Below are 55,695 nucleotides of genomic sequence, written 5' to 3'. Positions count from 1 at the left end.
GACCTCGGCATGGGCAACCCCGATCTGCCGCCGCCGCCGCACGTCATCGACAAGCTCGTCGAGGTCGCGCAGAAACCCGACGCGCACGGTTACTCGCAGTCGAAGGGCATCCCCGGGCTCAGGCGTGCGCAGGCCAATTATTACGGCCGGCGCTTCGGAGTCGAGATCGATCCCGAGCGCGAAGTCGTCGTCACGATGGGATCGAAGGAGGGGCTCGCCAGCCTCGCCACCGCGATCACCGCGCCGGGCGACGTCGTACTCGCGCCCAACCCGAGCTACCCGATCCACACGTTCGGCTTCATCATCGCAGGCGCGACGATCCGCGCGGTGCCGACGACGCCCGACGAAGCCTATTTCGAAGCGCTCGAGCGCGCGATCGCGTTCACCGTCCCGCGCCCGTCGATCCTGGTGGTCAATTACCCGTCGAACCCAACGGCGGAGACGGTCGACCTCGCTTTCTACGAGCGGCTGGTCGCCTGGGCGAAGGAGAACCAGGTCTGGATCGTCTCCGACCTCGCTTATTCGGAGCTCTATTACGACGGCAATCCGACCGTCTCCATCCTTCAGGTCAGGGGTGCCAAGGACGTCGCGATCGAGTTCACGTCGCTGTCGAAGACCTATTCGATGGCGGGCTGGCGGATGGGGTTCGCGGTCGGCAACGCCACGCTGATCGCGGCGATGACTCGGGTGAAGTCGTACCTCGATTACGGCGCGTTCACGCCCATCCAGGCCGCGGCTTGCGCGGCGCTCAACGGTCCGCAGGACATCGTCGAGAAGAACCGCCAGCTCTATCATAAGCGCCGCGACGTGCTGGTCGAAAGCTTCGGCCGCGCCGGGTGGGACATCCCCTCGCCGCCCGCGTCGATGTTCGCCTGGGCGCCGCTGCCGCCCGCGCTCGCGCACCTAGGCAGCCTTGAGTTCTCCAAACAATTGCTGACATGCGCTCAGGTCGCGGTTGCCCCAGGGGTGGGCTATGGCGAGAATGGAGAAGGGTTCGTGCGGATCGCGATGGTCGAAAACGAGCAACGGCTGCGCCAGGCCGCGCGCAACGTGAAGCGCTATCTGCAATCGATGGGGGTCAACACTCGCGGCGCGTCGGCGGGTTGAGCGGCACCGCATGATCGATCCGCGCTATTCGATCGCCGGCGTGCTGGTCGGGCTCGTCGTGGGACTGACCGGGGTCGGCGGCGGGTCGCTGATGACGCCGTTGCTCGTCCTGGTGTTCGGCTTCGCCCCGGCGACCGCCGTCGGCACCGATCTGCTCTACGCATCGGCGACCAAGACGGTCGGGACAACGGTGCACGGCTGGCGGGGGACGGTCGACTGGAAGGTGGTGCTGCGGCTGGCGGCCGGCAGCCTGCCGGCGACCGCGTTGACGCTGGCAGCGCTCAACCACGCAGGCGAGCATTCGGCAAGCACGGGCAAGACGATATCGCTGATCCTCGGCGTCGTGCTGATCCTGTCGGCGGTGGCGACGATCTTTCGCGCGCGAATCGTCGCCTATCTGACGCCGCGGGTCGGCGCAGCGACGGGCAGCCGGCTGACCCTGTTCACGATCCTGCTCGGCGTGGTGCTGGGGACTTTGGTCTCGCTGACCTCGGTTGGGGCGGGCGCGCTCGGCATGACCGCCTTGCTGATCCTCTATCCGACCGCGCCGATGAACCGCTTGGTCGGGTCCGACATCGCGCACGCCGTGCCGCTGACCTTGCTCGCCGGGCTCGGACATTGGTGGCTGGGGGCGGTCGACGGCGCGTTGCTCGTGTCGCTGCTGGTCGGATCGATTCCGGGGATCATTGCCGGCAGCCTGATCGCGACGCGCGTCTCGGACCGCGTGCTGACACCGATCCTGGCGACGGTGCTTGCGATCGTTGGCGTCAAATTGCTGTTCTGATGCCGGCCGCTTTCTCGACTCGCTTCAAGGTCCGCTATGCCGAGATCGACGGGCAGAAGGTCGTGTTCAACTCGCGCTACCTCGAATATGCCGACGTTGCGGTCACCGAGTTCTGGGAGTGGACCGGGATCGATGCGGCGCTCGGCGCGGCCTGGACCGAGACCGAGTTCCACGTTCGCCACGCTGCGATCGACTACCGCAAGCCGTTCGTGCTCGGCGACACGATCAAGGCGTCGGTAAGGATCGAACGGATCGGCGGGTCGAGCCTCACTCAAGTGTTCGAGCTTCGCCACGCAGACACCGGCGAGCTGCACACGGTCATCACGATGGTGGTGGTCAACGTCCACTTGCCGACGGGAAAGCCGATCGCGATCGCGAGCGACGTCCGCGCGTTCCTGGAGAAACTGGCGGGCTAGTTACTCCGCCGCTTGCTGCAACGGTTCGTCCTCGCCGACGACATCCTCGGGCAATGCCCAGAGAAGGTCGCCCTTCCCCAGCGGCCGGCCGTCGTGCGACAGCACCTGGATCGGCTGAATGCGCCGCATGTCGCGCGCGTCGACCAGCACCGGAGTCGCGGCCACGCCGGTCTCCCAGCGCTCGCCCCATTGACGAAGCGAAATCATCGTCGGCAACAGCGCATAGCCCTTGTCGGTCAGCGCGTAGGCGATCTTGCGGCGATCCTCGGGCAGCGCCTCGCGAGTGAGGATGCCATGCTCGACCAGCCGCGCGAGGCGGTTGGCGAGGATGTTGCGCGCGATGCCGAGCTCCGACTGGAACTCCTCGAAATGATGCAGGCCGTTGAACGCCGCGCGCAGGATCATGAAGCTCCAGCGCTCGCCCATCGCCTCAAGCGCGGCGGGCAGGCTGCATTCGACCAGGTCGCGTAACGGCTCCCTCAGGTGTCCGCCCATCGTGATCCTCTCTCTTTTGCGGCAACGTATCGTATTTTCGTGGTCGTGAAAATAGATATACGTTTTTAGTTGCAACTGGAAACCTAACACGCTAGGTAGTGATTCGCAACCTATTGTGCGTTGCAACCTACGAAGGAGGAAAACATGTCCCGCATTCTCGCTTTCATCGGCGCGCTCGCTGTCACCACCGTGCTCGGCAGCACCGTTGCGCTCGCGCAGCCCCAGGGACCCGGCTATTACGCCGCGACCCCTGTCGAGGCGCCCGTCAAGACCAGCATGATCACCCGCGACACCGTCTGGAAGTTCCGCGACGGCGCGTTCACTGCCGCCAAGGCGCCCGAGCGCGAGATGGTGCTGTGCCAGCTCGTCGCGCAGCGCGTCGGCAAGCTGCAGTCGTTCACCGTCGCCGGCCAGGCGTTCGACGCGGCGACGCTCGACACCTGCAACGCCAAGGCCAAGTAATCCGCTCCCCTCTTGGCCGCGGCGGGCGGTTAAACTCCGTCGCGGCCAGCTTTTTGTTGCAAAGCAGCGCGCTCCGGCCCCATCTGGGCACTGAGGGTCTACACCCCCTCAGCACAAGGATCGTGATCGCCCGTGGAAGTCCGCCGACTAGAAGCGCAGCGCAGACGCGTAGCTGAAGCTACGCGCAAGCAAGCGACGACGCTCGGCGGATTTCCACGGGCGACCGCTCCGCGGTGGGCCGATTTTGCTCCCAGCCCGTCGTCACGCGTCGGTCACGATGCCTTCAACATCGCTCCCTCCTTGTTCCTAGCCTGGAACCAAAATCGGCTCCGTGACGACCTTGGGCTAAGGGGGCGTAGACCCTAAATGCTGCGTCAGTACGAACTGGTTGACCGGGTCCTCTCCTACGACCCAGAGGCCGACGAGGCGCTGCTCAACCGCGCCTACGTGTTTTCGCTCCAAGCGCACGGGTCGCAGAAGCGCGCGTCGGGCGACCCCTATTTCTCGCACCCGATCGAGGTCGCGGGCATCTTGACCGATCTCCACCTCGACGACGAGACGATCGCGACCGCGATCCTCCACGACACGATCGAGGACACCGTCGCCACCCCCGCCCAGATTCGAAAGGTGTTCGGCGAAAGCGTCGCGCGGATGGTCGACGGCGTCACCAAGCTGTCGAAGATCGAGGCGCAGACCGAAAGCGAGCGCGCCGCCGAGAATCTGCGCAAGTTCCTGCTCGCCATGTCGGACGACATCCGCGTGCTGCTGGTCAAGCTCGCCGACCGGCTGCACAACATGCGCACGCTCCACCACATCGCCAATCCGGAGAAGCGCCAGCGCATCGCGCGCGAGACGATGGACATCTACGCGCCGCTCGCCGAGCGGATCGGCATGTACGAGTTCATGAAGGAGATGCAGACGCTCGCCTTCGCACAATTGGAGCGCGAGGCGTACGAATCGATCAGCAAGCGGCTCGTGCAGCTGAAAGAGGGCGGCGGCGACCGAATCGCCAAGATCGGCTCGGGGCTCAAGCTGCTGCTGTCGCGCCAGGGAGTCGATGCCGACATTTCGGGCCGCGAGAAGCATCCCTATTCGATCTGGAAGAAGATGGGCGAGCGCCACATCAGCTTCGAGCAATTGAGCGACATCATGGCGTTCCGCGCGATCGTCCCGACCGAGGAGGATTGTTACCGCGCGCTCGGCATCATCCACCGCCGCTGGCCGGCGGTGCCCGGGCGGTTCAAGGATTACATCTCGACACCCAAGCGCAACGGCTATCGCTCGCTCCATACCTCGATCATGCACGCCGGCGACACGCGCGTCGAAATCCAGATCCGCACCGAGGAGATGCACGCCGAGGCCGAATACGGCCTCGCCGCGCACTGGGCGTACAAATCGGGCAAGGTCCGCGCCGACACCCAGCACAGCTGGATCAGCGACCTGGTCGAGATCCTCGAGACCGCCGACAGCCCCGAGGAGCTGCTCGAACATACCAAGATGGCGATGTACCAGGATCGCATCTTCGCGTTCACGCCCAAGGGCGAGCTGCACCAATTGCCCAAGGGCGCGACCCCGATCGACTTCGCCTACGCCGTGCATACCGATCTCGGCGACCAGGCGGTCGGCGCGAAGATCAACGGGCGGCACGTGCCGCTGCGCACCGTGATCGAGAATGGCGACCAGGTGCAGATTCTGAAATCCAAGGCGCAGTCGCCGCAGCCCAATTGGCTCAACTTCGCGATCACCGGCAAGGCGCGCGCCGCGATCCGCCGCACGCTGCGGCTGACCGAGCGCAAGGAAACGCTCGCGCTCGGGCGCAAGCTCTACGACGAGATCGTCCAGCGCTTGCCCGCGCCGCTGTCGGTCGATGCGGTCAAGACCGCGCTCAAGAAACTCAAGCTCCCCGACGAGGACGCCTTGCTCGAAGCGGTGGCGCGGCACCGCGTCTCCGATGCGCAGTTGATGGAGGCGCTGATGCCCGGATCGGGGGGTAGCGACGCCGGGCGCCCCTTGCCGCAGCAATCGGCGGTGTCGATCACCGGGCTGACCCCGGGCGTCGCCTATAGCCTCGACACGTGCTGCCATCCGGTACCGGGCGACCGCATCGTCGGGTTGCGCCGCCCCGACCAGGAAATCGCGGTCCACCGCATCGATTGCCCGGTGCTCGCCAAGTCCGACGACGCCGACTGGGTCGACCTCGCCTGGGGCGACAAGGCCGAAGGCGGGCTGGCGCGGATCGAGATCACCCTCAAGAACGAACCCGGCGCGCTCGGCACCGTGTCGACGCTGATCGGCCAGCACCGCGCCAACATCCACAACATCCGCTTCGATTCGAGCGACACGGGTTTCCACACCAACGAGGTCGACCTCGAAGTGCGCGATGCGGCGCATCTCGAGAAGCTGATGGCGGCGTTGCGCGCGACCGACGCGGTGAGCGGCGTGACGCGGATTTGATCAAGCCGTCGCCCCGGCGCAGGCCGGGGCCGCTGGCGGTGTTTTCGGCAACATCGCTGCCCCGGCCTGCGCCGGGGCGACGGACTCAACCCCCGATCGTCGCGCATTTGCCCAGCAGCCAGGCCCGCTCCTCGGCGTTCAGCTCCGGCCCCAGCACGTCGAGCACGCGCCCGTGATACGCGTCGATCCACGCGCGTTCGGCGACGGTCAGCAGCGCCGGCTCGATCAGCCGCCGCTCGATCGGCGCGAAGGTCAGCGTCTCGAACCCCATCATCTTCTGCTCGGCGCCCGCGATCTCGCGCTCCTCGGCCAGCACGAGGTTTTCGATGCGGATGCCGTATTCGCCGGCTTTGTAATAGCCCGGCTCGTTCGAGATGATCATGCCGGGGCGCAGCGGCTCGGACGGGCCGCCGCCGGGATAATTCGGCTTGGCGATACGCTGCGGTCCCTCGTGTACCGCGAGATAGCTGCCGACCCCGTGGCCGGTGCCGTGCGCGAAATCGAGCCCCGCCTCCCATAATGGCCGCCGCGCGAAAGCATCGAGCTGGCCGCCATTGGTGCCTTCGGGGAAGACCGCGGTCGCCAGCGCGATATGCCCCTGGAGCACGCGCGTGAAGCGGTCGACCATTTCGGGCGTCGGATCGCCGACCGGGATGACTCGAGTCACGTCGGTCGTGCCGTCGGCATATTGTCCGCCCGAATCGACGAGATAGAGCTGGCCCGGTTCGATCCGGAAGCTCGATTCCTCGGTCACGCGGTAATGCGGGCTCGCGCCATGCGCGCCGGTCGCCGAAATCGTGTCGAAGCTCAGATCCTTGAGCTTGCCCGTGGCGTCGCGAAACTCCTGGAGCTTGGCCGCCGCAGTCAGTTCGGTCTCGGTCCCGCGGGGCAGCGTCTCCTCGCACCATTTGAGGAAGCGCATGAGCGCGGCGCCGTCGCGGACGCTCGCGGCGCGATGCCCAGCAATCTCGGCCGGATTCTTGATCGCCTTGGCCAGCACGACCGGGTCGCGCACCGCCAGCACCGTCGCGCCGCCGCGCTTGAGCCCGTCGAAGATCGCCGCGACCGCTCGTTCGGGGTCGGCGGCGACTCGCTTGCCGGCATATCGGCTGAGCGCGGGCGCGAAGTCGCTACGGTCGTGGACGCGGACCGCGTTGCCGAGGTGCGCGGCGACCTCCTCGCTCACCTTTTCGCGCGCGACGAACAGATCGAGCGTGCCGTCGGCATCGGCGATCGCATACGCCAAAGCGACCGGCGTCCGCTCGACATCGGCGCCGCGCACGTTGAGCGCCCAGGCGATCGAGTCGAGCGCCGACAACACCACTGCGTCGGCCTGCTGCTCGGCCAGCCAATCGGCGATCTCGGCGCGCTTCTGCGCGGACGACTTGCCCGCGAGATCATCGGGCTGGACCACCAACCGAGCGTCGGACGGCGCCGGCCGGTCGGGCCAGATCGCATCGACCGGATTGGTGTCGACCGCGACCAGCGTCGCACCCTTCGCCGCCAGCGCCTTCTCCGCGTCCTTGACCCAGGCCGAGGTGTGCAGCCACGGGTCGTACCCGATCCGCCCGCCCGCCGGGGCATGCCACCCGAGCCAGTCGGCGACGCTGGTCGCCGGCACTTCGACGAACTGCCAATCGCCGCCATCGACCTGCTCGCGGACCTGGAGCGTGTAGCGCCCGTCGGTGAACATCGCCGCTTCGGCGGGCAGCACCACCGCGGTCCCGGCGGACCCCTGAAACCCCGTCAGCCACGCCAGCCGCTGCGCATAGGCGCCGACATATTCGGACATATGCTCGTCGGTCAGCGGCACTACGAACCCGTCGAGGCGATCGGCCTTGAGCTGATCGCGCAGGGCGGCAAGGCGGTCGGTATAGGTGGACATCGTGATCGCTATTCCAGGACGAATCTTGTGGGTGAGGCAATATCGCGTCGCACCCGATTGTCGCGTCAGCCGGTCCAGCACAAGCTGTAAGAGGTGCTCCACTGATATTGCTGTCGTTGCAAAGTTCGGCGATGCTGGACAGGGCTGTCCGCGAGGGACCGGCAAAGGGGCGTTGCATGAACCAGCCGATGGACCCGGTCACTGCAAAGTGGTTTGCGATTGTGTTCCCGGCATGCTTCGTTGCCTTCTGGCTGCTCATCGTCACGATGCTAGGCTTCATATCTGGCTGGTTTACGCTGCAGCGACGCTATCCCCGCGGCCCCGGTGGGCCGATCCGCACCTTCCGGATGAAGAGCGGATCGATGGGACGCTTCGGTCTCGGCAGGGTATCGATGAACGGTATTCTCAACCTGGCGCCGACGCATAACGGCCTGCGCGTTGGGGTTTTTCGGCTCTTCGGGCCATTCCAACGCCCGTTCGAGGTTCCGTGGAACGAGATCCAGGTTGAGCGTAGAACCCGGTTCTTGGTGCCCGGTGCCCGCCTGACGTTTGGCATCGACGAGGGCAATCTGACGTTGGCCGTCGGGCTATGGAACCGCATCGTGGATAGCGCGCCGGAGCGCGAACGCCCTCGCCTGAGCGTCGAGCCGGTCGCGGCACAGGCACTTGCCGCAGCACTGTTGGGGGCCTGGATCGCGATAAGCGCTTTGGTCGGAACTTTCATCGCTGTGACCTCGCGCGCGGGAACGCATCCCTCTCCGGTACCGCTTGCGATCTGTTATGGCGTGCCGGCCTTCGTCGTCGGTATCGGCATGTTCGGCTTTTGGATGCGGACGCGCTGAAAGGGTGACGCCGCTCTTTGGGCCGCTTAGGAGGCGCCCATGACCGATCTCCCCCAGCCCCCCGTCGCCGCGACGCGCCCGCATCAATTCACCGCGCACGGCGTCACCATTTCCGACCCCTATGCGTGGCTCAAGGACCCGAACTATCCGACCGTCACCGACCAGGACGTGCTCGCCTATCTCGCGGCGGAGAATGCTTATTTCGAAGCGGTGATGGCGCCGCACAAGCCGCTGACCGACCGGCTGTACGAAGAGATGAAGGGCCGGATCAAGGAGGACGATTCTTCGGTCCCGCAAAAGGATGGCGACTGGCTCTACTGGACCGCGTTCGAGACCGGCGGGCAGTATCGCAAATGGTGGCGCAAACCCGTTTCTGGCGGACCGGACGAGCTGCTGCTCGACGAGCCGGCGCTGGCCGAGGGCAAGGAATATTTCCGGCTCGGCGCGTTCTCGGTCAGCAATGACGGCAAGCTGCTCGCTTATGCGATCGACGATAACGGCTCCGAACGCTTCACCATCCGCGTGAAGGATTTGGCGACCGGCGAGCACTTGTCCGACACGATCCCCGGCATGCTGTCGGAGATCGTCTGGACCGCCGACGACAGCGGCTTCCTCTACGGCCTCGCCAACGAGCAATGGCGTACCGACAATGCGCGGCTGCACCGGCTCGGCACGCCGATCGAGGACGATATCGCGCTGTTCAAGGAAGCCGACGAAGGTTTCCGCGTCGGCGTCAGCGAGACCAGCGACCGCCATTGGATCGTGATCGCCACCGGCGACCACGTCACCAGCGAAGTCTATCTCCTCCCCGCGGCCGATCCGCTCGCCAAGCCGCTGCTCGTCGCGCCGCGCAAGACCGGGCGCGAATACGATGTCGAGACGCATGGGCAGACGCTGTACATCCACACCAACGACATCGATCCGATGTGGCGGCTGGCCACCGCGCCGATCGCCGACCCCGGCGAATGGACCGAGCTGATCGCGCCTTCCGAGCATTTCTACATGACCGGAATCGAATGCTATCGCGACTATTTCGTGGTCGAGGGGCGCGAGGACGGGTTGGACCAGATCGCGATCCACCGCTACGACCCGAGCATCGCGCCGCAGCGGATCGTGTTCCCCGAACCGAGCTACGCCGCGGGGCTCGGCGACAATCCCGAATACGAGCAAGCGGTGCTCCGGCTCGGCTACGAATCGATGGTCACGCCGGGGACGGTGTATGACTATGACGTCGCGACGGGCGAAATGACCACGCTCAAGGTTCAGGAAATCCCGAGTGGGTACGACGCCGAACAATACGCCACTGAACGCCTCAAGATCAGAGTGCGCGACGGCACCGAGGTGCCGGTGTCGATCGTCTATCCCAGGGATTTCCCGCGCGACGGATCGCGGCCGCTGTTCCTCTACGCGTACGGCGCGTACGGCTACGCGATCCCACCCAATTTCTCGACCGGACGGCTGAGCTTGCTGGACCGCGGCTTCGCTTATGCCATCGCGCACATCCGCGGCGGCGACGATCTCGGCCAGCAATGGTATCACGACGGGAAGCTCGAAAAGCGCAGCAACACCTTCAACGATTTCGTCGATGTCGCGAAGGCGCTGGTCGCGGATGGCTGGACGGCTGAGGGCAAGATCGCGATCGCGGGGCGCTCGGCGGGCGGCGAGCTGATGGGCGCGGTGGTCAATTCCAACCCCGATCTGTGGGGCGCGGTGATCGCCGACGTGCCGTTCGTCGACGTACTCAACACGATGATGGACGAAAGCTTGCCGCTCACGCCAGGCGAATGGCCCGAATGGGGCAACCCGATCGAGGAAAAGGCGGCGTTCGAGCTGATCCGCTCCTATTCGCCCTACGACAACGTCAAGGAGCAGGGTTACCCGCCGATGTTCATCTCGGGCGGCCTCAACGACCCGCGCGTGACCTATTGGGAACCCGCCAAATGGGCCGCCAAGCTGCGTGCGACCAAGACCGACGACAATGTCCTTCTCTTGAAGACCAACATGGGCGCGGGGCATGGCGGCAAATCGGGGCGGTTCGACAGCCTGTACGAGGCGGCGGAGGAGCATGCCTTCGCGCTGTGGCAATTGGGTGTGGAGGGATGATGGCCGGCCTCTCCTACCCGATCACTGCGACCGAGGCCGACATCGACGAGCTCGGCCACGTCAACAATGCGGTGTGGGTGAAGTGGATCCAGGAGATCGCGGTCGCGCATTGGGAGACGATTGCCAGCCCGGAGCAGCGCGAGGCGATGATCTGGGTCGTGACTCGGCACGAGATCGATTATCGCGGCAATGTCGCGGCGGGCGAAACGGTGACCGCCGAAACCTGGGTCGCCGAGCCGCCGCAAGGCGCGCGGTTCGACCGGCATGTGCGGTTCACCGGTGCGGACGGAAAGGTGAAGGTCGAGGCCAAGACGACCTGGGCGCTGATCGACCGCGCGAGCGGACGGCTGATGCGCGTGCGGCCGGAGATTGCGGCGCCGTTTCTTTCCTGACTCCTCCCCCTCCCTTGAAAAGGAGGGGAATCAGGTTTCCCTTTTCACCTCGGCGATCGCCGTCCGGCTCTGCCGCGCCCAGGTCTCGCGGCCGGTCAGGAACGCCTTCCACCCCAGGATCGCGCCCCAGTGGCGGAACAGCTGGAAGCTGAACGGCTCGAGCATCGCCGCCGCCAGCGCCGGTCCCAGCCGCAGCCCCTTGGTCTGGCCGGTCCAGCGCGAATAGAGCTTCAGGGAGGCGAGGTGGAACGTCAGGTCGACGATGATCTTGGTCGCCATGATGATCAGGATCGGCAGCACGATGTGGAACCGCCCGCTGAACAGCACGACGAGCAGGATCACGAACGCGGTGAGGCCGAAGATCGGCTGCACCGTGTCCGCCGCCTTGACCGGCAGCATCGCGGTGCCGAGCCGGCCGAACCGGCCGTTCGCGACCATGTCGCGATTCCAATGCTGCGTCTGGAGGAACCCGCCGAACCAGCGGCGGCGCTGGCGCAGGAACGCCGGGAGCGTCGCGGGCGCGTCGGTCGACGCCAGCGCGCCGCCGATCACGCGCACGCGCCAGTCATAGCCGCTGTCGTGGGCGAAGCGGTGGAGGCGGTGGATCAGCTCGTAATCCTCGACCAGGCAATCAGGGTCGAACCCGCCGACCTTGACCACCATTTTGGTCCGAAACGCCGCGAACGCGCCCGAGACGAGCAGCAATCCGTTGAGCCGTTCCCACGCATAGCGCGACAGAAAGTTGCGGACATATTCGTAGGTCTGGAACCACTCGAATAGCCGTCCCGTGAGACTCGGCCCGCACATCGGGCGGATCACCCCGGTGGCGGCGACAAGTTCGGGCTCGGCAGCGAATGCCGTGCGCATCGCGGCGATCGCGCCAGGTTCGAGCAACGTGTCGGCATCGACCGTGACGACGATCTCCTGCTCGACGTGGAGAATCGCCGCGTTGAGCGCGCGCGCCTTGCCGCCGTGCGGAAGGCGCAGCCAGCGCAGGCTCGGCAAGTCGCGCGCCGGCGCGCTGATCGCACCGATTGCCGGCGGGTCGAGGCCGTAGCGTGCGAGCGTCGCCGCCGTGCCGTCGTCCGACCCGTCGTCGGCGATCAGGATCAGATCGGGCGCGCCGTCCTGCGCCGCCAACCGGTCGATCGTCACGTCGAGCACCGCCGCTTCGTTGCGCGCGGCGACGATCACCGCGAGCGTCGCCGCGCCATCGTCAGCGCTCGGCGGGGCCACGCCATGCCGCAACGGCCAGATCTCGATCGCGGTGAACACCAGCAGCGCGGTGTCGTAGAGGATGTACGCGACCCCGACCGACCAGACCAGAATGCCCTGCCGCAGGAACGCCATTGCCACGAGCGCGACGAACGCCGCATAGACCAGCGCCGTAATGAAGCGGCTCGGCCATCGGACTCGGCGCGGATTGAGCCGCGGCGACAGGATCGCGAAGGTCTGGGCGAGCGCGTCCGCCGGGGCACGCTGGAACATCAGGGACATGAACCTAGGAGGGGGTCTTCGCGTCTAACGTTCATTTCGGATACGCACCAGCCTGATTGGCAACCTCTGGGGGAAAGACGCTGCATGGAGAATGAACGGTACACGCGGTTCGCGATCGTGCTGCACTGGGCGATCGCGCTCGGCGTGCTGGCCAACATCGCGCTGGCGTGGCTCTGGCCGCTCGGCGACACGCACGATTCGATCGCGCCCTACGTCCGGCCGATGATCGACAAGCACAAGGCGATCGGGCTGACCATCCTCGGGCTCGCGGTGCTTCGGCTGTTGTGGCGCGCAAGCCATCGCCCGCCGGCCTTCCCGCTGGGCTACCGCCCATGGGAGCGCCATCTCGCGCATATCGTCCATTGGGGGCTGTACTTCGTGATTTTCGCGATGCCGATCACCGGCTATGTCATGGATTGCGCGTTCAAGGACGCAGCGACTCACCCGATCGGCTGGTTCGGGCTGTTCGAGATCCCGCGGCTGGGTTTCATCACGAACCTGCCGCCCGATAGCAAAAAATGGGTCCACGACACGTTCGGCGCGGCGCACGAGGTCATCGCCTATCTCGTCTACGCGCTGTTCGCGCTGCACGTGCTCGGCGCCTTCAAGCACCAATTCGGCGGGGACCGCGAATTGCAGAGGATGGGAATCGGACGTTGAGCGCAAGCCGCGGGAAGCGCGCGGACGGCGGCGCGCCCAGGTCGCTGAGGACGGCAACCGAGGAATCGCCCATGACCTTCGTCTCCACGCATTTCGCTTCGCCGGTCGGCACGCTCAAGCTCGTCGCGAGCGAGCGCGGGCTCGCCGCTATCCTGTGGCAGGACGACCGCGCCGAGCGAGTCCGACTGGGCGCGATGGCCGAGGCGCCGGATCACCCGGTGCTGGTCGAAACCAAGCGCCAGCTCGGCGAATATTTCGCCGGCACGCGAAACCGCTTCGACTTGCCGCTCGATTTCCACGGCACCGATTTCCAGAAGAGCGTGTGGGCGGCGTTACTGACGATCCCGTTCGGGGAAACGCGCAGCTATGCCGAGATCGCGGCGTCGCTCGGGCGCCCGACCGCCACGCGCGCGGTGGGCGCGGCCAACGGCAGGAACCCGATCTCGATCGTCGCACCATGCCACCGCGTGATCGGCAGCGACGGATCGCTCACCGGCTTTGCGGGTGGGCTGGAAGGGAAGAAGTATCTGCTCGACCTCGAGCAGCGCCAAAGCTGAAGCCAGATCGCCCTTGCGAGCGCAGCGAAGCAATCCAGCGCCTTTTTGCAACACATGACGAAGTCTAAAGACGCCTCCCCGGCGAAAGCCGGGGTCCAGTTACGATCCGTCCGATGCTGGACCCCGGCCTCCGCCGGGGAGGCGTAGATCAGCTATTGTCGCGCCAATTCTCAATCAGTTTCATCAGCCGCCGCTCGACCGGCGCGAGCACCGGCCGCGCGACGGCATGGATTGCTTCGCTGCGCTCGCAATAGCGGATCAGTCGACGGTCGCCTTGTCGGTGAGGTCTTCCGTCGAAACCGGCCCGTCCATCCCGCGATGGATTCGAATGCCCGCCATCGAACCGACGCGCACCAGCCTGGCGGAAGTCGTCACGATCGCAGGCGCGGACGTTGAGGCCGGGGCCGCGACCGCAGGGCTGCTCGCCGGCGAGCCGCCGCGGTGGATCGTCACGCCATCGACCGACTGGTCGCCGGCATAGGCGATCGTGCTGCCCGGGGCGGTACGGCCGGTCAGGCTCGGCTCGGCGCCCGAATAGCGCTGCCGGAACGCCAGCGCATTCTCCATCCCGCCGCGCCAGCGGTAGAAGATGTGCGCGCCGACCGTCGCAACCTTGTCCATGCTCGATGCCCACCACGGCGACACGTAATTGGCGTGGTAGAAGGTTGCCGACCCGACGGGGGCGTAGACCGCGCCCGCCAGCGCCGCGCTTGCGACCGCACGGGCGCGTTCCCATCCGGCGGCGCTCGGCCGGCGGTTGAGCGAGCCGTCGCACGTGAAGGTGAACTGGCAGCCGGTGCTTCGCTGCGATCCCTGATAGACGACGCCGCACACGCTTGAGGGAAAGGCGCGGTCGCGCACGCGATTGAGCACCACCTGCGCCACCGCGCGCTGGCCGTCGTCGGACTGGTTGCCCGCCTCGTAATAGACCGTCTGCGTCAGGCAATCGAGCGCGCGCGCGGCGTCGTCGGGGCTGCGCGTTTCGGCGAGCGCGTTGAACGACGGCGCCGCGGTGTAAGCGGGCGTCGCGGTCGCCGCGTTGAGATCGGAGACATCGAGATCGACCGGCACGTTGAGGTCGAGCTTTTCGAGCATCACCTTGGGCGGCAACTTGGGGATCGCGAGCGTCGCGGTCGATCCGTCATTCTCATGCCCGGCGCACGCCGAGACCATCGCCACGACCATCAGGCCGAGCGCCAACCGCGTCGCCAGGAAGATCCCGCCCCGTTTCACGCCGTCTTCGGTAGCGGCGCGGAGTTAGGAGGGAGTTAATCCCGCACGCGCATAGCGGATTCAGATACCCGCAGCCTTACGCAATTCTTCGTTGATCCGCGTCTGCCAGCCTTCGCCGCCGCGTTTGAACCAATCGATCACCTCGCGGTCCAGCCGCAGCGATACCGGTTGCTTCGGATTGTCGGACTTCGGCCGTCCACGCCGGACAAGCTTGGCCCCGACGAACGAATCCGCTTCCTCAAACCAGGCATCGTCCAGTTCGGGCTTCACGTCATCCGGGTCGGTCGCGCGCTTGCTGATATTTCTGTCTTTCTCTGTCATTTGCTTTCCACATCGTCACGATGCGGCGCCGGTCCTCGCGAAGGGTCCAAGTCACGATCACGACTTCGTCGCCGATCATCCCGATCGAATGAAACCGTTCCTCGGTTTCGCTGTGCTTGTCGTCGCGTCGCGTCAGATGGAAGCCATCGAAAAGCTTCCCAGCGTCTGCAAGATCAAGGCCGCGGTCCGCCAGAATGAGCGAACGTTTGGCCGGGTCGTAGTCCACGTCCATTTGGGCTTCCCCAATTCTGGCCGTTAGGGGGCGGCGTAGCTCTTGATCATCACATGTCTCCGGCTGTGATAGGGACGATCTCTGATCGCATTTTCGTGTATACAGAATTTCTGTATCGCGTCAATATGTGTATATACGAAATTATCGGCGAAATCGCGCGTCGCGGGTCACGTGGCCTGACAGGAACGCTCAGTCGCGAGGATTGTCTTTGCCGGCTTCATCCAACGGATCGGAGCGGTCCATCCTGCTGTGGCGTCAAGCCTCCAGCTCGACGTCCCAATACAGCCAATCGCGCCACGTATCGTGGAGGTAATTGGGCGGAAAGCTCTTGCCGTGGTCCTGCAATTGCCAACTGGTCGGGCGGATCGGCTCGACATGGAGCGGCATGTGCGCCTCCCGCGGGGTGCGGCCGCCCTTCTTGAGATTGCACGGCGCGCACGCCGTCGCGACGTTCTCCCAGGTCGTGCGTCCGCCATAAGCGCGCGGGATGACGTGGTCGAAGGTCAAGTCGCGGTGCGTCCCGCAATATTGGCACGAAAAGCGGTCGCGCAGGAACAGGTTGAACCGAGTGAAAGCGGGGAACTGGCTGGGCTTCACGAACGATTTGAGCGCGATCACCGACGGCAGCTTGAGCGCGAAGTTCGGGCTCCTGACCTCGCGCTCGTAATGCGAGACGATGTCGACTCGATCCAAAAAAACCGCCTTGACGGCGGTCTGCCACGGCCAGACGGAGAGCGGATAGTAACTGAGCGGCGTGTAATCGGCGTTCAGCACCAAAGCGGGGCAACTGTCCGGATGCCGCATCAGGTCGGGATGGAACACGCCTCGCCCTCCTAGGGTCCAAACCCTTCGCTTTCCAGACGGGCATCAACCCGACTAGGATGACGCTGTCATGACAGCACAGCCGCTGACTCGCGGTCAAGAGTCGGACGCGTGATTACTTCGCGGTTCGCGCCGAGTCCGACCGGACGGTTGCATTTGGGCCACGCTTGGTCGGCGGTGCAGGCGCACGACCGGGCGCGGGCGGAGGGCGGCCGCTTCCTGTTGCGGATCGAGGATATCGACGGCTCGCGGTCGCGGCGCGAGCACGTCGAGGCGATCCTTGACGATATGACATGGCTGGGGCTGGCGTGGGATGGACCGGTCGTATTCCAGTCGGAGCGCGTGCCACTTTACGCAGAGGCGCTTGAGCAGCTGCACAGCAGCGGCCACACCTATCGCTGTTTCTGCACGCGCGCCGACATCGCGGCGGAGATCGCCGCGGCGGGGAGCGCGCCGCACGATGACGACACCCCGCCGCCGCATCCCGCGGCATGCCGTCATCGCTCGCCGGCGGAGATCGAGGCACGCCTGGCGGACGGCGAGCCGTTTGCGTGGCGGCTCGACATGGCGGCCGCTACGGCTTCATATATTCACGCTTCCCCGGCAAAGGCCGGGGCCCAGGATCGGGCCGGTCGCGACTGGGCCCCGGCCTTCGCCGGGGAGGCGTTTTCAAGAAACGGCCAGCTGGTTTGGCATGACGAAGTCGCTGGGCCGCAAGTCGCGACCCCCGAGAGCGCGGGCGACGTGGTGCTGTGGCGCAAGGACGCGCCGGCGAGCTACCACCTCGCGGTGACGGTCGACGACGCGGCGCAGAGGGTCACGCACGTTGTGCGCGGACGTGACTTGTTCGAGTCGACGCACGTCCACCGGCTGCTCCAGGCGATGCTCGACCTTCCGACGCCGGTCTATCGCCACCATGCCCTGCTGAGCGATGCCGGGGGGAAGCGCCTCGCCAAGCGTCACGGCGCGCCGACGCTGGCCGATCTGCGCGCCGACTATCCCGATGGCCGCGTGCTCGCCCGGGCTTTGCGCGCCGGTACGCTTCCCAACGGCTATCGGAGCGCCTAAATACCAGCCATGACCTTCCTCGCCATCCTCCTCCTCGCCGCGATGATCGCGACGGTCGCAGCACTCGTCTACGGCGTCGTGCAGTTCCTCCGCAATGCAGGCCAGGAGGTGCGATCGGGCACCGGACCGAGCGAGGCGGCGCTGCGTTCGAACAAGGCGATGCAGTTCCGCATCTTCTTCCAGGCGGGCGCGATCCTGATCGTCGTGCTGATTCTGGTCCTCGCCGGCAAGGGTAGCTGAGACGGAGACTTTTGATACGCTCACGCGCATGGCGGTGCCGGCCCACTCCCCCACCCGACCGCCCATAGAATAACCTGTTGGGCGGCCGGGTGGGGGTTGGGCCGGCACCGCGAAGGACAAGATGGTCAAGCTCAACAAAATCTACACGCGGACCGGCGACGGTGGGTCGACCGGGCTGGTCGATGGGTCGCGCGTGTCGAAGTCGGACGCGCGGATCGCGGCGATCGGCGACGTCGACGAGGCGAATAGCGCGATCGGAGTGGCGGCGACATTGGCGAGCGGCGAGACGGGCGAGGCGCTCGCGCGAATCCAGAACGACCTGTTCGATCTCGGCGCCGATATCGCGACTCCCGGCGGCATCGACGGCGCGCTGAGGATAGCGGCGAGCCAGGTCGAGCGGCTCGAACGCGAGATCGATGCGATGAACGCTCACCTCGCACCGCTGACCAGCTTCATTCTGCCGGGCGGCACGGCGATTTCCGCGCACCTCCATCTCGCCCGCGCCGTCGCCCGGCGCGCCGAGCGCAGCTGCGTTGCGGCCAACGATCACGCGCCGCTCAATTCGGAAGCATTGCGCTACATCAACCGCCTCAGCGATTGGCTGTTCGTCGCGGCGCGCGCGGTGAACCAATCCGCCGCCGGCGGCGTTCTCTGGGTGCCCGGCGCGCAGCGCTGAGCCCGTCCGCCGATCTCGATCGTTGCAGCCGCGTAATTTGCGCGCTACGGAGAACATAATGCGAACGCGGTTGGGCTCATCGCCGTCTCCCGAAGCGCTGGGGCAGCGCCTCGCGGCGGTGCGCGCGCTGAGCGTCGCGCTCGTCGCGCCGTTGTCCGACGCCGATGCCAGCGTCCAGTCGATGCCCGACGCTTCGCCGGCCAAATGGCATCTCGCGCATACGACGTGGTTTTTCGAAACCTTCGTGCTGCGCGATTTCGTGCCCCGTTATGCGCTTTATGACGAGCGCTTCCCGTTCCTGTTCAATTCCTATTACGAAGCCGAAGGATCGCGGCAGGCGCGCGACCGGCGGGGGGTGATCACCCGCCCGTCGCTCGACGCGGTGCTGGCGTATCGCGCCCATGTCGATGCCGCGCTGGCGGCGGCGCTCCCCGATCTCCCCGAAGCGGCGCGCGAGCTCGTCCGGCTGGGCTGTCATCACGAAGAGCAGCACCAGGAATTGCTGCTGACCGACCTGCTCCACCTGATGGCGCAAAATCCGATCGAGCCGGCAGTCTGGCCGGGCGCGCCCAAGGTGCCGGTGGCGATGCCGGGTCCGATCGCCTGGATCGAGCATCCCGGCGGCGTGGTCGAGATCGGACGCGATTTCACGTTCTCACAAGCGGGAGATTCGGGAAATTTCGCGTTCGATTGCGAAGGGCCGCGTCACCAGGCGCTGCTCACGCCCCACGCGATCGCCGACCGCACCATCACCAACGGCGAATGGGCGGCGTTCATCGCCGACGGCGGCTATGCCGATCCGCGGCACTGGCTGTCCGACGGCTGGGCGTGGGTGCAGGCGCAAGGCGTCGAAGCGCCGCTCTATTGGGAGCAGCAGCGCGGCGCCTGGACTCGCTTCGGGCTCGACGGCCGCCGCCCGATCGACCCCGCCGCGCCGGTCACGCACGTCAGCTTCTTCGAAGCCGACGCGTTCGCGAGCTGGGCCGGCGCGCGGCTCCCGACCGAGGCCGAATGGGAAGCGGCCGCAGGCGCGCACGATCCCGACGGCGGCAACCAGCTCGACGCCGCCGGACCGGTCGAGCCGCGACCCTCGCCCGGCGGCCCGGCGTTCTTCGGCGACGTATGGGAATGGACCGGCAGCGCGTATCGCCCCTATCCGGGTTTCCAGCCCGCCGCGGGCGCGGTCGGCGAATATAACGGCAAGTTCATGAGCGGGCAGTTCGTGCTGCGCGGCGGATCGTGCGCGACCCCGCGCGGCCACGTCCGCGCGAGCTACCGCAATTTCTTCTACCCGCACCAGCGCTGGCAATTCACCGGCGTGCGATTGGCGAGGGATATTTAGCGTGAAGCGCTGCCCTTCACGCCTCCCCGGCGAAGGCCGGGGCCCAGTTGGGAAGGCCCGGGACGCGGCCGCCACCCTTCATTTCGCCACGGCCCGATGCTGGGCCCCGGCCTTCGCCGGGGAAGCGTATAGGAAGGGCGTCGAATGCTGAAACAGGAAGCGGAAGACGGCACGCGGAGCTTCGCCGACCCGGCGTTTCGCGCCGACGTGATCGACGGCCTGACCCGGCGTCCGCGCGCGATTCCGGCGCGATGGTTCTACGACCGGCGCGGATCGGAGCTGTTCGAGGCAATCACCGAGCTGCCCGAATATTATCCGACGCGGACCGAGACCGCGCTGCTCGAAGCGGTGGCGGGCGAGGTGGCGGCGCGCGTGGGGCCAGGCCGTGCGGTCGTCGAGTTCGGATCGGGATCGTCGACCAAGACGCCGATCCTGCTCGGCGCGGTGGACCCGTCCGCTTATGTCCCGATCGACATTTCGGGCGACTTCCTGCGCGAATCGTCGAAGGCGCTGGCGGCACGCTTCCCGGCGCTTCGCGTCATCCCGGTCGAGGGCGATTTTCTCCAGCCGCTCAAGCTCCCCGCCGAAGTCGCCGCGACCCCCAAGCTCGGTTTCTTCCCGGGGTCGACGATCGGCAACATGATCCCCTTGTCGTCAGCCGACCTGCTCCGCGCGATGCGCCGTTCGCTCGGAGAGGGCGCGATGCTGCTGATCGGGATGGACCGGATCAAGGACCCCGCGATACTCGAGTGCGCCTATGACGACGCGGCCGGGGTGACCGCGGCGTTCAACCTCAACCTGCTCGAACGGATCAACCGCGAGCTCGACGGCACGATCCCGATCGACGCGTTCCGCCACCGCGCGATCTGGAACGACGACCGCGCGCGGATCGAGATGCATCTGGAGGCGACGCGCGACGTGAACTTCACGATCGAGGGCCGCCCCTTCTCGATCGCGGCGGGCGAGACGATCCACACCGAGAACAGCCACAAATATGGCCCGCGCGACGCACGCATCCTGCTCCGCGCGGGCGGATGGACGCCGATCGCCGAATGGACCGACCCCGCCGACCAGTTCGCGCTCTATCTCGCCGAAGCGCAGGCGCCGCGCCCGGCGCCCTGACATGAGCGCGCCGGTCAACCCGATCGCCGGCACCGGCTTCGCGCGCGGCGCCGGCGTCTACGCGACCAGCCGTCCGGGCTATCCGCCCGAGGCCGCCGACTGGCTGCGCGACCGGCTGGGCATCGCACCGGGCAGCATCGTCGCCGAAGTCGGCGCGGGCACCGGCAAGTTCACCGAAACGCTGGTCGCGGCCGGGGCTGACGTGATCGCGATCGACCCGGTGGGCGAGATGCTCGAACAACTGCGCGCCGCGCTGCCCGGCGTGCGGACGATCGTCGCGCCTGCCCAGGCGCTGCCACTCGCCGACGAGAGCGTCGACGCGGTCGTCTGCGCCACCGCGTTCCACTGGTTCGCCAGCGATGCGGTGGTCGCCGAATTCCGCCGCGTGCTGCGGCCGGGCGGCGCGCTCGGGCTGATCTGGAATACGCGCGACACTTCGGTCGATTGGGTCGCGGAGCTGTCGGCGATCACCAATCGGCACCAGGGCGACGCACCCCGCGAAACCGCAGCGGCGTGGCGCGCGCCCTTCCCCGCGCCGGGCTTCACCCCGCTCCACGAAACGCTGATGCGGTACGCGCATCGCGGCGCGGCGGAGGACGTCGTCGTCGGCCGCACGCTGTCGACCAGCTTCATCGCCGCGCTGCCTCCAGCTACCCAGGCGGACGTCGCCGCCGAAGTGCGCGCGCTGATCGCGCGGACTCCGGAACTGGCCGGGGAAAGCGTGACCTTTCCCTACGTCACGATGGCGTATGACTGCCGGCGAATCGACTGACACGGCCTAGCGCGTTCACATTTTGGCGAAGAGATAGATTGCCAGGATCGTCACCCCGACGCCGACGGTAGTCAGCACGATCGCCGCGAGCAGGCTCGGCTTGTTGAGCACCAAGGCGCTGTCGGTCGGGTTGGCGGGATCGAACCATACCGGCACGGTCGCGCCCGCCGGGTTGGCGGCAAGCCAGGCATTGGCCTCCTTCTCGCTGTTCCAGTCGGTGCGCGCGCACAGGAACGGGCGCGCGCCCTCGCGCTCGGCGCCGGCCGCCTGGTAGCGATAGCTGACCTTCGCGCGATAGCTCGTCTGGAGCATGTCGTTGACCATTTGCGTGTGCGTGGTGATCGTCGAGGCGATGATCGTCGCTTGCGTCTGCACCCACGACCCAGCGGCGGCGAACCGCGCGCTGCCGCGCCGATAATAGATCACCCCGAACACCGCCACCGCGACTCCCAGGATGAGCATGAACCCGACCAGCGCGGTCGGATGGCTGCCGCTCGCACCGTTGCCCTGCATTTGCGTCCCCCTCTTTCGATTTCGATCAGGGTTAGCGCGCGCCGCGGCCGGGCAATTGTAAATAAGGGCCACGCCGCATAGGGCGGCGCGATCAACCCAATCGAGGACAGGGCATGCAAAGCGTCGGCGTGATCGGGGCGGGACAGATGGGCGCGGGGATCGCGCAGGAAAGCGCGCAGGCCGGCTATCACGTGCTGCTCACCGACGTGTCGAAGGAACGCGCCGATGCCGGCAAGGCCGGGATCGGCCGCCAGCTCGCGCGCGCGGTCGAGAAGGGCAAGCTCGACAGCGAGGCGATGGACGCCGCGCTGGCGCGGATCGAGACCGTCGACGGGGTCGCGGCGATGGGCAATTGCGGGCTGATCGTCGAAGCGGCGACCGAGCGCGAGGAGATCAAGCGCGCGATCTTCGCCGAGGTCGGCAAGGTGCTCGGCGGATCCGCGATCCTCGCCTCGAACACGTCGTCGATCCCGATCACGCGGCTCGCGCAAGCGACGCCCGATCCGGCGCGGTTCATCGGCGTCCACTTCTTCAATCCGGTCCCCGTGATGGGCCTGATCGAGATCATCCGCGGCCTCGCCACGAGCGACGCGACGGTGGCGGCAATCGAGACCTACGCCGCCGCGCTCGGCAAGCAAGTCGTCCGCGCCAACGACGCGCCGGGGTTCATCGTCAACCGCGTGCTGATGCCGATGCTCAATGAAGCATGCTTCGCGCTCGGCGAGGGCGTCGCGACGATCCGCGACATCGACCTTGCCTGCCAGCTTGGGCTCAACCATCCGATGGGCCCGCTGACGCTCGCCGATTTCATCGGGCTCGACACGTGCCTCGAGATCACCCGCGTGCTGTTCGAAGGCACCGGCGACCCCAAGTTCCGCCCCGCGCCGCTGCTGATCAAATATGTCGAGGCCGGCTGGTACGGCCGCAAGACCAGGCGCGGCTTCTACGATTATTCGGGCGAGGAACCCGTCCCGACACGCTAAAGCGCCGCCGCTTTGCTCCGCCGCCAGCGCAGCACCAGCGGCAACAGCATCGCGCACGCCAGGATCGACAGCCCGGCATCGGCGATCAGGCTGCCGGTGAGGCCGCGCACGCCATACACCTCGCGACCCCACTTAATCTCCGATCCCCGACTGATATCCGCTACTAAATCTCCTACTCCAATATATCTCGATTAGGTCCGAATAAATCATTCAATGCTTTACTCTCAAAGTTAAGAATAGAGCCGGGGCGAACCAAAACGTAAGATATAAACCCTCTTTTAAAATACGTCTGGATCCAAACTCGTAGGATCCCCGCCCTAATCATAAACCTCCTCTTTCTCGACAAATCCATTCTCTTCAGTGTTCTTCGATACAGCCTATGGAAATAGTCGATTTCATCATGGTTCACCGGACACCTCTCGAGGAAATCGCTGTATCTTGAACTATAGTCCTTGTACACATTCAGCAACGCTTCATCGTTTATCCCATGAGCCCCGGACGCGGCATACAATTGGTCGGACAGCTCTCTTAGCTGGCGAGCATTATATTCTAGCTGATGAGATCGAAGGACAACTTATCCATTTTCGATTAGGCTGAATACGACGATAAAAACCGGTAGAATCACGCCGGCGGCACTTAATATCGGGACGTCTAAATGTTCCTGTTTTCCTAGGGCACTTGCCAGCAAGTACGAGATCAAAATTGCCCATAGCGATAGAAACACCACTGTAAGCTGGGCAATTTTATAATCCATACGAACTCGCCGCGACGCATGAAATCGAACGGATGACGTGTTCTTAATGCGCGCAAATAGCTTATCGACTTTTTCACGCACACTAGCGCTTGGAGCTTCGTTCATGATCGCCTCCGGAAAGACAAACCATGGCACTAAATAGTTCAGCTGATCAATATCCCCGCGAGCGCCGCCGACATCAGATTCGCAAGACTCCCCGCCGCGAGCGCGCGCAGGCCGAGCTTGGCGATCATCGGGCGCTGGTTGGGCGCGAGGCTGCCGGTCACCGCCATCTGGATCGCGATCGACGAGAAATTGGCGAAGCCGCACAACGCAAACGTCACCACCGCGACGGTGTGCGGGCTCAACCCCGCCTGCATCTTGCCGAGGTCGATATACGCGACGAACTCGTTGAGCACGATCTTCTCGCCGAAGAACCCGCCGGCCGCCCCCGCTTCGCTCCACGGCACGTTGAGCAGGTACATGACCGGCTTGAAGATCGTGCCGAGGATCGCCTGGAAGCTCAGATCGGGATAGCCGAACCAGCCGCCGATCCCGCCGAGGATGCCGTTCGCCAGCGCAACCAGCGCGACGAACGCCAGCACCATCGCTCCGACCGCGACCGCGAGCTTGACGCCGGTCTGCGCGCCTTGCGCCGCCGCCATGATGATGTTGGCGGGCTTTTCCTCATCATGCGTCGCGTCGGGCAACGGCTCGCCGGGGACGCCCTCGGGCAAGGCGATGGCGCCGGCGGCGCGCGAGTCGACGACGGCGTCCTCCTCGGCCAGCGTCCTGGTGTCGGGCATGATGATCTTGGCCATCAGGATGCCGCCGGGCGCCGCCATGAAGCTTGCCGCGAGCAAATACTCGATCTTGATCCCCATCGAGGCATAGGCCGCGAGGATCGTCCCCGCGACGCCCGCCATGCCGCTGGTCATCACGGTGAACAATTGCGGCGGGGTAAGTCCCGCGAGGTAGGGCTTGATCACGAGCGGCGATTCGCTCTGGCCGACGAAAATGTTGGCGGCCGCGCACAAGCTTTCGACCTTCGACACGCCGATCACCCATTCGATCGCGCCGCCGATCCAGCGCACGATCGCCTGCATGATGCCGAGATAATAGAGGATCGAGACGAGGCTGGCGAAGAAGATGATCACCGGCAGCGCGGCGATGGCGAAGGTATGCGCGAGCGGGTTGCTTGCCGCGGGGCCGAACAGGAATTCGGTGCCTTGATTGGCGTAGCCGAGCAAGGCGGCGACGCCGTTGGAGGCCTTTTGCAGCGCGGCGACACCCCATGGCGCCTTGAGCACCAGCACCGCGATCGCCGCCTGCAGCGCGAACGCCGCGCCGACGACGCGCAGCCGGATCGCGCGGCGATTGTTCGACAAGGCGAACGCGATCAACAAAATCACCGCGATCCCGGCGATGCCGATCAGGAAACGCATGTCGATAATCCCCCCGAACTTCACGAACTTCACGGCCTGCGCGATCGCAGTGCCGCACCGCGACTATGGCGGCAAAAATCGATGTGGGACAGCCCTTGCGTTCGGCGGCGCGCGTGGCACTAATCTGGCGCTCGGGTTCGCGGGATCGCGCCGTCACGGTGAGCGGCCAACCGGCGTCCGTACGGGGAGAGTGACACCATGACTCAAGATATCCGGAAACTCGCGATCGCGGCGGCCATGCTGGCCGGGATCGGTCTCGCCAGCCCGGCCTTGGCGGCCGAGAATGCGATGCAGGTGTGCGGCGCCAAATACCAGGCGGCGAAGAAAGCGAACACGCTGCCCGCCGGGCAGACCTGGAACCAGTTCCTCGCCGCGTGCCGCGCGGGAATGCCCAAGCCCGCCGCGGCCGTGGCGCCCAAGCCGGCGCGCGCCGTCGCCGCCAAGCCCGCCGCCCGGCCAGCCGGCCAGCCGAGCGCCGCGCAAAAGGCGATGTACGAGCGCGAGCACCAGTGCGGCGCACAATGGCGCGCCGACAGCGCCGCGAAGAAAGTGCCCGCGGGCATGAAGTGGCCGCAATATTGGAGCGCGTGCAACAAGCGGATGAAGTAGCCGAACCCGATCCGTCATGCCGGACTTGATCCGGCATCCCGCATCCTTCTGCAACGAAAGCGGGACCCCGGCTCAGGGCCGGGGTGATGAAACGGGAGCGCGCCCTGCCCAGCGTTTGACGCGCGCGGAAATCGCGCTAGCGTCCGCGCCTATGGAAAAACCCGCTCTCGCGATCCCTCGCTCGCTCTTCGTCTTTTCGATCCTGTACGGCGGCATGGTCTGCATCGCCGGCGTGCTGGGGGTGAAGCAAGTCGCACTCGGTCCGCTCGCGGTCGAGGCGGGAATCTTCGGCTTCCTGATCCTCGTCGTGCTGTCGAGCGCGGTTGCCGAATTGCACGGGCAAAAGGCGGCGACGGCGCTGGTCCGGTTCGGGTTCGTGCCGCTGTTCACCTCGGCGATCCTGATCCAGCTCGTCCTCGCGCTGCCGCACGACCCCGGCATGTACCCGCCCGCGATCGACGCCTTTCCGATCGTCGTCGGGCAAAGCGTGCGGATGATGCTCGCCGGGTTCATCTCCTACGGCACGTCGCAGACGCTCAACGTCTTCATCTTCTCCAAGCTCAAGGGACAAGAGGGCCAGGGCCGCCTGGTCTGGTTCCGCGGCATGGTTGCGAGCGTGATCAGCCAGATCGTCGACACGATCCTGTTCATCTCAATCTCGTTCTACGGCGAGCGCCCGATCCTGGGGCTGATGGAAGGCCAGATGCTGACCAAGGTCGTGCTGTCGATCGTGCTGGTGCCGTTCCTGATCACCGGGTTCGTCGCGCTGGGGAAGTGGCTCGATCGCGAGTAGCCGTCGCCGCGGCGGAGGCCGGGGCCGCTGCCCGTCTTCGCCAGCGCGGCGATCCCGGCCTTCGCCGGGATGACGGAAATGATTGGGGGCGCTAAAGCCATCCCGATGACCGACCACACCCCTTCGCCCGCTTTGCTCGCCAAGGCCGAAACGCTCGTCGAGGCGTTGCCGTATCTACAGCGCTACGCCGGCCAGACCTTCGTCGTGAAATATGGCGGGCACGCGATGGGCGATGCCGAGGCGCAGCGCGATTTCGCCGAGGACGTGGTGTTGTTGAAGGCGGTCGGGATCAACCCGGTGGTGGTGCATGGCGGCGGCCCGCAGATCGGCGCGATGCTCAAGCGGCTCGGGGTCGAATCGCAATTCGTCGGCGGGCTTCGCGTCACCGACGCCGCCACCGCCGAGGTCGCCGAGATGGTGCTGGCGGGCAAGATCAACAAGGAAATCGTCGGCTGGATCGCAGCGCTCGGCGGGCGCGCGGTCGGGATTTCGGGCAAGGACGCCAATCTGGTGCTGGCCGAGAAGGTCACCCGCACCGAGCCCGACCCCAATTCGGGGATCGAGCGGCATGTCGACCTCGGCTTCGTCGGCGAGCCGGTGAAGGTCGATCCGACGATCCTGATCAACCTGGCGAAGGACGGCTTCATCCCGATCGTCGCCCCCGTCGCGCTCGGCGCTGACGGCGCGACCTACAACATCAACGCCGATACGATGGCGGGCGCGATCGCCGGCGCGCTGGGCGCGACCCGGTTCTTCCTGCTGACCGACGTCCCGGGCGTGCTCGACAAGGCCGGCGAGCTCCAGACCGACCTCGACCGATCGGCGATCGAGGCGATGAAGGCCGACGGCACGATTTCGGGCGGGATGATTCCCAAGGTCGACACCTGCGTCACCGCGGTCGAGGCCGGGGTTGCCGCCGCGGTCATCCTCGACGGGCGCGTGCCGCACGGCATGCTGCTCGAAATCTTCACGCGGCGCGGCGCGGGGACGCTGGTCAGGGCGTGAGCGCTGTACTATATCGGTAGAACACCGGGGCGACGGAGAGCCAATTGATCACGCTGCTGCAAATCATCGAATACCTGCTGATCATCGTGTGGTGGGTGATCATCGTCCAGGCGATCATGTCGTGGCTGATCGCGTTCAACGTGATCAACACCTACAACGAGACGGTCCGGGCGATCTGGCTCGCGCTCAAGAAGTTGACCGATCCGCTGTACAACCCGATCCGGCGGATCATGCCCGATTTCGGCGCGCTCGATCTGTCGCCGCTGGTGGTGCTGATCATCCTCTACATCCTGTCGGACATCGTCATCCCGCGCCTCGAACTATGGTGGGTCGGCGCCGTTCCGCTGTGATGCTGGCGCCGCCGCGCGCTGCGCTTTAAGGAGAGCGGCATGACGGCAAGCATCATCGACGGCAAGGCGTTCGCGCACCGGTTGCGCGAGCGGATCGCGGGGCGAGTCGCGCAGTTTCGCGCGGCCGCGGGTCGCGCGCCGGGGCTGGCGGTGGTGCTGGTCGGCGACGACGCCGCGTCGGCGGTCTATGTCCGCAACAAGGGCAAGATGACGATCGCCGCCGGGATGGAAAGCTTCGAGCACATCCTCCCCGCCGATACCACGCAAGCCGACCTCGAGGCGCTGGTCGACCGGCTCAACGCCGATCCCGCGGTCGACGGCATCCTCGTCCAGTTTCCGCTCCCCGCCGGGCTCGACGAAGCCCGCATCTTCACCCGGATCGCGCCCGACAAGGATGTCGACGGGCTGAACCCCGAAAATGTCGGGCGGCTGGCGAGCGGGCTGCATGGCTTCGTGCCCTGCACGCCGCTCGGCTGCGTGATGCTATTGAAGGACACGCTCGGCGACTTGAGCGGGCTCGACGCGGTGGTGATCGGCCGCTCCAACCTGGTCGGCAAGCCGGTCGCGCAATTGCTGCTGCGCGAAAATTGCACCGTCACCGTCGCGCATTCGCGGACTCGCGATCTGTCGAGCGTGGTCAAGCGCGCGGACATCGTCGTCGCGGCGGTGGGGCGGCCCCACATGATCAAGGGCGAGTGGCTCAAGCCCGGCGCGACGGTGATCGATGTCGGCATCAACCGCACCGCGGAAGGGCTAGTCGGCGACGTCGACTTCGCCGGCGCGTTGAGCGTGGCGGGCGCGATCACGCCGGTGCCGGGCGGAGTCGGGCCGATGACGATCGCTTGCCTGCTCAGGAATACGTTGGTCTCGGCGCATCGCCGCGCTGGCGTGCCGTACGACAAGGGGGCGCTGTGAAATGTTGGTCACGCTGTTTCTCGCCACGCTCTCCCTGTCACACGCCTCCCCGGCGAAGGCCGGGGTCCAATCTCGCGCGGCTCGCAACTGGGCCCCGGCCTTCGCCGGGGAGGCGGAACGGGATGGTCGAAGAGGACAATCGGCGCTGGCGGCGCCGCTTCAACCAAGGAACATGACCCCCATCGACGCCGAACGCGCCTTCGCCGAGGACGCCAGGACGATCGGCCAATGGACCGCCTTTCGCAAATGGTCGGCGGACGACGCCGTGATCTTCGTGTCGCAGCCGATCAACGCGCGCGAATGGCTCAAGGATCGCAAGAACCCCGTGCAGGCGATCGATTGGTGGCCGACCGCGAGCTATATTTCGTGCGATGGCAAACTTGCGGTCAATACCGGCGGCTGGCGACGGCCCGATGGCAAGGTCGGCTATTTCTCAACGGTGTGGCAGCACCAAGCTGATGGCAGTTGGAGATGGATCAGCGACGGTGGAGATGGGCTAGCGAAGCCGCGCCCTGTACCGAAGGTGCCTTTGACCAAGGTCGCCCACTGTAGCGTTCCACCCTCATGGGAGGATGACGTCGTCTACGTCTGCCCCGAAAATGCTAAATGCGGTCATGGCGGGGGAACCGACGGGACGATCACTTGGGATTGGCAGGTTGCGGCCGACGGCTCCCGGCTTTTTCGCGCGTCGCTCTGGGATGGCAAACGCTATGTGCCAGTGATCGACGACAAAGTCGCCGGTTCGCCAGCTAACAAATGATCGAACTCTACCTCTCCGCGCTCGTCACCTTCTTCGTCGTGATCGACCCGCCCGGCTGCGCGCCGATCTATGCCGGGCTGACCAACGGCGCGAGTCCCGCGCATCGCCGCTCGATGGCGATCCGCGCGGTGTTCGTCGCTTCCATCATCCTGTTCGTATTCGCCGCGGTCGGCGAAGCGATCCTCCACGCACTCGGGGTCAGCCTGTCGGCGTTCCGCATCGCGGGCGGGATCATGCTGTTCCTGATCGCGCTCGAAATGGTGTTCGAGAAACGCACCGAGCGCCGCGAGGACCGCGCCGCCAAGGTCGCCTCGAACCCCGAGCTCGACGACGTCTCGATCTTTCCGATGGCGATGCCGATGATCGCCGGACCCGGCTCGATCGCCTCGGTGATGCTGATGATGAGCCGCAACCACGGCGTCGAGCGCGTGGCGGTGGTGCTCGCCGCGCTGGCGACGATCCTGCTGCTGACGCTCGTCGCATTGCTCGCCGCCGGCCCGTTGATGCGGTTGCTCGGCGCGCGGGTCGAATCGGTCATCACGCGAATCCTCGGCGTGCTGCTTGGCGCGCTCGCGGTGCAGTTCGTGATCGACGGAATCCGGATCAGCCTGGGGCTCAGCTGACACTATTCCCCTCCCTGTCAGGGAGGGGAGATTTTGAACAGCCGAAGCGGCGAATTACGCGGCAGCGGCAGCGGCTGAAGGAACGCGAACGTCTCGCCGCGCGCCATGCGGTCGTAGAACCCGCCGGGATTGCGCGCGCGATAGATCGTCGATTCGGCCATGTTGGGGCAGACCAGCAGATAGGTCGCATTATGCTTCGCGGCGATCGCGCGGAATTGCTCGGGGCTGCCGCCGAATGCGTGCTGGACGTCGAGAATCGCGTCGCCGTTGCGATGATACGGCCCCGCCACCGCCTTGTCGTGCGTCACGGTGATGATCCGGGGGCCGAGGTCGACGAAGCTGAACACCGTCGCCGCGGGATAGCGGTTGAGCTGGACGAGGTTGCCGTATGCGGGGCAGCGCGCGCCGGCGCGGTTGATCGCATTGCTCCGCGCATCGGGCTTGTCGATCGGCAGATACTGGACCGACAGCGCGCTGAACGCCCCGCTCGCGAACAGCACCACCGCCGCGGTGCCGAACACGCGCACCAGCATGTTGCCGCTCGCCAGCATCAGCGGCACCGCGATCCAGATCAACGCCGCCGCGCCCGGCACCGCGAGCAATTGCGCGGCCGGCCCCGCGCGAGTCTGCCACAGCAGCATCAGGCAAGCGAACAGCGTGAACAATGCGACCGCCGCCCAGCCGACCATGTTCGGCGCACGCTCGCCGATCGCGCGCCTGGCCGCGACGAACGCGCCGAGCAGTCCGATCAGCGGCAGCGTGACGATCGGGAACGCCTGGCGGAACGGATGCGTGTAGATCGGCTTCGCCTCGCGGACGTTGTTGAGCCAGTTCCTGGCCAGCTCGGGCGAGACTTGCTCGGGCCGTCCCAGGCATTGCGGGAACAGCCACGCGAACCCGGCGACGATCACCGCGCCCGCCAGCACGGCAAGCCCGAGCCGCACCCAGCGCGACGCCGGGTTGAGCCGCGCCAGCGCGAACAGCAACGCGCCCGCGACGATCATCACCGTCAGATAGACCGGGGTCAGCGCATCGCAGCGCTGGACCATGTTGGCGTAGGAGCCGAACGCGGCATAGCCGAGCGCGGTCCCGCCGCCGAGTGCGAGCGCATAGCCCTCAACCCGGCGCGCCTCGCCGCGATCCCAGATCCATTGCAGCGTGATGATCGCCCCCGCCATCGCCGCGTACGGCATCATCTCGAGCCCGATCGACAGGCTGACCGCCGACGCCGCGCCGACGATCGCGCCGCCGCGCCCGCCCTTGCGGTCCGACAGCCCGGCAACGGTCAGGCTCAGCATTGCGAGCTGCCAGCCGTGGTGATCGATCCGGTCGGGCGCGAACATCAGCATCGTCGAGTTGCACGCCAGCACCAGCAGCGCGATCGCGAGCGGCCAGGCATGCCGCCCGATCAGCCGCCGCGCGGTCGCGCCCAATCCGACAAAGGCGATCGCCAGCGGCAGCAACGGCGCGATTCCGCAGGCGATCCGCTCGGCCTCGGGCGTGCCGACGAACGGTCGCAACACCACGATCAGCCCCGCGATCGGCAGATCGACGATTCGGCTCCAATGAATGTCGAACCCGCCTGGCGGGTTGAGGTAGTAATTGCGCAGATCGTACCATCGCTGGCCGTCGAGCAGCGCGCGGACCTGCATCAGCCGCATATTGTCGTCGGTGTCGCCGAGCCCGAGCGCCTGGATCTGCTCCCACTGCGCGCCGAGATACCAAAGCGCGACGAACAGCCAGGCGAGCAGCGCGTAGCGTATCCAGTGGCGGTCGATCTCCTCGCCCATGGCGCGGAACTGCTGTTCGGTGCTCGTCAAAATGCTTCCCTCGCGCGCTAACGCGCATTAGGGCCTGCACCCGCCCCCGGCAACGGCCGTGACGGAGCGGATTTTGGTGCAGGACGAGGAGCCAGGAAGGAGCGATGCCAAGGCATCGTGACTGACGCGGCGACGACGATCCTGCGCCAAAATCCGGCCGCCGCTTCGCGGTCGCCCGGAGAGCCGCGCTGGACGGCGTCACTTGCTTGCGCGTAGCTGCAGCTACGCGACTGCGCTACGTTTCTTGCCAGCGTGGCTCTCCGGCGATCACGACCATTGCCGGGGGCGGGTGCAGGCCCTAGTGCGGCGCGCACCTCCAGGGCAAGCATGTGACCGCGATCCACCGACAAATCGAAACATGGCGAGAAAGCGGGCTGCTCGGTCAGCTGATCCGTTTCGGCATTTCGGGGGGAATTTCGACGCTGATCTATTCGGCGATCTATCTGCCGCTGACCGCCTGGGTCTTTCGCGGGCCGCAGGCGGTCTATGCGGTGCCCTTCGCCTTCGCGATTGCGGTCACCGCGGGCTTCTTCCTGCACAGCCGCTGGAGCTTCAAGGGCTATGGCAGCCGCGATCCCGGCGGGATGCAGCAAGTGAAGTTCGTCGGCGTCCAGGCATCGGGGATGGCGATCAACGCCGTCATCACCTGGATCGGCACCGCGCAGCTCGGCTATCCGGCCTGGGTGCCGCTGCTCCCGGCGGTTGCGGTGGCGACGATCTTCACCTTCATCCTCAACCGCTGGCTGGTATTCGCGTGATGGCCGAAATCTGATGAAGCGCCCGAATGGATAGAATCGTCTACGACCGCATGGCCGAGCATGATTCGACGCATTGGTGGTACACCGCGCGTCGCGACGTGCTGCACGATTACATCGCGCGCGAAGCGAACCTGCCCGAGGAGGCGCATATCCTCGAGATCGGGTGCGGGACCGGGCACAATCTGGTCATGCTCCGGCAATTCGGCACGGTCGACGCGATCGAGATCGACCCCGCGGCGCGTGCGATCGCGAGCCGGCGGCTCGGCAAGCCCGTCGGCGATGCGCCGTTGCCCGCGCTCCCCGGCGTGCCGCGCCGCGCGTACGACATGATCGCGGTGCTCGACGTCGTCGAGCATATCGACGACGACGTCGCCGCGCTGCGCGCGATGAAGGACTGCCTCAAACCCGGCGGCAAGGTCCTTATCGCGGTGCCGGCGCACCAATGGATGTGGTCGGCGCACGATGTCGTGAACCACCACCATCGCCGCTATTCGAAGGCGAGCCTTAGAAAGGCGCTCGACGCGGCGGGGCTCGTTCCCCACAAGCTCGGTTACTTCAACTCCTTGCTGTTTCCGCTGGCCGCGGCTGCGCGAGTCGCGGGGCGGATCACGGGCCGCGACGACAGCGACGACTCCCCGCCGCCCGGGCCGGTCAACAAACTGTTCGAAGCGATCTTCCGCGCCGAGCGCCACTTGGTCGGGCGGATGCCGATGCCGGTCGGGGTGTCGATCCTGACGCTTGCGACGCCGAAGTTCTAAGGGACCTATTCGGCCGCCTTGGGCTCGCTGATCAGTTCGGGAGCGGTCGGCGCCACCGCGACATTGTGCCCGTCCCCTGCGCGATAGCCGAGCTTGGCAGATCCCTGCACCGGCCCCGCGACGTCGGACACCAGATAGAGCGGCCGCCGCTTGCTCTCGACATAGAGCCGCCCGAGATACTCGCCGATCATCCCGAGCACGAACATCTGCACCGCGCCGAGCAGCACGACGATGAACGCAAGGCTCGTCCAGCCCGGCACCGCGCTGCCCGACAGGAAGCCGACGGCGATATAGATCAACAGCAGCACCGACGCCCCGGCCAGTGCGACCCCGACATGGCTGGCGAACGTCAGCGGCTTGGTCGAAAAGCCGGTCATCGCATCGAACGCGAGCCGCAGCATCTTCGACAGCGGGTAATTGGTCTCGCCCGCAAAACGCTCGGCACGGTCGTACGGGAACGGCACCTGGCGAAAGCCGATCCACGCCACCATGCCGCGGATGAAGCGCGCTTGTTCGGGCAAGCTCAGGAAGGCGTCGAGCGCGCGGCGCGACATCAGCCGAAAATCGCCGGTGTCGAGCGGGATCGGGGTGTCGGTCACGCGATCGAGCAAGCGATAGAAGGCTGCCGCGGTCGCCTTCTTGAAGAACGTCTCGCCGTCGCGCTTGCGGCGCACGGCATAGACGACGTCGGCATTATCGGTTGCCATCGCGCGACGCATCTCGCCGAGCAGTTCGGGCGGGTCCTGCAGGTCGGCATCGATGATCAGGATCTGCTCGCCCGCGCACAGATCGAGCCCGGCGGTCAGCGCGAGCTGGTGCCCGTGGTTGCGCGACAGGTTGATCGCGACCAGCCGCGGATCGGCGGCCGACAGCCGCTGCATCATCGGCCAGCTGTCGTCCTTCGATCCGTCGTTGATCAGGACGAGCTCGTAATCCTCGCCGACCTCGGCCTTGGCCGCCGCCGTCACTCGCGCGTGGAGCGTGTCGAGCGAGGCGGACTCGTTGTAGCACGGGACGACGATCGAGAGCTGGGGACGGTGCATGGCGCAGCTTTTAGGCGTCCCCGCGCTCCGCGTCATCGGGTTTTGTGGGAGCGGCGGGCGCCGCGCCGCGCGCCTGTTCCTTGCGCCGCCTGAGGTTGGCGCGAAGCTGCGCGGCAAGGCGCGCGGCCTTTTCGTCGTTCACGGGCATGCCCCCTGCCTAAACCCGGTCCCGCCGCCTTGACAATATCAGGGGCGCCGGACATAGGCGCGCCTCCGCGAAGGGCCCCGGCCCGCTCGTCGAGTGCTGCCGTAGCTCAGTGGTAGAGCGCATCCTTGGTAAGGCTGAGGTCGTGAGTTCAATCCTCACCGGCAGCACCATTTTTCAATGGCTTAGGCGAGATTTCCGCCTCCCCCCCGGGGGCGGGTCATCACGGGGCCATCACGATCTGCAGGCAGCCCTCAATGACGCTATGCGACGCTGGTTTCGCCAGCGGTCGGGTTTGGAACGAGAAACGTCGCGCCCAATATCGAGACAGCGGCCATCTCTACGGCGCCCTGCTCGGGAGCGATCTTTAGCTCGATAGGCTCTCTGAGCGCTCGTAATATGGTCTCGGTGGTCAGGTCCTCGGCGCGTAGATGATGTGTTGTCTCAACGACCTCCAACGTCCTGCCGTCGAAAATCTCGACCTTCGTCCCGACCGTGATCGCCTTTCGGATTGTCTCCCCTGCGACCGGGACTCCAAGATGAGACCAGCCATCGAACATCCCATCGCTACTGAGCACGAGTGGCTGGATGGCTGAAATCCTCGCCGCGGCAGAGCGACCGACGATCGAGGAGAGGAGTTTAGGCCGATCGCGCAGCGTGTTGGCGGCTAGCAGCGCCTGCCTGCATCCCTTCTCAATGATCCTTCGGGCCTTCCAATGATCGTAAGGAGTGATTCCGGATCCAGTCAGCGCCTTCAACTCGACTACGAGCAGCAAGTCGTCGCGAAGGAGCAGCATGTCTGCCTCGGTGAGCTTGCTGCCCCCGTCGCTTATCGAGACATTGCGCCCAACGATCTCCCATCCGGTATCTGCGAACCCGGCAGCGGTGAATTCCTCCCACACCGAGCCGAAAAGCCTCCCGACTTCTCCACCCGTATTTGCGACTTCCCGAACGACAGTCGCCCAGCCGCTCATGTCAGCTGGCCTCGCCGGACGCGCATATCCCTCGCCGGTTCTCACGAACGGGCGCCGCAGGATCTCGAAGTGGCTCCTGGCTGGCAGCGACACGGTCAAGTCATTCCATGCTAGTCTCGCGGCTTCCCTTTCTTCGTGGCGCGGCAAGCCACCGAGCAAATACGAAAGCTGGACCTCGTCCCCGAAATCGCGGCGTGCTCTTCCGGGGAGCGCCTTTGCTACGTGCTCGGCCGCCATGGACGACCAGCGCAGCGCCATCGACACGTGGTAAAGCGTTGGGATCCGGGCGCCTCCTCGACCGGAAACGTAGATGAGATCGTCCTCGGCATCTATGTCGTTGAGAAGGAGGGTGCCGCGACGCTCCAGCGCCTCCAGACTACCCACTTCCAAGTCCCGACTGCCGGATAGCTCGACATATTCCTCGACGGCGTCTGCGAGGAAGGCCGATTGTATTGCCGCCAGCTGCTCGCGGACGAAACGTGGATGACGATGACCTGTGGCAACATGGATAAGGCGTCGGCGTATCGCCAGCTGCCTGATCGTGGTCAGTCGAAGGTCGACCAGCTCCAAACGGAAGAGGCGTCGCTTATGGTCATGCGCTGCAATCGAGCATTCTCCGAAGCTGGTCGAGTCCAAGACATATTCTAAGCCGTTCAGTTGACTGGCGAGCAGGGTAATGCGCCGGAATGGACCGAGCGACCGTTCAATAGCGTCCGGTCGACGGAGTGCCCGGCCACCAACGCGGGACGACACTTCGTTTAAGGCGCGGAGCACTCCGAACATCACGTCGTTTGCGTAGCCCGAAAATTCGTGAATCGACCTCTCGTATTCACTCACGGAAGTTTCGGATGGTAGCGGCGCGCGCGATGTGGCGGCCCGCTCGACCTCGCGCGAGAAAGTCCGTTCCGCAACCGCCATCAGCTGTTTCAACGAGATTCGAGGCAGCTTAAGGCTTTCAGTGCCGACCGCAGCCTTGAGTTGATCGCGAAGCGAGCCAATCTCGAGCACAAGGGCAAGATAGCGCCGATACTCTTCGGCAGCATTCCCATCGAGATGCGGTTCGAGCTGCGTCGAAACGATCTCCGCGAAACGCTTCCTGATCGCCGCACCGCCTTGCGCAAGAACTTTTTGTTCGCGGATAGCGGCAAAAACGCCTTGAGAGGCATTCGCTGCGAGCTCGCGCTCAACGGCGTCAAGGTTGCCACCTTTCTGGGCTTCCGACAGCCGACGAACGATACGCTGAAGCGCCTTATCGGTCATGGCCGCATCGGCCCAGAAAGGCGAGCGATATGGGCTGTCAGGGGACGAAAACCTTCAGCGCCATCTTGATCAGGTCGTTCGCGCGCTTGTCGAGCACCGTCTTCGTCCACGAGGTCAGCGCTCCAACGTCGCGGTTGAGGGAGATGTTAGACTTCGCGAGCATCGGCTTTTTCTCGTCGAACGCCTTGTTGGCAAGGGCGTCGTTGTCGTCGGGCCCAAAGACTGCCAGGTTCCCTAGCGTGTCCTTCAACGGCTCAAGCGAAGCCGATTTGTCTGCTGGCTTCGCCGAGCGAGGGTATATGTGCTCCAGCGTGGTATTAGAGAAGTCCAGGATGGCTGACTTGTTCTTGCACTTCGGTACGCCGTTGGCGCCCTTATCGAACCAGTCGCGATAGTCCTCCAGGGCGATGAGAAGGTACCGGATGTGGCCGTTGCCACCACGCTTATTGTAGCGGAGCTGCCGAAGGCTGGCCTCGAACAGGTCGAGGGGCACCATCTTGTCGACGAGGGTGGTGAGGTCGTTGCGCAGACTGGACATCTTGTAGGCCCCGACGTCGTCGCGGATCTTCTTGGCGTGCTTCAGGTAGAGCTCGGTCATCGGACTGATGTGCGCGTTGCCGATCGTTTTATAGCGGAACACGAAGCGTTCGAGCAGGGCGACGGCTTCTGCGAAGCGCGTCGATTCCAGTTCCCGCAGTGCCAGCAGCAGGGGCATCGCGTTCGTGTGCTTCAGGTGCGTGACGAGCATCCGAAGGCGCTCGCGATCCCACTGCACCGTCTTCTTGTCCTTAGAGAACGGCCAGTTGCCGTCACCCATGTCCTCGAGGAGGGAGAAGGCCGCGTCCATACGATCGACCTCGTCAACGATCTGGCCGGCGAGCGTCTTCGTCATCTTGACGTCTGGCGGTGCGTTGAAGCGATTGGCGAGGAACTGTTCCGTCAGTTCGGACGGCGATGGGCGCTTGCCCTGATGGCTTGAGTAGTACCACTTCAGATAGGTGTCGATTTCGCCCGGCTCGTAAGCCAGCACTTCGTCCCAGGCCCCAGCCAGCTTGTCCTGGACAGCCGCCAATGACGCATCGTCGAGAAGTTCCATCGTGCGAGCACGCAGCAGGTCGCTGTCTGTGAGCTGCACGCCACGATCGTTCAGGACCTGGAAAATCTGATATGCTTCCGAGCGCGTGTCCGATGACATGAAGATCACCGTACAGTCCTCGCCCAGAACGCGCTCCGCCAGCAGCTTGATGTGCTCGGCGCTGGTCGAGAGTCCGCCGGACAGGAGCGCGTTCTTCACGAATTCCGTAAGCAGGTCCCACGCCGTTTGAAGTCGATCGTGGGAGGCGCGTTCGCTCTTCGGAGACTTTCCATCGAGCAGGGCTACGAAGAAGTCCCGGTCGGCCTGCGAAAGCGTCAGCTTCGGCACATCCACGTATTCGAGAGCGATGCTGTCCCGGTAATGGAGATAGTGTTTCGACAGCGTGTCCATCGTGTTCGTTAGGAAGGTGCTGGCCTTGCTCTCCTCGTCGGATGGCTTGGCCTTCTTGGTGAGGTCGCCGAGGACGTTGCGCATCTCCGCGACAAGTGCGCCGATGAGGAGAACGAACGATGCCAGCCGCTGCTGCCCGTCGATGACTTCGTAGTTGGAGCGGCTGGAGTCGCCCAGCGCGTTCGGCACGGTCACTATGCCGCCGAAAAAATGGTTGAGTTTTCCGCCCTCAACCCGCCGCGACAGGCAGCGCCGGATATCGCTGATGAAGTCCGAGACGGCTTGATCGTTCCAGGCGTAGCCGCGCTGGTATTTCGGGACCGCAAAGGTGTGCTTCTGCTCGAATAGCGTCCTTATCGACAGCTGGTCCGGCTTGATCCCCAACGGCGCTCTCCCTTGTCCATCGCCGCTCCGACGAATCGGATCGATAGTGGAGCATGCTCACCTCGCTATCAACGATTGGCGGCTAACGCGGACGGGCCAGTTCGGCTGCGACATACTCGGCGTTGACGTCCCAGCCGTCGAACAGTCGGAAGATGGGTTGTAGCAACGTCGCCGTGATGGACGCCGCTTCCGCACCGAGATTGGAGACCGGGACCGCGACGGCGACCCGCCGGCCAGCTTCGGAAGCCGTGTACTGCCTGCTGTAGTAAGTGGGTGCCAGTTCATCGATGACGCGGCCGCGCAGCCCGGCATAGTCCACCATCACCTCGCAGGCATCGGCTTCGAACTGCTCCGCCAGCCGGCGGACGAATGCGATGCGCTGCGCGACGTGCTGAATGTGGAAGCGCGGTGACATGCGGCCACCCGGTGGCCATTGCCGCGTGTTGTTCCTCTCGATCGCGGCCCGAAGGTGAGGCAGGTCCTCCGCGAATATTGACACGTCGATGCCGACGCCGTCCACAGCGACGCGCCACAGGGCGGGCATCACGTCTTCCTCCAGCGCTGTCCGACGCATCTCCAGCCCGTCCATGTCGCCGAACAGCGCGACGCGCGGACGCTGTTGCTCCGACCAGCCAAGCTCGAACGGTACGAGTCCGTCGTTGACCTCGTCCGAGGCGCCGAGACCCGCGGACCTCACGGCGTCGCGAAGCGTGGCGATGTCGAGTGGCACCGGAGAGCGGTTGTCGGCGGTAAGCAGCCTAAACCCGAATGCGACCCGGTTTGCCTCCGTGTTCACCGGCCATGCCACAGCCTCGATCAACGCCCATTCGGCCAGCGCGTCGTTCACGAACGGCGGGAGGTCTGAAGTTTGCTCAGGTGTGGTCGGGCGGTCGAACAGCCGGCTGATGGACCCTAGCAGTTCGTCGCGCTCGGCGACGATGCAGCGACGGATGACGTCGCGCCACATTTCGGGGTGGTCGATCGGATGGGACTTGGGTCCGGATACGCGGATGTAGTGGGCGCCGCGGCGTATGCCTTCGACGCGGCCCTTGATCTGCGGTCCATCACGTTTCGCACAGACCGGCTGTGCGCCGTGGCTCGGGACGCGCACGACGGGATGCGTCTGGCCCGACGCCGCGGTCACCATGTGCACCGCGCAATGCATCGGCGGGACCAGATACCGGTCCACCACGCCGTTGATCGCGTCCTGACCATAGCCCGCTAGATCGGGCGGCGGCGGGGAGCTCGTCGCCCCGTCATCGTCGAATCCGAAGACGAGGTGACCACCGCCGAGGTTGGCCAGCGCGCAGATGTGTCGCGCCGTGTTGGCACGCACTAGATCGTCCGTCAGGTCCAGCCAGTTCTTGTATTCGACGTCTGGCGTCTCGAGGTGGCCGTTCACGAGATCGCGGAGAAGCGCGTCCCCACCGTTGTCTTCGGCCATCCTGCCCGCCCTCCATCCAAGATCGGCCCCGCCGGTCACCGGAGGCATTCTCGCGACCGGTGGGGCCGGACACGGTTATTCCGCCTCTTCTTCCTCGGCGTCTTCTGCGTCCACCGCGTCGAGCATGGCGATGAACCGCAGGGCCTGCTTCTCGACCTCCTTGAGAAGCGGACGGATGTGGGCCGACTGGTCGACCAGAGCGTCCGCCTTGAACTCCTTCATGGTGTCCAGAAGCTCGGTGAGCGTCGCGATCGGCTTGCTCTTGCCGCGGTGCAGCTTCATCTCCGCATAAAGTTCGCCCACCGGCGTGGCGTCGCTTGGCTCCTCGACGTTCAGCCGCTTGGCGAAGCTGGTGGTGGAGTTCTTCGCGTCGTAGTTCGCGACCCGCTGCCAGACGCGCATGTCCTCCGCCTTTTGGAAGACGTTGGCATCGTCCTCGTCATCGGTTTTCTTGCGGTTGCGCTTCTTGCTGAAGGCCCACTGGAAGAGGGCCTCTTCGCCCTTCTCGCTCAGGTGCAGGTCGGTGCTTCCGAACTCGAAGGCTGTGCGCGAGACCTGATGGTCCAGGATCTGCTCGAAGAAGTACTGATCGGACGCCTGGAAGGTGTTCCCGGCGGCCTGGACTTTCTCGTCGTAGTTCGCCCGGAAGTGTCCGAAGGCCGATGACGCCTGGATGTTGCGGCGGATGTCGTCCTTCTTGCGGGGCAGAACTTCGGCGATCTGCGACAGTATGCCGTCGTCGATGCGCAGTTCCTCGCCCGGGAACTGGGCGTGGAAACGCTCCTGGTAGAGCGACATGATGTATAGCCCGACCGCGTGCGGGCCCCAACCCTGCGCCGGGGCGACGTGCCGCACGCCGTGGAGCCGCGGCAGGATCTGCGTCAGTTCCGCAGCCGTATCCGCCTTAACCGGGAAGACCTTCACGGTGTCGGTCTTCGCGATCAGGTCCTTTATCTTCTCGACCTGCTTCTCCTGCCGGCTCAGCTCCGGGGCGGGGAAGCCCCCGCCTTGGCCGCGGCGCAGCTTCTCCAGCTTCTCGATCTCACGCGGCAGCCGTTCGCGCACCGTCTTCAGTACGGACGTGCGGGTGTTGCCCTCCACCACAACGTAGCGGTCTGATCCGGGGTCCTTCCAGACGAGGATGGGATCGACTGGAACCCATCCCTGGTCGATGATCGAGGACTCAAGCCGCCCTGCGTTATAGACCTCGTAGGTCTTCAGGATCAGTGCCGCCTGCTTTTCGGGATCGAACAGCTGGTCGGGATCAGCGTAGCCGGGCGGTTCGTCCGGCGTGATACGCGGGTTGTTCGGATCGACGAACATCTTGCTGAGCTCGATGTCCTCGGGCGGCAGCAGGTAGGAATAGTCTGTGGTGGTTGTCATCGCTTCTGCTCCTGCAGAGTTCTGAGGTTCAAGGTTAGCTTCTGGCGACCGGCCTCGGCGATCATTGCCTCCGTCCTGTCGAGGTGGAGTGGCGGCAGCGGTGGCGCGGGGATTTCCGACCTGAGCGTGGTCAGCCGTGCGAGCTGACGGGCGGGCTCGACCCCCCTCAGCACGCTTGCGAGGGTGTCGAGCCAATCGATGAGGAGATCGGCCTCTTCCGTGGATAGCAGCCGCGCCTCGAATCCGCCGATCGGCAGCGGCACCTTGATCGCGAGCGTCATCTCCTCGGGATCCTCCGAATAGGTGGCCGCGATCGACAGGCCGTTATGGCAGTCGGCGAGGAAGGCCGTCAGTTCCGGCGGGACGCTGTCGTGGTACCGGGATATGACGTAGCGGAGGAACGTCGTCGCACCGTGCTTCGCGTAGTTGCGAAGCGCGAAGGCCGGGCCGAGCTTGTCGTCCACCTCGTCGAGGGCGAAGCCCAGTGCGCCGATGACTTCAATGAGATCGCGGCGAAGGCGCCCGGCGCTCGCCGGCAGGCCCAGTCCGGGTCCCACTTCCTTGACGAATTCGCTGGCGTCTGGTCGCTCGGCGACTTGGCAATAGCGGTTGAATAGCCCCCTGAAGAGCTTTGTGTTGCCCTTGGTCTCAAGGAAGGCGCCCCAAGGCGCCTCGTCGAACTTCGCGGCGATCCCGAAATATGGCAGCCCGTAGAGCATCAGCCGGGGCTGGTCCTCGAGATCGACGTCCCCCAGCGCGGCCAAGACGCGCCGCGCGTTGTCGGGAGCGACGTGGTGCAGGTCGAGTTGCTCTCGCATTCCGCGCTCGAGCTCCTCGCGGCTGCCATAGTCGAGATCGACGAGTATTGGTCGCGGACGATCGCTGATGTCCTCGTATAGCCAGCGCTGGTCGAAGCGATACGCCAGGGCGGGGTTGTCGACCTGCACGACCCAGGCGCGCCGCTTGCCCGGCGCGTGACGAACGCAGCGCCCCGCCGCCTGCATCAGCGAGATCACGCTGTCCGTGCGGTAGGTGATGACTACGGAATCGATCGCGGGGTCGTCGAACCCCTCGAGCAGCATCTGCGCGGAAAGCAGGATCGCGTGCGGCTTGTCGGCGAACAGCGCGAGCATCGCCTCGGCGCCCAGGCCGTGCGAATTGCCGCGACCGTGCAGGAAACCCACGTCGGCGAGGTCGATCGGATGGTCGACTTCGTCGTCGAGCAGCGCGATCACGCGGGCATGGAGCGCCTCGACGTATTCGATGCGCGACGCGATGACGAGGGTTTTGCGGAAGCGGGAGCGCGTCTCGTCCACGATGCGGCGCGCGATCTGGTCGACGACTTCCGGATCGGACAGCTCGAGCGAGCGAACCTTGAGCGGTTCGAATTCCGGCACGATGATCGCGCGTCGTTCAGCGAGTTCGCGATAGGTGATCGTGAAGGCGATCTCGTCGATGAAGATCGGCTTGGCGTCCATGCGCACGGGCGTCGCCGTCAAAAGCAGCACCGGATAGGGCCGCTTCTTCGCGAACACTTCGCCGTAGCTGGGAGCCGCGGCATGGTGCGCCTCGTCCACGATGATGATCGCCGTCGCGGTGGTCCTGGCCAGCAGCGCTGGCACTTCGCTCAGCATCGCGAAGTCGATCCGCTCGGCCAGGTCCGCTGCGTCGTCGGGCAACCCCGGGGGGTTCTGATCGACGAGCTTCCCCAGTTCGCGGAAGGCTTGCGCCTTCAGGTTGTGCCGATGTGTGACCCAGATCGCGCGCGCCTCGCCGTCCGGGTTCGCCGCGAGCTGTTCGAGCACGACGCGCAGCGCTGTGCGCGTCTTGCCCGCACCGGTCGGCAACACCAGTCCGATGTTGATCGAGGCCTTGCGCCGGAAGGCGGCCATGCAGCGTTCGACGGCGACGTCCTGGAAGCTCCAGTCGGGCCCACTGGCAGGAATGGTCACCGCCTCGGGAGCGGCTCGGGTGCCCGCGATGACACGCGCCAGCACCGCAGGCGGGACGCCGATCAATTCCGAGACGGCGGCAAGCTCCATCCCGCTGTTTAAGTGCGGCGCTGCGCGATTCCGTAATTCCGATATTTTGTCGTCGTCGACCTCGGCTGGCCACCGTTCGGCCCCGGCGGCGATCTTGAGCAGGTCGACGGTGCTCTGGTTCACGCCGCGTGCGACGTCGTCGGATAGAAGGGCGTGAACGCGGTTTACGTGCAAACGCGAATCGATACCGACGTCGGCGAGGATTTCGTTGATAACGCGGGTCAGTGCCGCCGTGTTTCCCTCAGCGACATAGGCCGGGATCAGCATGTCCTCGATGAGCCCTCGCACGAGCGGGTGGGAAACGGTGTAGCGAGCCATGGGCACGTCCTATTCCAAAAATGCGGAACCTTCAAGCGATTGCGGAATTACAGCATCGACAGGGTTGCGGAATTTCGGAATTGCTCTATTCGACACCCTACGTTCCGGCGACTCGGCGCCAGAACGGAAAAACCCCGCGAAGGCTGAGGCCTGCGCGGGGTCTTCGTCCGGGATGGTATGATGCTCAAGGCATCAGGGGCCAGCTCCGGCTCACAGACGGGTAGTTAGTATAATGGCGACAGTTTTGCAACCCTTGACCTTCGCCGCCCTCGAGCAGGAGTTCGGCGTCGCGCATATGGCGCCCTACCTGGCCGCGGCTGGCGGGCTGCAGGCGCGTGCGGTCCGCCTGCACACTTGGAACTCGAACGTGGGCGCCGCCTTCCACCGCCCCTTGGGTATTCTGGAGGTCGCGATCCGCAGCCGCGCGGACTTGGCTCTGACCACGGTGTTCGGGCCGCACTGGTGGCAGGACCAGGATTTCCTGGATCAGGCAACCGTCGTGACGCGTCGCGCGGTGGCTGACGCAGTCGCGCATGCCCAGGCGCGTGGCCGCGTCGCGCACGACGACGTGGTGGCAGAGATCACGTTCGGTACCTGGGTGGCGATCCTCCGTCCACGCTTCTTCGACTTGGTCTGGCGCGCCCATCAGCGGACCATGTTTCCGAACCGCTGGGGTATGAAGTTTGCGTCGGTCGCGACGACCGCGGACGGATTGCTGCGCTTGCGCAATGCGATCGTCCACTACGAGCCTCTGCTGGCCATGAATCTCGCAGACCTGCATCAGGACCTGCTCGACATGCTGGGCTGGATGTCGCACCAGCTCGCGGCGCAGGTCCACGCGGTGTCCTTCGTGCCGAAGGTCCTGGCCGACCGTCCGTGAGGACGCGCCCCGCCTTTGGCGATGCCACCGGCGGGTGCGCCGTGTGGCGGCGTGACGAGACGGCGCTCGCGTTGCTTGCCGCGTTTCAGAAGGGCCGGGTCGACCCTTCCCAACCGCCGCCCGCCATCATCGCACTGGCTGATTTTCTGTCCGTCGCCGCCGCACGCTCGGGACGTGGCCTGACGCCGTGGTCGCGCTCCCCGCGCGCGGTGGCGCTGAAGGTCAACGCGCTTTGGCGCGGTATCGCCGACGAGCAGTATCGCGCACGGCTCGGCGCCGTGGCGATCGCGTTGCTCGCCGCCGGACGCGATGCGGTTGCGCGCGAAGCGGCCGATGCCATCGCCGGATCGGCCGACGCCGCCGCGGCTCGCACACACGGCCCGGTGCCGGCCGTCAGTATCTTCACTTCCGCCCGCACCGGTGCCGACGCCCGCGTATACGCGATGGTGCTGACAGGGAGCGCGCACGCGCTGGCCGCGATCGCGGCCAACGACGTCCGGGTGTTCAAGGTCGGCCGGTCCGACGACGTCGATCGGCGCGTCGTTGAACTCAACTCGGGTATGCCGCGCGTCATCGGGTTGCAGTGGACGATCTTCGCGACATCCCCACCGATGCCGTTGCTTGACGCCCATGACATGGAGCAGGCTCTGTTAGATCGAATTGAGGTGCTGGGCCTGTCCGCCGGCGGCGAGTTCGCAAAGTGCTGCCCGCACAAGTTCGCCAGGCTCTTGGTGGGGTTTGGTATTCACACCACGATCCGCCCCGCGGTGTGCGCAATCCGCGCCAGCACGGCTAGCGTCATGCCGGGCGCCGGCTTGAACGAGCGGTCCCGTTCGGCACGGCCACCGAGCGCTCCGGTCGCGTCAGCGAGCGTCGACAGCCTGAAATGGCCTTGCTCGGGCAGGCCGATGCCCGCATCGGCCAGCCCGTAGGCGAGATCGTGGTCGTCGGGGTCGATCTCGGTGACGAGCCAGGACGCGTCGCTGTCGGCAACCTTGATCCTGATGAGCGGCACCGGGTCGAAGGTCGCGTCGCTGGTGGCCAGGCGGGCGTTCTCGACGAGCTGCCGCGCCTCGTCGTCCGTCATCCATTCATTCATGCTTTTTCCTCCAGATCGTTGATCCAGAGGTCTGACTTTCGCTTCAGGCCTAAGCCGGTTGGTTCCTGTCCCGCAACAGGCGATGCCCGCTGATCCGCACGCCGGCGTTGGCGAGGGCCGCGGCCCAGCCACGCTCGGTGCCGATCGACGCCGGGTCCGCATACAGGCCGTGGCGCTCCTCGGCGGCGGTCAAGCGCGCGTACGTCTCGCGACGCGGTGCACCTTCCGGCAGCAGCAGCTCCTTGCGATGCAGGATCGGGCGGTTCGGCCAGCGCCGGTAATCGCGTGCGCGGACCGCCAGCTCCCGCAGGTGGATCCGTGTCGACCTGGCGAGCCGGGGATGTGCGGCAACGTCGAAATCCTCGTATTCCAAGTAGCTGACGGTCGGCTCGTCGATGCCCAGCTTAACGACGTTGGCGCCGCCGACGGCGCCGACATATCCCCGGGCGCATCCTTCGAAAAGTCGCAGGCGGCTCGGCAGATCGACGATGTTGTGGGCGTGGACGTACAGCGCTGTCGGCATCAGTTTACCGAAGCCCGCGCCGCGGCAGGCGGCGGCCAGCGCGCCCTCGGCGCCGATACCCATTAGCTCGTCATCGGCCGCGGAGCATGCGGCCGCATAGCTCCCCACGAACGCCCGGGCGTCGGCCAGCAGCGCGGGCGGCATCGCCGTCGCTTTCGGCCTACCGTCGAACCGCGCCAGCGCCAGGGTGATCAGAAGGTCTTCGGTCCGGCGACGCCGGACGGCGTCGAGGTCGACGACGAAGCGCGCGGCATCGACGAACGCGCGCGCAGGTCCGCCGGAACCGACGACGTCGCCGAACTTCGGCAACTCGGCCGGCTCGGGCGGGCGGCCGTGCGTCGCTAGGAAATCGATCAGCGGACCGAGTTCGGACTGCCCGCGCGGCGGTGCGACGCGGGCGCTGGCGACGGACGCGCGGGTCTGCCTAGTCGCCAGATGGAGCGCGCGCAGGCGCTCGTCGGCGAACACGTAGAAGATGCCCGGCGCGGCGGCGATCGACTGCACCGACAGCGTGTAGTCGATCCAGGCACGTAGCTCCTGCTGCTCGTAAAACTTCTGGAACGTCCTGATCCGGGTGATCACGCCGTCGGCCATCGTCGGACCAGGTTGTTCCGGTGCCTCGTCGGTGAGCCGCGCCGACACTACGAGTAGCTGCGTCGCCAGCGCCCACGCCGATCGCAGCGTCGCCTCGCGCTCCTTCGGATCCTCGATCACGTTGACGACGTAACCGAGGTTCACGATGCTGGCTGGCGCGCGCTCCGCCTTCGGAGCAAAGACTGGATCCCAGCCAGTCGCTGCGACGCCGGAGGCGCACAGCGCTGCGACATCGCCCCCGCGGCCGCAGCCATAGTCCAGAACGGTCGCGCCTGTGGCCACCAGGCCGTCCTTGATCGCGGTCGCCATCGGCCTGGATAGCGCCACCCGGCGCATGGCACTGCGGTGGCGCTCCGGCGCCATCGCCATGGTCAGGCCGCCAGCGTCGCGAGCATGTCGACGTCGGTGATGCTCTTGTCCGCAGCGAGATAGGAAATCCCGCGGTGCAGGTGCAGGCGGAACTGCTGGGCGACCGTCGCTGGATCGGTCTGCAGCCCGTCGACGATGCAGCGTTCCTCTACCAGCGCGAGATAGATGTCGGCGTGTCGGCCGCCGAACACCTTCCACGTCATCTCCACGTTGCTGTCTGCCGGATGCCGCGTGGCCGGTGGCACGCTCGGTTCCGCCAGCGACCTGCACAGCGCCCAGCGGCAGAGGACGTTCCAATGTTCGATGCCCGTGCGGCGCTTCAGGCGGATCAGCTGTTCGCGGGCCTGCTTCGATATGGTGATCTGCTCAATCGCCACGCGCGGTCTCCAGTTCGCCCGTTTCGACGCGCGTCGAGTCCGTCGCCTCATCGTGCACCAACCGGTAGCTCCGCCCGATCGCCGGACGTAGCGATCGGAGCGTCGCGCCGGCGATCTCCTCGTCCGTCGAGAGCAGGATGGTCTGGTGGCTGACGTTCGGGAAGTACCGCTCCACCAGGCTGCGGCGGTGAGTCGAGTCCAGACGTCCCAATGGCGTGTCGATGACCGTCGGCAGCGGCCTGCCGGACGCGCGCGCGAGGCCCCACAGCACCGCGACGGCTAGGATCTGGCGTTCGCCGGCGGACAGGCGCTCGGGCGTGACCAGTTCGCCACGGCTGCCGATCAGGTCGAGCCCGAAGGTCTCGGGATCGATCCTGATGCCGCTGATGAGCGACCGCTTGCGCGCCAGTTCGTGGAAGCTCCGCAGGATCGCCGCCTCGATGCGCGATGCATGCTTGCGCACGACCACTGTGCGGAACGTCGCCAGCGTGTCGCGCACGCGGGTGGATTGGGTGAGGACGCGCTGAAGGTCTTCGGAAGCGAACCGCTCCTTCATCGCCGCCTCGTGAATGGACCTGGCCTCCAAGCGAAGCGCCTCGATCTCGCGATCCAGCCGTTCGATCGTTTCCGCGCGCGCTTCCTGATCAACGCGTGCGTCCGCCAGTGCGCGCCGGGCCGTGTCCAGCTCCCGCGCGAACGGCGCGAGCCGTTCCTCGGGCGGGATCGATGCGATCGCGTCCCGCAGGTCGGCCACCCTTCGCCGGGTTTCGTCGAGTTCCTTCGCCAGCCGGCGCGCATGCATCGTCTCGCCGTCGAGATGACCATCCGTGACGGCGTCGAGCTGCTCGATCGCGCCTGCCGGCACCTCCATTACCTGCAGCTCGTCGGCGATATCGGCCTCGCGCTCGTCGAGGGCTACCAGCAGGGCACGGCGCGCAGCGTCGTCGATCTTCGCCGCCGCGATCAGGTCGCGGAAGGCGTCGCGTTCCTCTCTCACCGCAGCCCGAGACGATGCTTGCCTGAAGCGCGCGGCCTGTTCGTGCCACCGCGCCTGGACCCGGGCCAGCAGCGGCCTGACCGCCGCCAGCGGCAGGGGTCCGGCGGCCGCGTCGCGCAGTCCGCGCCTAAGTTCCTCGAGGCGCGCCCCGGCGTCACGATGGGCTGCCTCCAAGGAGGAGTGCTGCTCGGCCAAGGCACCCCCTTCGCGCCGGTAGACCTCCTCCCTCTGGGACATGGCGGCCTCGAGACGCTCGACCTCGTTGACGGCGGCGGCGCGGCGCTGGACGTGCGCCTTACGGTCTGTCTCCAGTGCTTCCAGTCTGGCGTCTATCTCGGCCCCGGCGTCGATCTCGCCCGTAGGTCGGCTTTCGGACCGCTTCCGACGCTCAAGGAGGACGAGGTCGGTCGTCAGCTGTTCGATCACGTCCAGTCCGAGCAGGTTCTGGATCGCGGTTCGGATCAGGCGGGACGCACCTTCCAGGTCGGCGTAGGATTCGATCTTCTCACCGTCGAACAGGAAGAGCTCGGCGATGCGCGCCGGCATGATCTCCTCGACCAGTTCAGCCCAATGCTCCGTCGCCAGCGCATCCGGCTGCCCATCGCGGATGACCTCGAAATTCTCGCGCAGGCGTGTTCCGCGCGCCGTCCACGAGCGGTGGAGCCGCACCGATCGCTCGCGTCCCTCGCTAACGTGTCGGAACGCGATCTCGATCGCCGATTCCGGCGACGCGGCGCCGCGGTGAATACAGCTGCGCAGATAGTCGTCGTATCCGCCGCCCGCACGGTTCGAGACGGCGGCGGCGGGCCCGTACGTCCCCAGCTGCAACGCATCGAGCAACGTTGTCTTGCCCGCGCCGTTCAGCCCCCCGAACAGTATCACCGGGCGGTCTGCCGACCCCGGTGTCAGGGTGATCGACTGCCGCCCCCCGTAGACGCCGAAGTCGTGGACCGTGAGCTCGTCGATGATCAAGCGTCCGCCTCCAGGAGCGGCAGCTCCGGCGAGGGGTCGGTCTGGTCGCCGGCGAATGCGGCGCGACGCTCGAGCGCTGCCTCGGTGGCCTCCTCGGCGCTGGTGAACGTGCCCCGCCGCAGCGAGTTCTCGAGTCTGCGGAAGAGGCCGGCCCGGCGCGTCATGGTGCGATGTCGGCGCTCGACGTCGAGCAACTCCCGCGTAAGCGCGAACAGCATGTCGTCGCCGGCGATCTCCCGCAGCAGGAGGGTGTCTTCGGCGGCGGTGGCGAGGTCGTCGGCTATGGGTGGCCCGGGATAGTCCCGTCCCGTCGCCGCGACGTAGATGCCGGGCAGCAGATCCTCGGTCTCATGCTTCTCGAAGACCCAAAGGCGCCTGATCTCGTGCAGCTCCTCCGGCGTGATCAGCTCCATGTCCGACATCTCCGCCGGCCCGTGGAGGCGGATGTGGGTCTGCGCGTCGAGGACGCGGCGGAGCCACATGGCCCGGGCGTCCTGGGTGTAGGGTCCGTGGACGAGCCGGTCGTTGTGCAGTTGAACCGACCCGTTCATCCGTCGGAAGTCGCGCAGGTGCCGGTCGTCGCGCTTGCCGGTCTCCTCGCTGCGGACGTCGAGCTCGTCGCGCAGGGCGAGCAGCGGCGTCATCCACTCCTTCTCGTGGTCGTTCTGTATCATCGCCTGCATCGACTTGTCCTTGTCGACGAGCGTGCAGACCCAGCAGCCGAACCGGCTGTCGCCGCAGGAGGGGGTGCTGGCGTCGATGACCAGGGGACATTCTCCATCGGCCGACGCTCCCTGATACATGGTCAGCAGGTCGCGATTGTCGAAGCCCCACGGGTTCGAGACCTGCATCAGGAACAGCCACACGTCGTCGTTCGTCCAGGTCTCGATCGGCGTGTAGACGTAGGAGTTCGATAGCGACGCGTTGGGGCTCAGGCCGTCGCGCAGGCGCTGCCCCTCCAGCTTTTCCATCACCTTCGAACGCGCGCCCGACTCCGCCTTGCGCATACCGAGCACGACGATGCTCTCCCCGTTCGTGCGGGTCATCTCGCCGATGAAGCGGTTCGAGGGGTCAATCTTGAGGCGCTCGGTGCACCACCGGAACTTCGGGCGCGGCGCCGGATAGCCGCGTCCGATGAGGTTCACCCAGAAGGTGTTGGTCGGTTCCGGCGTCAGTCGGTGCGCCTTGATCGGCAGGCCGGCCGCCGCGGCGCTCTCGTCGATCATCCTGAGCGAGCGGGAGACCCAGGCGGCGACCACCGGGTTCTCGACGAGCGTGTCGGTGGAGATGACGTGGACCGCCTTGTGCCGGCGCTCGGGCGGCAGCGCCGACAGCGCGAGCCAGACGATCTGCAGCGTGGCCGTCGAGTCCTTGCCGCCGCTGTAGCCGATGATCCAAGGGATCTCGTCGGCGAGATACAGCTCGGTGATCTCCTCGATGTGGCGCGCAATCGCCGCCTTGAAGCCGTCCGCGAACGCCGACGGCGCCCGTCCGGACGATGGGTCAGTCGGCATTGGAACTCCTATTGTAGCCGTCCTCGAGCCGCTGCTCCTCGGGCGACAGCCCGATGCCAAGTCGGCTCTTGATGAGGTTTCCGGTGAGTATGACGTTCTGTGCGCTCTTCACGAGGTTGCCGCCAGCCGTGGCGCGGCCTTCCCATTCGGGGGCCTCGCGCCGCCAGTCGATCGCCTCGACCCCGGTCAACCCATCGTTCCAGCCACCATCGCGGTGTACCAGGCTGTTGCCGACCCGGCCGAGCGCGTGCAGCGCCACCCCGTGCGCGTGGATGCACTGGTTGCGGACCTGACCCGCAGAACGCTTTCCGCCGCGCACCTCCTCCCAGGATGGGAAACGTGCGTAGAGGTCGCTCCAGAACCGCACGGCCGTCTCCATACGCCCCTCCTCGGGAGCACCCGTGAGCAGCTGCGTCGTGGCGGTATGGAGCGCACTCAGCGTGAACAGCTTGCGCGAGCCCTTGGACAGGCTCGACCGCTCCATGTCGACCAGCTCCTTCAGCTGCGGCACCGCCTCGAGCACGGCACGGGCGGTCGCCGCCTTCTCGTCGCGGTGATCGTAGAGCACGTTGAGCGACGACGAGGAGCGGATCGAGTAGCGGTTCAGGTCCGCGAACATTTGCTGGCAGCGGGCGAGCGAGCGGTCGTGGAAGAAGACGACGGCGATCGTCTCGTCGGCGAGCGCGGGGCGCTGGCGCAGCGCCTGCTCGATGGCGGCCCGGCGATGCTGGCCGTCGTTGATGATGAAGCGCGCGGACAGCGGCACGTGCAGCGTACCGACGTCGCTGGCACCAGCCGCCTCGAACCGCACGTCGGCGTCTATCGAGGCCGTGATCGCCGAAAACACGTAGGAGTCGGCGTGCTCGACGATGTAGCGTGCGATCTCGGGCACGCGCCCGCGGTTGAGAAGGCGTTGCGCCCTTAGTTCCGGCGGGTCGATGTCGTCGAACTGGAACAGCATCACCAGCATCCGCAGCGGACACATCGAAACGTAGTATTCGCGTCCGGCCTGGATGCCGCGAACGGCTGGAAAGACGTAGCTTCCGGCGGTCTGCATCGTTATCCCCACTTCCAGCCGCGCACCGGCCATGCTAGCCTATGTCTCGACAGACGCAGTGCGTCAATTGGAGAGACGTAGTTTGTCAAAAGAAGACGTATCAACGGGCACCTACCTGGACTTTGCCGCTACCACCCCGGTCGATGCCCGGGTCGCGGAGCTCGTGCTGCGCCTGATGCGCGACGACTTCGCCAACGCCGGCAGCCGGACCCACGAGCAGGGCGTCATGGCCGCGCGCGAGGTCGCCAAGGCGCGCGAGCGGGTCGCCGCTGAGCTGGGCGCCGCGCCGGAGGAGGTTGTCTTCACCAGCGGCGCCACCGAGAGTTCGAACATCGCGATCCTCGGCCTGGCAAGGGCTGACCGTTCGCGTCGTCACATCGTGACCACCGCCATCGAGCATGCGGCGGTTCACGGCCCGGTCGACGCGCTCGAGGCGGATGGATTCGAGGTGAGCCGGATACTTCCTAACCATCTCGGACGCGTGGTTGCGGCCGACGTGCTCGCCGCAGTCCGCCCGGACACCCTTCTGGTGTCGGTCATGCACGCGAACAACGAGACGGGCGCGGTTCAACCTATCGTGGAGATCGCGGGATCGCTGCCGGCGGGTCCGGCCTTTCACGTCGATGCCGCGCAGACATTCGGCCGGCTGAGCGCAGACCTCCACCATGACCGCGTCGATCTGGCGAGCGTCAGTGGGCACAAGATCTACGCGCCCAAGGGCGTCGGGGCGCTGATGGTTCGGCAAGGTCACGGCCGGCCAGCGGTGTCGCCGATAATGCATGGCGGTGGTCAGGAGCGGGGGCTTCGTCCGGGCACCGTGCCGGTGGCCCTCGTCGCGGGGCTCGGCCTCGCCGCAGAGCTCGCAGGGCGCGAACGTGACAAGCGCAGCGAGCGATGTGCCGCGATCCGGTCCGATGCGCTTCGCGCGCTCGCCCCATTGGGCGCCGTCGTGCATGGACGCGACGGACCTGCGCTGCCGCACATCCTTGGTGTCGCGTTCCCGGGCGTGGATTCCGAGGCGCTCATGGTCGCGCTGCGGGGTGTGGCGGCGATCTCCAACGGGTCGGCCTGCACATCCGCGCTCTACCGCCCTTCCCATGTCCTCGAGGCGATGGACCTGCCTGACGATGTCGTCCGTGGGACAGTCCGCTTCTCCTGGTCGCACAATGTATCCCCGCCGCCGTGGGATGCGGTGGCGGCCATCGTCCGCATGCTTTCTTGAGGTTGTCATCCGGGCAGCCGCTTAGAACGGATGCGGCGCGAGCGCCGTGAATAGCGCGCTCTCGAGGACGGGTGCCAGGTGCGGTGCGATCGCGGCCCTTTCCAAGATCAACTCCGCCAGCGCCCCGACGCCCGTCACGAGCGGAGTGGGATCGGACCGCTGCTCGGCCAGGAGGTGCAGGTAGGTGACCGCCGTGCGGACCACCGCGAGTTGCGCCTGCGCCAGCGGGCGGGGCCCGGCGACTGCGGCCCCGGACCACCGTCCCGCGACCATCTCCGCGAAACGGCGAGTCTCCCTCTTCGCGGCGGTGAAGGGGTCGAGCATCTCGATCACGTCGTCGTGGGCGTCGCGCAGGTCCTTCAGCCACGAGGCGGCGCCACCCGGGCGGAAGTGGCGATGTCGCAACGCGCCCAGTCGGAGCAGCGTGAGGTCGAGGCGTCCCCCCGCGGTGACCAGGCGTCCGTCACTGCGCTGCAGTCCGGCGAGGCACCGCTCACTCGCCGCGACGAGCGCGTACTCGCCCGCGGTTTCGCGATGGAGGCCGTGCAGCGCCATGAGGCGGCAGGCGCCCGAGGCCTCCACGGTGACGTCGAGCATCGCGACCGCCGCGATCGTCGGGTGACGGCGTCCTCCGTCGTGCGTCGGTCCGATCCCAGGGCGTTCCGGCTCGACCCGCAGCGCCATGAACCGCACTCAGTGGAACCCGCGCTCCAGCCGCTCGCGCACGAGCAGGCGGCGGACGTGGCTGAGCCCCGCGACGTGCGAGGTCATAAGCTCCAGCGGCGTCAGCCCGTCGAGCGCGTCCTGGGGCAGGCGCAGCCACACCGGCACCAGCGACGCGCGTCCGACCAGCATGGCCATCGAACGGTCCACATCGACGATGTGACGCTGGCGGGTCTCAAGGGCGACGGCGCCGCCGGGCTCCTCGGACGAGATTCCACCGGTCTTCACCGTCCAGCGTTCGGTCTCGTCCAGACCCCAGTCGTCCAGCGCCCCGCCGCAACGACGGGCCGCGTGATCGGCTTCCACCACACCTTCGATCATATGCATAACTCCGATATACCGGGGATACATATACATCAATTGCCGTGGATGTCTAGCCGTTCTCGGAGGCAGTCGCTGTGATCGCGCCCAAGGTTCGAGTGAGGGCTGCGCTCGCATCGGTTCAGCGACGCGGCGACCGCTGCGCAATATCTGCGAAAGCCCGCCACCAAAGGAAACGACTGTTACGAGTACGTTCGCGACTTCGCCGTTCTTGTCACGATTACTCGTTTTATCGAATTCGCACGTTGCAACCAAATAATCAGATTGGACCGAACAGCCGTTGCCCAATCGAATTCTTCTGTTAGACCTCATCCTCAAAGTATCGTTGGTCGCGTTTAAGTTCAGGGGGGCTTTTCGCATGCTACGTCGGTTCATCGCGGTCGTGTCCGCCGGCTTTCTCGCCGCGTGCACCCACATCAGCACGCTGCCGGACACCGGCGTCACGCCACGGGATCAGGCGCTCAACGGCACGTCCTACGCGCTCCCGATGCTCCAGTATAAGCTCGACATCATGCGGGCGCTCAGGAAGTGCCCCAAGCAGGCGACGCTCAAGGGCGACGGGAACGTGCCATCGATCACGCTCACCGACACCGGCCTCTCCTTCCAGGTGAAGGTCACGCCGACGCCGCGCTACATCCCTTGGGAGCGCTACACCGCGGACTACCGGGCACTCAGCTCCTTCCTGAAGACCACCGGCTACGGCATCGTGACCTACCCGTCGGGCACGCTCAAATCGGTGAACGTGAGCGCGGAGGACCACAGTGCGGAGGTGGTCAAGGCCGCCGCCGCCACGGGCCTGACGATCGCGACTATGGGCGCGGGCAGTCCGATCGCGGCTTCGTCCCTGCTGGCTACAACGACGCTGGTGAAATCCGCGGGCGGTACTCGCGGAGGTGGAGGAAAGACCCGCAGGGTGACCCGGATCGACAGCGACTACGCCGACGCGCTCCGTTCGCTCGGACAGTTGACCACCACCTCGCAGGCCGTCCTTTGTACGCCCGAGGCGGTGGCAGCGCTCGCC

At 66.0% G+C, this 55,695-nt stretch carries 55 protein-coding genes, 1 tRNA gene and 1 pseudogene (2 of these 57 cut by a window edge); 30 read left to right on the top strand and 27 right to left on the bottom strand.

Annotation, left to right across the window (positions count from 1 at the left end; genetic code table 11):
* The 3 genes in view from VH326_RS08265 to VH326_RS08255 are tightly spaced (at most 10 nt apart) and all read left to right on the top strand, a layout consistent with a single transcriptional unit that may run on beyond the window.
* On the top strand, positions 1–1,107 hold the 3' portion of the coding sequence (locus VH326_RS08265) for an LL-diaminopimelate aminotransferase (protein WP_329631329.1). 102 nt of this gene lie to the left of the window's left edge; the window shows 1,107 of its 1,209 coding nt (coding positions 103–1,209); the start codon falls outside the window, past its left edge; it ends in the stop codon at positions 1,105–1,107.
* Positions 1,108–1,117: 10 nt separating this feature from the next.
* Positions 1,118–1,891 carry a sulfite exporter TauE/SafE family protein gene (locus VH326_RS08260; protein WP_329631328.1) on the top strand — a complete coding sequence of 258 codons (774 nt, stop codon included), beginning with the start codon at positions 1,118–1,120 and terminating at the stop codon, positions 1,889–1,891.
* Complete coding sequence (locus VH326_RS08255; RefSeq protein ID WP_329631327.1) at positions 1,891–2,307, top strand: thioesterase family protein; 417 nt, start codon at positions 1,891–1,893, stop codon at positions 2,305–2,307. Before VH326_RS08260 ends, VH326_RS08255 begins: the two co-directional genes overlap by 1 nt.
* On the opposite strand, the gene VH326_RS08250 is transcribed toward VH326_RS08255, so the two are convergent.
* The gene (locus VH326_RS08250) at positions 2,308–2,802 is read right to left on the bottom strand and encodes a helix-turn-helix domain-containing protein (protein WP_329631326.1); all 495 of its coding nucleotides are present in this window, start codon (positions 2,800–2,802) and stop codon (positions 2,308–2,310) included.
* 144 nt (positions 2,803–2,946) lie between these two features.
* On the opposite strand from VH326_RS08250, the gene VH326_RS08245 reads away from it, so the two are divergent.
* Complete coding sequence (locus VH326_RS08245) at positions 2,947–3,264, top strand: CC_3452 family protein (RefSeq protein WP_329631325.1); 318 nt, start codon at positions 2,947–2,949, stop codon at positions 3,262–3,264.
* 366 nt (positions 3,265–3,630) lie between these two features.
* Entirely contained in the window at positions 3,631–5,718 is a 2,088-nt protein-coding gene (locus VH326_RS08240) for a bifunctional (p)ppGpp synthetase/guanosine-3',5'-bis(diphosphate) 3'-pyrophosphohydrolase (RefSeq protein WP_329631324.1), read from the top strand.
* 85 nt (positions 5,719–5,803) lie between these two features.
* Here the strand turns inward: VH326_RS08240 and VH326_RS08235 are convergent, their stop codons facing one another.
* The gene (locus tag VH326_RS08235; protein ID WP_329631323.1) at positions 5,804–7,603 is read right to left on the bottom strand and encodes an aminopeptidase P family protein; all 1,800 of its coding nucleotides are present in this window, start codon (positions 7,601–7,603) and stop codon (positions 5,804–5,806) included.
* Between the two features lie 176 nt (positions 7,604–7,779).
* Here VH326_RS08235 and VH326_RS08230 point away from each other — a divergent pair, with 176 nt between their 5' ends.
* From VH326_RS08230 to VH326_RS08220, 3 genes are read left to right on the top strand one after another with little or no spacing between them, the layout of a single operon-like run.
* Positions 7,780–8,445 carry a hypothetical protein gene (locus tag VH326_RS08230; RefSeq protein ID WP_329631322.1) on the top strand — a complete coding sequence of 222 codons (666 nt, stop codon included), beginning with the start codon at positions 7,780–7,782 and terminating at the stop codon, positions 8,443–8,445.
* Positions 8,446–8,484: 39 nt separating this feature from the next.
* Complete coding sequence (locus tag VH326_RS08225) at positions 8,485–10,548, top strand: S9 family peptidase (protein ID WP_329631321.1); 2,064 nt, start codon at positions 8,485–8,487, stop codon at positions 10,546–10,548.
* On the top strand, positions 10,545–10,940 hold the full coding sequence (locus VH326_RS08220) for an acyl-CoA thioesterase (RefSeq protein ID WP_329631320.1): 396 nt from the start codon (positions 10,545–10,547) through the stop codon (positions 10,938–10,940). The genes VH326_RS08225 and VH326_RS08220 overlap by 4 nt, the downstream gene beginning before the upstream one ends.
* Positions 10,941–10,970: 30 nt before the next feature.
* Here VH326_RS08220 and VH326_RS08215 read toward each other — a convergent pair whose 3' ends face one another.
* On the bottom strand, positions 10,971–12,428 hold the full coding sequence (locus VH326_RS08215; protein WP_329631319.1) for a glycosyltransferase: 1,458 nt from the start codon (positions 12,426–12,428) through the stop codon (positions 10,971–10,973).
* Positions 12,429–12,521: 93 nt separating this feature from the next.
* On the opposite strand from VH326_RS08215, the gene VH326_RS08210 reads away from it, so the two are divergent.
* On the top strand, positions 12,522–13,097 hold the full coding sequence (locus VH326_RS08210) for a cytochrome b (RefSeq protein ID WP_329631318.1): 576 nt from the start codon (positions 12,522–12,524) through the stop codon (positions 13,095–13,097).
* A gap of 71 nt (positions 13,098–13,168) precedes the next feature.
* The gene (locus VH326_RS08205; RefSeq protein ID WP_329631317.1) at positions 13,169–13,654 is read left to right on the top strand and encodes a methylated-DNA--[protein]-cysteine S-methyltransferase; all 486 of its coding nucleotides are present in this window, start codon (positions 13,169–13,171) and stop codon (positions 13,652–13,654) included.
* 258 nt (positions 13,655–13,912) lie between these two features.
* Here VH326_RS08205 and VH326_RS08200 read toward each other — a convergent pair whose 3' ends face one another.
* The 4 genes from VH326_RS08200 to VH326_RS08185 all read right to left on the bottom strand — a co-directional run bounded on the left by VH326_RS08200 (position 13,913) and on the right by VH326_RS08185 (position 16,262).
* Positions 13,913–14,887 (bottom strand): cell wall hydrolase, encoded by a 975-nt coding sequence (locus VH326_RS08200; protein ID WP_329631316.1) that lies wholly within the window; start codon positions 14,885–14,887, stop codon positions 13,913–13,915.
* Between the two features lie 60 nt (positions 14,888–14,947).
* Complete coding sequence (locus tag VH326_RS08195) at positions 14,948–15,157, bottom strand: BrnA antitoxin family protein (RefSeq protein WP_329631315.1); 210 nt, start codon at positions 15,155–15,157, stop codon at positions 14,948–14,950.
* A gap of 1 nt (position 15,158) precedes the next feature.
* Entirely contained in the window at positions 15,159–15,440 is a 282-nt protein-coding gene (locus tag VH326_RS08190; protein ID WP_329631314.1) for a BrnT family toxin, read from the bottom strand.
* 255 nt (positions 15,441–15,695) lie between these two features.
* Complete coding sequence (locus tag VH326_RS08185; RefSeq protein ID WP_329631313.1) at positions 15,696–16,262, bottom strand: HNH endonuclease; 567 nt, start codon at positions 16,260–16,262, stop codon at positions 15,696–15,698.
* Positions 16,263–16,373: 111 nt separating this feature from the next.
* On the opposite strand from VH326_RS08185, the gene gluQRS reads away from it, so the two are divergent.
* The 6 genes from gluQRS to VH326_RS08155 all read left to right on the top strand — a co-directional run bounded on the left by gluQRS (position 16,374) and on the right by VH326_RS08155 (position 21,482).
* Positions 16,374–17,330 (top strand): tRNA glutamyl-Q(34) synthetase GluQRS, encoded by a 957-nt coding sequence (gene gluQRS / locus VH326_RS08180; RefSeq protein WP_329631312.1) that lies wholly within the window; start codon positions 16,374–16,376, stop codon positions 17,328–17,330.
* Positions 17,331–17,339: 9 nt separating this feature from the next.
* A complete protein-coding gene (locus tag VH326_RS08175) occupies positions 17,340–17,570 on the top strand; it encodes a twin transmembrane helix small protein (protein ID WP_329631311.1) in 231 nt (76 codons plus the stop codon).
* A gap of 121 nt (positions 17,571–17,691) precedes the next feature.
* On the top strand, positions 17,692–18,246 hold the full coding sequence (locus VH326_RS08170; RefSeq protein WP_329631310.1) for a cob(I)yrinic acid a,c-diamide adenosyltransferase: 555 nt from the start codon (positions 17,692–17,694) through the stop codon (positions 18,244–18,246).
* 58 nt (positions 18,247–18,304) lie between these two features.
* Positions 18,305–19,588 (top strand): ergothioneine biosynthesis protein EgtB, encoded by a 1,284-nt coding sequence (gene egtB / locus VH326_RS08165; protein WP_329631309.1) that lies wholly within the window; start codon positions 18,305–18,307, stop codon positions 19,586–19,588.
* Between the two features lie 144 nt (positions 19,589–19,732).
* Positions 19,733–20,710 (top strand): L-histidine N(alpha)-methyltransferase, encoded by a 978-nt coding sequence (gene egtD, locus VH326_RS08160; RefSeq protein WP_329631308.1) that lies wholly within the window; start codon positions 19,733–19,735, stop codon positions 20,708–20,710.
* 1 nt (position 20,711) lies between these two features.
* Positions 20,712–21,482 carry a class I SAM-dependent methyltransferase gene (locus VH326_RS08155; RefSeq protein WP_329631307.1) on the top strand — a complete coding sequence of 257 codons (771 nt, stop codon included), beginning with the start codon at positions 20,712–20,714 and terminating at the stop codon, positions 21,480–21,482.
* Positions 21,483–21,497: 15 nt separating this feature from the next.
* Here the strand turns inward: VH326_RS08155 and VH326_RS08150 are convergent, their stop codons facing one another.
* On the bottom strand, positions 21,498–21,995 hold the full coding sequence (locus tag VH326_RS08150) for a DUF3592 domain-containing protein (protein ID WP_329631306.1): 498 nt from the start codon (positions 21,993–21,995) through the stop codon (positions 21,498–21,500).
* A 113-nt stretch (positions 21,996–22,108) separates the two neighbouring features.
* Here VH326_RS08150 and VH326_RS08145 point away from each other — a divergent pair, with 113 nt between their 5' ends.
* The gene (locus tag VH326_RS08145; RefSeq protein WP_329631305.1) at positions 22,109–22,978 is read left to right on the top strand and encodes a 3-hydroxyacyl-CoA dehydrogenase NAD-binding domain-containing protein; all 870 of its coding nucleotides are present in this window, start codon (positions 22,109–22,111) and stop codon (positions 22,976–22,978) included.
* Between the two features lie 172 nt (positions 22,979–23,150).
* Here VH326_RS08145 and VH326_RS08140 read toward each other — a convergent pair.
* Positions 23,151–23,837: pseudogene (locus tag VH326_RS08140) on the bottom strand (SLATT domain-containing protein).
* A gap of 38 nt (positions 23,838–23,875) precedes the next feature.
* Positions 23,876–25,156: a NupC/NupG family nucleoside CNT transporter gene (locus VH326_RS08135; protein ID WP_329631304.1), complete on the bottom strand. Its 1,281-nt coding sequence runs from the start codon at positions 25,154–25,156 to the stop codon at positions 23,876–23,878.
* 198 nt (positions 25,157–25,354) lie between these two features.
* Here VH326_RS08135 and VH326_RS08130 point away from each other — a divergent pair, with 198 nt between their 5' ends.
* The 7 genes from VH326_RS08130 to VH326_RS08100 all read left to right on the top strand — a co-directional run bounded on the left by VH326_RS08130 (position 25,355) and on the right by VH326_RS08100 (position 30,211).
* Positions 25,355–25,765 carry a hypothetical protein gene (locus tag VH326_RS08130; RefSeq protein ID WP_329631303.1) on the top strand — a complete coding sequence of 137 codons (411 nt, stop codon included), beginning with the start codon at positions 25,355–25,357 and terminating at the stop codon, positions 25,763–25,765.
* A gap of 151 nt (positions 25,766–25,916) precedes the next feature.
* Positions 25,917–26,558: a queuosine precursor transporter gene (locus VH326_RS08125; RefSeq protein WP_329631302.1), complete on the top strand. Its 642-nt coding sequence runs from the start codon at positions 25,917–25,919 to the stop codon at positions 26,556–26,558.
* A 105-nt stretch (positions 26,559–26,663) separates the two neighbouring features.
* Entirely contained in the window at positions 26,664–27,563 is a 900-nt protein-coding gene (gene argB, locus VH326_RS08120) for an acetylglutamate kinase (RefSeq protein ID WP_329631301.1), read from the top strand.
* Between the two features lie 44 nt (positions 27,564–27,607).
* On the top strand, positions 27,608–27,913 hold the full coding sequence (locus VH326_RS08115) for a YggT family protein (RefSeq protein ID WP_329631300.1): 306 nt from the start codon (positions 27,608–27,610) through the stop codon (positions 27,911–27,913).
* Between the two features lie 39 nt (positions 27,914–27,952).
* Entirely contained in the window at positions 27,953–28,828 is an 876-nt protein-coding gene (gene folD / locus VH326_RS08110; RefSeq protein ID WP_329631299.1) for a bifunctional methylenetetrahydrofolate dehydrogenase/methenyltetrahydrofolate cyclohydrolase FolD, read from the top strand.
* A gap of 1 nt (position 28,829) precedes the next feature.
* Positions 28,830–29,588 (top strand): hypothetical protein, encoded by a 759-nt coding sequence (locus VH326_RS08105; protein WP_329631298.1) that lies wholly within the window; start codon positions 28,830–28,832, stop codon positions 29,586–29,588.
* Complete coding sequence (locus tag VH326_RS08100; protein WP_329631297.1) at positions 29,585–30,211, top strand: MarC family protein; 627 nt, start codon at positions 29,585–29,587, stop codon at positions 30,209–30,211. Before VH326_RS08105 ends, VH326_RS08100 begins: the two co-directional genes overlap by 4 nt.
* Positions 30,212–30,228: 17 nt before the next feature.
* Here VH326_RS08100 and VH326_RS08095 read toward each other — a convergent pair whose 3' ends face one another.
* Entirely contained in the window at positions 30,229–32,001 is a 1,773-nt protein-coding gene (locus tag VH326_RS08095; protein ID WP_329631368.1) for an AcrB/AcrD/AcrF family protein, read from the bottom strand.
* A 359-nt stretch (positions 32,002–32,360) separates the two neighbouring features.
* Between VH326_RS08095 and VH326_RS08090 the strand changes: the two genes are divergently transcribed.
* Complete coding sequence (locus VH326_RS08090) at positions 32,361–32,789, top strand: GtrA family protein (RefSeq protein ID WP_329631296.1); 429 nt, start codon at positions 32,361–32,363, stop codon at positions 32,787–32,789.
* Between the two features lie 26 nt (positions 32,790–32,815).
* A complete protein-coding gene (locus VH326_RS08085) occupies positions 32,816–33,547 on the top strand; it encodes a class I SAM-dependent methyltransferase (RefSeq protein WP_329631295.1) in 732 nt (243 codons plus the stop codon).
* A gap of 5 nt (positions 33,548–33,552) precedes the next feature.
* Here the strand turns inward: VH326_RS08085 and VH326_RS08080 are convergent, their stop codons facing one another.
* Together VH326_RS08080 and VH326_RS08075 are read right to left on the bottom strand one after the other, a co-directional pair.
* Entirely contained in the window at positions 33,553–34,590 is a 1,038-nt protein-coding gene (locus VH326_RS08080; RefSeq protein WP_329631294.1) for a glycosyltransferase family 2 protein, read from the bottom strand.
* 10 nt (positions 34,591–34,600) lie between these two features.
* Positions 34,601–34,738 carry a hypothetical protein gene (locus VH326_RS08075; protein ID WP_329631293.1) on the bottom strand — a complete coding sequence of 46 codons (138 nt, stop codon included), beginning with the start codon at positions 34,736–34,738 and terminating at the stop codon, positions 34,601–34,603.
* A 95-nt stretch (positions 34,739–34,833) separates the two neighbouring features.
* On the opposite strand from VH326_RS08075, the gene VH326_RS08070 reads away from it, so the two are divergent.
* A tRNA-Thr gene (locus VH326_RS08070) sits at positions 34,834–34,908 on the top strand.
* 90 nt (positions 34,909–34,998) lie between these two features.
* Here the strand turns inward: VH326_RS08070 and VH326_RS08065 are convergent.
* From VH326_RS08065 to VH326_RS08045, 5 genes are all read right to left on the bottom strand, one after another.
* Entirely contained in the window at positions 34,999–36,969 is a 1,971-nt protein-coding gene (locus VH326_RS08065; RefSeq protein WP_329631292.1) for a hypothetical protein, read from the bottom strand.
* A gap of 37 nt (positions 36,970–37,006) precedes the next feature.
* Positions 37,007–38,839, bottom strand: a complete 1,833-nt coding sequence (locus tag VH326_RS08060; RefSeq protein ID WP_329631291.1) for a DUF262 domain-containing HNH endonuclease family protein — start codon at positions 38,837–38,839, stop codon at positions 37,007–37,009.
* Between the two features lie 82 nt (positions 38,840–38,921).
* Positions 38,922–40,283 (bottom strand): ATP-binding protein, encoded by a 1,362-nt coding sequence (locus tag VH326_RS08055; protein ID WP_329631290.1) that lies wholly within the window; start codon positions 40,281–40,283, stop codon positions 38,922–38,924.
* Positions 40,284–40,358: 75 nt separating this feature from the next.
* Positions 40,359–41,666, bottom strand: a complete 1,308-nt coding sequence (locus tag VH326_RS08050; protein WP_329631289.1) for a hypothetical protein — start codon at positions 41,664–41,666, stop codon at positions 40,359–40,361.
* Positions 41,663–44,026 (bottom strand): DEAD/DEAH box helicase, encoded by a 2,364-nt coding sequence (locus tag VH326_RS08045; RefSeq protein WP_329631288.1) that lies wholly within the window; start codon positions 44,024–44,026, stop codon positions 41,663–41,665. The genes VH326_RS08050 and VH326_RS08045 overlap by 4 nt, the downstream gene beginning before the upstream one ends.
* Before the next feature lie 253 nt (positions 44,027–44,279).
* On the opposite strand from VH326_RS08045, the gene VH326_RS08040 reads away from it, so the two are divergent.
* The gene (locus tag VH326_RS08040) at positions 44,280–44,906 is read left to right on the top strand and encodes a hypothetical protein (protein ID WP_329631287.1); all 627 of its coding nucleotides are present in this window, start codon (positions 44,280–44,282) and stop codon (positions 44,904–44,906) included.
* Between the two features lie 85 nt (positions 44,907–44,991).
* On the opposite strand, the gene VH326_RS16050 is transcribed toward VH326_RS08040, so the two are convergent.
* The 7 genes from VH326_RS16050 to dndB form a co-directional block, all read right to left on the bottom strand.
* Positions 44,992–45,396 (bottom strand): hypothetical protein, encoded by a 405-nt coding sequence (locus VH326_RS16050; RefSeq protein ID WP_414714261.1) that lies wholly within the window; start codon positions 45,394–45,396, stop codon positions 44,992–44,994.
* 255 nt (positions 45,397–45,651) lie between these two features.
* Positions 45,652–45,993, bottom strand: a complete 342-nt coding sequence (locus VH326_RS16045; RefSeq protein ID WP_414714262.1) for a DUF2958 domain-containing protein — start codon at positions 45,991–45,993, stop codon at positions 45,652–45,654.
* Between the two features lie 61 nt (positions 45,994–46,054).
* Entirely contained in the window at positions 46,055–47,491 is a 1,437-nt protein-coding gene (locus VH326_RS08030; protein WP_329631285.1) for a DNA phosphorothioation-associated putative methyltransferase, read from the bottom strand.
* 2 nt (positions 47,492–47,493) lie between these two features.
* Positions 47,494–47,868, bottom strand: a complete 375-nt coding sequence (gene dndE, locus VH326_RS08025) for a DNA sulfur modification protein DndE (RefSeq protein WP_329631284.1) — start codon at positions 47,866–47,868, stop codon at positions 47,494–47,496.
* Positions 47,858–49,837: a DNA sulfur modification protein DndD gene (gene dndD, locus VH326_RS08020; protein ID WP_329631283.1), complete on the bottom strand. Its 1,980-nt coding sequence runs from the start codon at positions 49,835–49,837 to the stop codon at positions 47,858–47,860. The genes dndE and dndD overlap by 11 nt, the downstream gene beginning before the upstream one ends.
* Entirely contained in the window at positions 49,834–51,351 is a 1,518-nt protein-coding gene (dndC, locus tag VH326_RS08015; protein ID WP_329631282.1) for a DNA phosphorothioation system sulfurtransferase DndC, read from the bottom strand. The genes dndD and dndC overlap by 4 nt, the downstream gene beginning before the upstream one ends.
* Positions 51,341–52,441: a DNA sulfur modification protein DndB gene (dndB, locus tag VH326_RS08010; RefSeq protein ID WP_329631281.1), complete on the bottom strand. Its 1,101-nt coding sequence runs from the start codon at positions 52,439–52,441 to the stop codon at positions 51,341–51,343. Before dndB ends, dndC begins: the two co-directional genes overlap by 11 nt.
* Before the next feature lie 49 nt (positions 52,442–52,490).
* Between dndB and VH326_RS08005 the strand changes: the two genes are divergently transcribed.
* On the top strand, positions 52,491–53,630 hold the full coding sequence (locus tag VH326_RS08005; protein ID WP_329631280.1) for an aminotransferase class V-fold PLP-dependent enzyme: 1,140 nt from the start codon (positions 52,491–52,493) through the stop codon (positions 53,628–53,630).
* 21 nt (positions 53,631–53,651) lie between these two features.
* Here the strand turns inward: VH326_RS08005 and VH326_RS08000 are convergent, their stop codons facing one another.
* Positions 53,652–54,314, bottom strand: coding sequence for a hypothetical protein (locus VH326_RS08000; protein ID WP_329631279.1), 663 nt, complete (start codon positions 54,312–54,314; stop codon positions 53,652–53,654).
* A gap of 9 nt (positions 54,315–54,323) precedes the next feature.
* Positions 54,324–54,674, bottom strand: a complete 351-nt coding sequence (locus tag VH326_RS07995; protein ID WP_329631278.1) for an MbcA/ParS/Xre antitoxin family protein — start codon at positions 54,672–54,674, stop codon at positions 54,324–54,326.
* 358 nt (positions 54,675–55,032) lie between these two features.
* Between VH326_RS07995 and VH326_RS07990 the strand changes: the two genes are divergently transcribed.
* Positions 55,033–55,695, top strand: the beginning of a protein-coding gene (locus VH326_RS07990; RefSeq protein ID WP_329631277.1) for a hypothetical protein. 1,227 nt of this gene lie beyond the right edge of the window; only the first 663 of its 1,890 coding nucleotides appear in the window; its start codon is at positions 55,033–55,035; its stop codon lies off the right edge, out of view.

Origin of the sequence: Sphingomonas sp. (assembly GCF_036269755.1) — a bacterium.
Taxonomy (GTDB): Bacteria; Pseudomonadota; Alphaproteobacteria; order Sphingomonadales; family Sphingomonadaceae; genus Sphingomonas.
This window is presented reverse-complemented; position numbering and strand designations above follow the sequence as displayed.

What these genes read in the sequence shown, in the direction of transcription:
- VH326_RS08260 (WP_329631328.1), top strand. Translation starts at nt 1,118, where the DNA reads ATGATCGATCCGCGCTATTCGATCGCCGGCGTGCTGGTCGGGCTCGTC.
- VH326_RS08255 (WP_329631327.1), top strand. Translation starts at nt 1,891, where the DNA reads ATGCCGGCCGCTTTCTCGACTCGCTTCAAGGTCCGCTATGCCGAGATC.
- VH326_RS08250 (WP_329631326.1), bottom strand. Translation starts at nt 2,802, where the DNA reads ATGGGCGGACACCTGAGGGAGCCGTTACGCGACCTGGTCGAATGCAGC.
- VH326_RS08245 (WP_329631325.1), top strand. Translation starts at nt 2,947, where the DNA reads ATGTCCCGCATTCTCGCTTTCATCGGCGCGCTCGCTGTCACCACCGTG.
- VH326_RS08240 (WP_329631324.1), top strand. Translation starts at nt 3,631, where the DNA reads ATGCTGCGTCAGTACGAACTGGTTGACCGGGTCCTCTCCTACGACCCA.
- VH326_RS08235 (WP_329631323.1), bottom strand. Translation starts at nt 7,603, where the DNA reads ATGTCCACCTATACCGACCGCCTTGCCGCCCTGCGCGATCAGCTCAAG.
- VH326_RS08230 (WP_329631322.1), top strand. Translation starts at nt 7,780, where the DNA reads ATGAACCAGCCGATGGACCCGGTCACTGCAAAGTGGTTTGCGATTGTG.
- VH326_RS08225 (WP_329631321.1), top strand. Translation starts at nt 8,485, where the DNA reads ATGACCGATCTCCCCCAGCCCCCCGTCGCCGCGACGCGCCCGCATCAA.
- VH326_RS08220 (WP_329631320.1), top strand. Translation starts at nt 10,545, where the DNA reads ATGATGGCCGGCCTCTCCTACCCGATCACTGCGACCGAGGCCGACATC.
- VH326_RS08215 (WP_329631319.1), bottom strand. Translation starts at nt 12,428, where the DNA reads ATGTTCCAGCGTGCCCCGGCGGACGCGCTCGCCCAGACCTTCGCGATC.
- VH326_RS08210 (WP_329631318.1), top strand. Translation starts at nt 12,522, where the DNA reads ATGGAGAATGAACGGTACACGCGGTTCGCGATCGTGCTGCACTGGGCG.
- VH326_RS08205 (WP_329631317.1), top strand. Translation starts at nt 13,169, where the DNA reads ATGACCTTCGTCTCCACGCATTTCGCTTCGCCGGTCGGCACGCTCAAG.
- VH326_RS08190 (WP_329631314.1), bottom strand. Translation starts at nt 15,440, where the DNA reads ATGGACGTGGACTACGACCCGGCCAAACGTTCGCTCATTCTGGCGGAC.
- VH326_RS08175 (WP_329631311.1), top strand. Translation starts at nt 17,340, where the DNA reads ATGACCTTCCTCGCCATCCTCCTCCTCGCCGCGATGATCGCGACGGTC.
- VH326_RS08170 (WP_329631310.1), top strand. Translation starts at nt 17,692, where the DNA reads ATGGTCAAGCTCAACAAAATCTACACGCGGACCGGCGACGGTGGGTCG.
- egtB (WP_329631309.1), top strand. Translation starts at nt 18,305, where the DNA reads ATGCGAACGCGGTTGGGCTCATCGCCGTCTCCCGAAGCGCTGGGGCAG.
- egtD (WP_329631308.1), top strand. Translation starts at nt 19,733, where the DNA reads ATGCTGAAACAGGAAGCGGAAGACGGCACGCGGAGCTTCGCCGACCCG.
- VH326_RS08155 (WP_329631307.1), top strand. Translation starts at nt 20,712, where the DNA reads ATGAGCGCGCCGGTCAACCCGATCGCCGGCACCGGCTTCGCGCGCGGC.
- VH326_RS08150 (WP_329631306.1), bottom strand. Translation starts at nt 21,995, where the DNA reads ATGCAGGGCAACGGTGCGAGCGGCAGCCATCCGACCGCGCTGGTCGGG.
- VH326_RS08145 (WP_329631305.1), top strand. Translation starts at nt 22,109, where the DNA reads ATGCAAAGCGTCGGCGTGATCGGGGCGGGACAGATGGGCGCGGGGATC.
- VH326_RS08135 (WP_329631304.1), bottom strand. Translation starts at nt 25,156, where the DNA reads ATGCGTTTCCTGATCGGCATCGCCGGGATCGCGGTGATTTTGTTGATC.
- VH326_RS08130 (WP_329631303.1), top strand. Translation starts at nt 25,355, where the DNA reads ATGACTCAAGATATCCGGAAACTCGCGATCGCGGCGGCCATGCTGGCC.
- VH326_RS08125 (WP_329631302.1), top strand. Translation starts at nt 25,917, where the DNA reads ATGGAAAAACCCGCTCTCGCGATCCCTCGCTCGCTCTTCGTCTTTTCG.
- argB (WP_329631301.1), top strand. Translation starts at nt 26,664, where the DNA reads ATGACCGACCACACCCCTTCGCCCGCTTTGCTCGCCAAGGCCGAAACG.
- folD (WP_329631299.1), top strand. Translation starts at nt 27,953, where the DNA reads ATGACGGCAAGCATCATCGACGGCAAGGCGTTCGCGCACCGGTTGCGC.
- VH326_RS08105 (WP_329631298.1), top strand. Translation starts at nt 28,830, where the DNA reads ATGTTGGTCACGCTGTTTCTCGCCACGCTCTCCCTGTCACACGCCTCC.
- VH326_RS08100 (WP_329631297.1), top strand. Translation starts at nt 29,585, where the DNA reads ATGATCGAACTCTACCTCTCCGCGCTCGTCACCTTCTTCGTCGTGATC.
- VH326_RS08095 (WP_329631368.1), bottom strand. Translation starts at nt 32,001, where the DNA reads ATGGGCGAGGAGATCGACCGCCACTGGATACGCTACGCGCTGCTCGCC.
- VH326_RS08085 (WP_329631295.1), top strand. Translation starts at nt 32,816, where the DNA reads ATGGATAGAATCGTCTACGACCGCATGGCCGAGCATGATTCGACGCAT.
- VH326_RS08080 (WP_329631294.1), bottom strand. Translation starts at nt 34,590, where the DNA reads ATGCACCGTCCCCAGCTCTCGATCGTCGTCCCGTGCTACAACGAGTCC.
- VH326_RS08075 (WP_329631293.1), bottom strand. Translation starts at nt 34,738, where the DNA reads ATGCCCGTGAACGACGAAAAGGCCGCGCGCCTTGCCGCGCAGCTTCGC.
- VH326_RS08065 (WP_329631292.1), bottom strand. Translation starts at nt 36,969, where the DNA reads ATGACCGATAAGGCGCTTCAGCGTATCGTTCGTCGGCTGTCGGAAGCC.
- VH326_RS08055 (WP_329631290.1), bottom strand. Translation starts at nt 40,283, where the DNA reads ATGGCCGAAGACAACGGTGGGGACGCGCTTCTCCGCGATCTCGTGAAC.
- VH326_RS08050 (WP_329631289.1), bottom strand. Translation starts at nt 41,666, where the DNA reads ATGACAACCACCACAGACTATTCCTACCTGCTGCCGCCCGAGGACATC.
- VH326_RS08045 (WP_329631288.1), bottom strand. Translation starts at nt 44,026, where the DNA reads ATGGCTCGCTACACCGTTTCCCACCCGCTCGTGCGAGGGCTCATCGAG.
- VH326_RS16045 (WP_414714262.1), bottom strand. Translation starts at nt 45,993, where the DNA reads ATGACGGACGACGAGGCGCGGCAGCTCGTCGAGAACGCCCGCCTGGCC.
- VH326_RS08030 (WP_329631285.1), bottom strand. Translation starts at nt 47,491, where the DNA reads ATGGCGATGGCGCCGGAGCGCCACCGCAGTGCCATGCGCCGGGTGGCG.
- dndC (WP_329631282.1), bottom strand. Translation starts at nt 51,351, where the DNA reads ATGCCGACTGACCCATCGTCCGGACGGGCGCCGTCGGCGTTCGCGGAC.
- dndB (WP_329631281.1), bottom strand. Translation starts at nt 52,441, where the DNA reads ATGGCCGGTGCGCGGCTGGAAGTGGGGATAACGATGCAGACCGCCGGA.
- VH326_RS08000 (WP_329631279.1), bottom strand. Translation starts at nt 54,314, where the DNA reads ATGGCGCTGCGGGTCGAGCCGGAACGCCCTGGGATCGGACCGACGCAC.
- VH326_RS07995 (WP_329631278.1), bottom strand. Translation starts at nt 54,674, where the DNA reads ATGATCGAAGGTGTGGTGGAAGCCGATCACGCGGCCCGTCGTTGCGGC.